Origin of the sequence: Ornithinimicrobium ciconiae (assembly GCF_007197575.1) — a bacterium.
In the GTDB taxonomy this organism is placed as follows: domain Bacteria; phylum Actinomycetota; class Actinomycetes; order Actinomycetales; family Dermatophilaceae; genus Ornithinicoccus; species Ornithinicoccus ciconiae.
This window is the reverse complement of the sequence record NZ_CP041616.1, coordinates 3595805-3653475: the sequence shown is the minus strand read 5'-3', so window position 1 is coordinate 3653475 and position 57671 is coordinate 3595805. Positions and strand designations below refer to the sequence as shown.

Here is a 57671-nt window from a genome sequence, read left to right as displayed (position 1 = left end):
CCAGCGTCCGCCACGCGGTCGCGCACTCCTGGGGGATGCTGCTTGCCGGCCTCGTGCCGACGCTCCTGCTGGTGATGGGAGTGCTCGGCCTGGTCAGCGACCGGACCGCCATCTGGGGCACGCTGTGGGCCGCCGTGGGCGTCCTGGGCGGCCTGGGCTGGCTCGGCGTGGCGTCGTGGAGCCCGCGTCCCTCCCGGTGGCTGCTCGGTGCCGTCGTCACCTCCGTGCTCGGGCTCGTCCTGATCGGGCTGAAGGCGCTGGTCCACTGAACTGGCCTGGCACCTCCTCCAGGTTGCTCGGTCGCCGGTCCAGATGGTCACCAGGGTGGGGTTCGGCAGAGAACTCCTCCGTGTGCAGCCGCCCCGCACTCACGCCAAGGTCCGGACGGTCCGGACGGTCGCCGAGACCAGTCCTGGAGCGCCCGCGACAAAGACCTCCAGCAGGACGACCGCTGCCGGGGGACGCGAACGCTGGGTGCGTGGGTGCCCTGACATGCGCTAGAGGGCCGGTGACGCAGCTGCGTCACCGGCAGGGCCGGGGGAATCCTTGTCCGCGTCGGCATAGGCCCGCACCGTGGCCACGTGCAGTGGGAAGGACAGGGGAAACCCCCCGAAGAGCAGGCGTCCGGCGACCGTGGCCGACTCCTGCACGATCTGCGCGACCTGGTCGGACAGTGCCTGTGGGGTGTGTACCACGATCTCGTCGTGCAGGAAGAACACCAGGTGGGGACGGCCCAGTCCGGGCACGGGGTCGAGGTCACGCAGCCGCCGACGGGTCTCGGCCATCCAGCACAAGGCCCACTCGGCAGCGGTGCCCTGCACAACGAAGTTGCGGGTGAACCGGCCGCGGTCGCGGGCCTGGCTGCGGGCACGGCGCTCGTCCGTGCCGTCGGCATCGACCTCACCGGCACGTCCCTGCACCTGCTGCCAGGCCGGGCCCGGCGGTGGGCTGGTGCGGCCCAACCACGTGCGCACCGTCCCGCCACCGGCTCCGATCTCAGCTGCCCGGTCCACCAGGGTGGTTGCCCTGGGATAGGCGCGGCGCAGACGCGGCAGAATGGCGCCAGCCTCCCCGGCCGTGCCGCCGTAGAGGGCAGAGAGCATGCCGACCTTGGCCCGTTCCCGGGTCTCCACGACACCGGTGGCGACGAGGCCGGCATACAGGTCCCCGTCCTGCCCGGCCCCCGCCAGGGCGAGGTCACTGGCCATCCCGGCCAGCGCGCGCGGCTCGACCTGCGCAGCGTCGGCCACGACCAGCACCCAGCCGGGGTCGGCCACCACGGCGGCCCGGATCGCCCGGGGGATCTGCAGGGCACCCCCACCGCTGGTGGCCCACCGGCCGGTCACCACCCCACCCGGGACGTAGTCCGTGCGGAAGCGGCCAGAACGTCCGTGCGCACCGGGCTCGACCCAGGTGTCCAGCCAGGCCCATCCGTTGGCCGACAGCAGCCGCGCCAGGGCCTTGTACTCCAGCAGCGGCCCGACGACCGGGTGGGCGATGCCCGCGAGCTCCCACTTGGCGGTCGACTGCAGGTCCAGACCCGCATTGCGCAGGGCTTTGAGCAGGGCGGCCTGGGAGTCGGGGTTGAGGCCTGGAGCGTGGAGCAGGTCACGGATCTGGGCAGCCAGGCGCTCTAGTCGCTGCGGTCGCAGTCCGTGCTGCGGTCGTGGACCCAGGGCCGCCGTGAGGATCTCGTCGTGGCGCTCGCGGTCCCAGGGCAGGCCGTCGGCGTGCATCTCGGCCGCGATGAGGGCCCCGGCCGACTCTGCGGCCAACAGCAGCCGCAGCCGTCCCGGCTCCGCGGAGGCCGCGACCGCGGTGACCTGCCGTGCGTGCTCAGCGACGACCTCCTCCCACGCGGGGTGCGTCACGGGCGTGAGGTCATCGAGCAGGCTCGGGGTGGACGGCTGGGCGGGGGCGGCGGTCAACCAGGGCGGTGCCGGCCACGGATCGGGGGCAGCCAGTTGCAGGATCGCGTGGCACAGCCGCAGGTCGTGGCAGCGGCCCACCCGGACCCCGGCTGCGAGCAGCCGTGGAGAGATCGCCGCCGTGTCTGGCCACACCCACCGCGGACCGGTCCCCGATGCACTCCGCTCCTGGTCCGCGACCCAGTCGGCCACCGCGGGCCACGGCACACACTCTGCGTCGGCCTCCCCGCCAGCCGGTCGGGGCTCCTGGTTGGGGGCGTCCGCGACCGCCGCAGCCGCGGGGTCGCCGACGAGCAGCCCCTCCCGGGTCGGTGCCACCACCAGGTCCACGACGAGTGAGCCTACGGTGGGCCGGACAGTCGGGGTCACGGCGGCACGGTCGGTGAAGGTGCAGGACGGGAACCCGCGGCCACCCGGTAGCGTCCACCAGCTATGCGACGTCTCCTGATCCCGGTGCTGCTCGTCGGTGCCCTGCTCCTCTCGGGCTGCTCGGGCAGTGAGCCGATCGAGCTCCCTGAGGATCCACCCGATGCGGTGCTCCTCGACGCGGAGCGGGTCGAGACTCCGCTCGACACGGTCCTGATCGCGGTGCGCCAGGTCTCGGATGTCCCGATCTCCTACGAACGTCTCTTCGACGTGACCGACACCGGACCGGACGCGCTCATCGAGCACTACGACACGGCGCTGACCGCGCAGGGCTGGGAGCGAGTTGCCGGTTCACGCGGGATCACCGGGGCGCTCGGGTCCAGCTGGGAACGGAACGGCCAGGATGTGCTGATCGCACTGGTCAGCCTGGAGGGCAGGGACGTCGCCGCGGTCTTTGTGTCGCCGGGTTAGCCTGGGTCCATGCTGGAGTGGGGCAAGAAGACGGGTGGCCGGGTGCCGATCCTGCTGGACGGTGAGCAGGTGGCAACGGTCGACCCAGAGTTCTGGCGCGAGGGTGCCGAGCTGGTCATCGCGGGCCAGACCTGGCAGTTCGCTCGCGACGGTGGCGACCGGATCGCGCGCCTGGCCTCGGCCCCCGACCAGGTCGTCCTGCGGGCCACCAAGAAGGGGCTGTTCAGCCAGTCCTGGCTCATCCGAGGGGACGGTGTCTCCTACGAGATCGGTCAGGAGCGCGCCTTCGGCACCCGGCAGCAGGTGCTGCGCGACGGGCAGCGCATCGGGACCAGCGACAAGACCAGCTTCTGGGCCTCGCGGCCGACCCTGGACATCGATCAGTCGGTGCCGCCGATCCACCAGCTGTTCCTGCTGTGGATCTCGCACGTCATCCGGAAGCGTGCGGAGGCGGCTGCGGCGTCGTGACCGGGTCTCGACGCCAGCGGCTCGCGCCGTACGGTGTGGTGCATGACTGAGATGACCTATCGCCCGCTCGGGGACTCCGGCCTGCGGGTCAGCACCGTCGGCATCGGCTGCAACGCCTTCGGCACGCGCATCGGTGGTGACACGGTCCAGGAGATCGTGGATGCGGCGATCGAGGAGGGGATCACCCTGTTCGACACTGCCGACACCTACGGCCGCGGCGAGTCCGAGACGCTGCTCGGTGAGGCGCTGAACTCGCGCCGTGAGGCGGTCATCGTGGCCACCAAGTTCGGCATGGACATGCAGGGTGCCAACGGGCCAGACTGGGGTGCGCGCGGGTCACGGCGCTACATCCGCAGGGCGGTGGAGGCGAGCCTGCGTCGGCTCGGCACCGACTGGATCGACCTCTATCAGCTGCACCGCCCCGACCCGGTCACCCCGATCGACGAGACCCTGGCTGCCCTGTCCGAACTGGTCACCGAGGGCAAGGTCCGCTACATCGGCTCCAGCAATCTGGCCGGCTGGCAGGTCGTCGAAGCCGACTGGACCGCCCGGACCAGCGGCTACAGCGCGTTCATCTCGGCCCAGAACAAGTACTCCCTGCTCGATCGGGAACCGGAGGAGGAACTGGTGCCGGCCTGCGAGACCGTCGGGGTCGGCGTCCTGCCGTTCTTCCCGCTGGAGTACGGCCTGCTCACCGGCAAGTACTCCCGCGACCAGGGCGCACCCCAGGGCAGTCGCCTGGCAGCGGACAACCAGGCGGAGCGGTTGGCGGGGGCGGACTGGGACGAGATCGAGCGGCTGACGGCGTATGCCGAGGCGCGCGGACTCTCCCTGCTCCAGGTGGCCATCGGTGGGCTCGCCGCCCAGCCGGCGGTCTCCTCGGTGATCGCCGGAGTGACCAGCGCGGACCAGGTCCGCAGCAACGCGGCCGCCGGGCTGTGGGAGCCGACTGCGGAGGACCTGGCCGAGCTCTAGAGGATCGCTTCCTCGAATCGGAAAATCAGGTATGCCGGTGCTACAGTCTGTAGCCGCCGGTACACCTGGGGCTGTGGCGCAGTTGGTAGCGCGTCTCGTTCGCAATGAGAAGGTCAGGGGTTCGAATCCCCTCAGCTCCACCCAGACCAGCCAGACGAGGAACCCCGCCTGAGGGCGGGGTTTTTTCGTGGCAGGACACTGGGCGAAAGCAGTAGGCTCACTCGCGTGACGCTGGACTATGTCGCCCACCTTAAGGGTGAGACAGAACGGTTCCTGTCGGTGCTGCGCGGCGCGGACCCCACCCTGCAGGTCCCCGGCTGTCCCGACTGGGACGCTGCCGATCTGCTGTGGCACCTGGGGGAGGTGCAGTGGTTCTGGGCCACGATTGTGTCCCGGCGGCTGCAGGATCCGGAGGCGGCCGAGGCCGATAAGCCATCCCGACCCGGTTCGCAGGACGCGCTGGTGACCTTTCTGGAGGACGCCCACGGTCAGTTGGTGGAGGCGCTGTCGTCCGCCGACCCTGCCGAGCAGGTGTGGATGTGGGCCGAGGACCAGACCGTCGGCTACGTGCGGCGCCGCCAGGCCAACGAGGCGCTGATCCACCGGCTGGACGCGGAGCAGACGGTCGGTGCCGTCACGCCGCTGGATCCGCTGCTGTCGACCGACGCGCTGCACGAGGTGTTCACCACGATCTTTGGCGGTGTCCCGGACTGGGGGACCTTCACCCCGTCAGGCAGGTCGGTCCAGCTCGAACCGGCCGACGGGCCGGGCCCTCTGCAGATCGGGTTGGGCCGCTTCACCGGGACCAGTCCCGCCAGCGGCACCGCCTATGACGACCCGGCCTGCGAGCTGGCGTCGACCGACTCACCCAGCGCGACGGTCACCGGGACGGCCGGTGACCTGGCCGCCTGGGCGTGGGGTCGCGGTGACCTCTCGAGGCTCACCGTCACTGGCGACCAGGGCGCGGTCTCGGACCTGACGGCGGTGCTGGACCTGGGAGTTGAGTAAGGGCCCTCGCCGCTGACGCATCACCCTTCCGGCAACCGTCAGGGTGGCCGCCGGTGACACGGTGGGCCGGCTCCGACGTCAGTCCTTGGGCCGCTGGTCCACGATCCGCCGGGCCTTGCCGACCGAGCGCTCGATCCCACCCTCGCCGAGGACGACCACCTGAGCGGTGGTGCCGATCCGCGACTTGATCTGGCGGGCCACCTCGCGGGCCAGGACCTCCCGACGCTCGGGCGCCAGGCCGGGCGCTCCCTCGACGTTGACGGTGAGCTCGTCCATCCGGGCAGGTCGGCTGAGCACGCACTGGAAGTGGGGGCGGAGCCCGTCGATCTTGAGCACGATCTCCTCGATCTGGGTCGGGAAGACGTTGACGCCGCGCACGATCATCAGGTCGTCCGAGCGGCCGGTGATCTTGGCCATCCGGCGGAAGCTCGGCCGCGCGGTGCCCGGCATCAGCCGCGTCAGGTCGCGGGTGCGATAGCGCAGCATCGGCATCGCCTCGCGCGTCATCGCGGTGAGAACGAGTTCGCCCTCCTCGCCCTCCGGGACCGGCTCCTCGGTGATCGGGTCAATGATCTCGGGATAGAAATGGTCCTCCCAGAGGGTCAGCCCGTCCTTGGTCTCCACGCACTCCTGGGCCACGCCCGGGCCCATCACCTCGGAGAGCCCGAAGATGTCGGTGGCGTGCATCCGGCACTCCGCCTCGATCTCCTCGCGCATCGCCTGCGTCCACGGCTCCGCCCCGAAGACCCCGATCCGCAGCGACGTCTCCGAGGGGTCAAGGCCCAGGCTCTTGACGTGGTCCATCATCGCCAGGAAGTAGGACGGTGTCACCATGATCACTGACGGCTTGAAGTCGCGGATCAGCTGGATCTGCTTCTCGGTCTGCCCGCCGCTCATCGGGATCGCGGTGCAGCCGAGCCGCTCCACCCCGTAGTGCGCGCCGAGACCGCCGGTGAACAGGCCGTAGCCGTAGGCCACGTGCACCAGGTCGCCCGGTCGCACACCTGCGGCCCGCAGGGAACGAGCCACCAGGTCGGCCCAGGTGTCGATGTCCTTCTTCGTGTAGCCCACGACCGTCGGACGCCCGGTCGTCCCCGAGCTCGCGTGCACGCGCACGCACTGCTCGCGCGGCACCGCGAGCATCTCGAACGGGTAGTTGTCCCGCAGGTCAGCCTTGGTCGTGAACGGCAGCAGCCGGACGTCGTCCAGGGTCCGTATGTCGTCCGGGTGCACCCCGCGCTCGTCCAGGCGGCGCCGGTAGTGCACCACCCCGTCGTAGGCCCGGCGAACGCAATCCTGCAACCGTGAGAGCTGCTCGGTGCGCAACTGGTCGAGCGACCACGTCTCGGCGTCGTCATAGAGGTCGGGCCGGGGTTCGATCGTCGGCAGTGACATGGGGCACCTCTCCTCGCGCTGGTTCCTCCCCGAGGGTATGCCGGTGCCTCCGCGAGCGCAGGTGCGTGACGGCATACTTCCCCGCCTGCCCCGTCAGGACAGACCGCTGATCGTCCCGTCCGGGGCCAGCTCGATCCGCTCGGCGTTGGGATGCCGGGACAGGCCTGGCATGGTCCGCATGTCTCCGGCGATGGCATAGACATAGCCCGCACCCACGTTGGCTCGCACCTCCCGCACCGGCAGGCGCCAGCCCGTGGGCGCACCGCGCAGGGTCGGGTCGGAGCTGATCGACAGGTGGGTCTTGGCGATGACCACCGGCAGGTCACCGAAGCCTGCGTCCTCATAGGTCTGCAGGGACTTCGCGGCGGCAGGGGTGTAGTCCACGCCGTCGGCGCCGTAGACACGGGTCGCGATGGCCTCGATCTTCTCCTCGAGGGTGTCCTCCAGGGCGTAGGTCGTGGTGAACCGGGTGGGTTGCTCCGACGCGGCCAGCACCTCCCGCGCCAGGTCTTCGGCTCCGGCGCCGCCCTGCGCGACGTGCCGGGTCACCGCGCAGCGCACACCGAGTTCGGCGGCGAGCCCGGCGATGACGGCATGCTCGCTGTCGTGGTCCTGCGGGAAGGCGTTGATCGCGACCACGGGGGTGACCCCGAAGCTCTGGATGATCTCGAGGTGCTTGCGCAGGTTGGCCAGGCCGGCGCGTACCTCGTCCGGGCTCTCCGCGAACAGGGCCTCGGGGAGCGGCCGGCCGGGCTTGATGTCGTAGTGGCCGGAGTGGACCTTCAGCGCCCGCACGGTCGCGACCACGACGGCGGCGGCTGGCTCCAGGCCACCCAGTCGGCACTTGACGTTGAAGAACCGCTCGGCGCCCATGTCGGCCCCGAAACCGGCTTCGGTGACGACCACGTCGGCGTGGCTGAGGGCCACCTTGTCGGCGACCACCGAGGAGGTGCCGGTGGCGATATTGCCGAACGGGCCGCAGTGGATCAGCGCCGGCCCGCCCTCCAGCGTCTGCAGCAGGTTGGGCTTCAGCGCGTCACGCAGGATGACCGCCATGGCGCCCGCGACGCCGAGGTCCTCGGCCGTGACCGGCTTGCCCACCCCGGTGTAACCGACCACGATCCGGCCCAACCGTGCGCGCATGTCCTGATAGGAGGTGGCCAGGGTCATCAGCACCATGACCTCGGAGGCCGCCGTGATGTCGAAGCCGGTCTCCCGGACCACCCCGTCGGCCCGCGCCCCGAGCCCGACGATGACATTGCGCAACGACCGGTCGTTGACGTCCATCACCCGGCGCCAGGTGATGTTGCGCTCGTCCAGGCCCAGTTCGTTGCCGAAGTGTAGGTGGTTGTCCACTGCGGCGGAGAGCAGGTTGTGCGCTGCGGTGATCGCGTGGAAGTCTCCGGTCAGGTGCAGGTTGAGGCGCTCCATCGGCACCACTTGGCTGTAGCCCCCACCGGCGGCACCACCCTTGATCCCGAAGGTCGGGCCCATCGACGGCTGCCGCAGCGTGGCCACCGCGTTGGTCCCCAACCGGCGCAGGGCCTGGGTCAGTCCGACGACGACCGTCGTCTTGCCCTCTCCCAGGGGTGTGGGAGTGATGGCCGACACCACGACATACTTCCCGCGCGGCACCCCGGCGGCAGCGGCGAGGTCGATCTTGGCGACATCGTGGCCGTAGGGCTCGACGTGCTCAGGGGCAACGCCCAGGTCGGCGGCGACCTCGGCCATCGGACGGAGGCGGGCGGTGCTGGCGATCTCCAGATCGCTCGGCAGGGGAGTGGGACGGCTCATGTGCTGAGCGTATTGCGCCACGGCGGTGCGATAGTGAGCACTCACGTGATCCGCACGAGTAGGGGAGCGACATGGGGCTGTTCGGCAACGACGAGGACAGAGCACGCAGGGAGACCGAACGGGCGGAGCAGGAGCGTCTGCTGGCCGAGCAGCAGCGAGCGAAGACGGAGGCACGCGCACGGGAGGCGTGGGCGGCCTCGCCGCTGGGCCAGGCAACGGCCGCGCTGGAGGCCGGACGGACCTTTCTCGAGCTCCAGCTCGAGGTGGGTCGCGCGGAGGGTCAGGCGATGTGGGGGACCCGGGACTATGCCTCCACCGAGCAGATCACCAGTTCCGCGGAGCTGCTCGGGGACGTCGAGCGCCTCGGCTGGCACCTGGAGCACGTCGGCTACGTCTTCCGGATGACCGGGCAGTCCAGCAGCGAGAAGATGTTCCTCTCGGGCCAGGAGTCAGCAGTCAGCGGGGTGACCATGGGGATCTACCTGTTCCGCGCCGTCAGGTCCGGCGCCGACGACGGCAGCACCATCGCCACACAGCCTCCGATCCGCTAGGAGCCGCCGGGGGCTGCTCCGGAGCGTCGCAGCCGTCGGGCGACCGCCCGCTGTTGGACCCGGCTGGCCCGCACCACGAGCGGAGCGGCGCGCACGGCCAGGCCGGGAGCCAGGTCGAAGGCGCGGGCCTGCAGGCCCCGCCAGCGCGGCACCGACGTCACCGGACGGGGCCGGGCCACCACCTGCAGCACCACGTCCGCGAGCTCACCGGGCTGCAGCAGCGTGCCGGAGAAGGACATCGAGGCAGTCGGGTCCTCGAGCTTGTCGAATAGCATCGGGGTCCACATGCCGTCCGGGCAGACGCAGCTGATGTGGATGTCGGTGTGACCCGCGAGCCGCAGGTCCGCCTGCGCGGAGGTGCTGAAGCCGAGGACGGCGTGCTTGGACCCGGCATAGACACCCTCGCCGGGCACGGTCACCAGCCCGGCCAGCGAGGCAATGTTGATGATGTGCCCGCGCCCCACCGGCCGCATCACCTCCAGGGCGGCGATCGTGCCGTGCATGGTCCCGAGCGCATTGACCTCGAGCATCAGCCGACGCATGGCGTCGTCGTGCTCCCAGACCGGACCGGTGGCGAGCACCCCGGCGTTGTTGATCCACAGCCCCAGGCCGGGCTCGGCCAGGCGTTGCGCCAGAGCGCGGCAGGCCCCCTGGTCGCGCACGTCCAGGGCCTCGCCCACGGCGTCGTAGGCCGGACCGGTCGCGTTGATCTCCGCCGCGGTGGTCCTGGCCAGGTCGGCGTCGACATCCGTGACGTGCACGGCATACCCCTCCCGGGCCAGGCGCACCGCGATCTCCCGCCCCAGGCCGCGGCCCGCGCCGGTGACGACGGCGGCGCCGCGTCGGTTGCGGGTGGCACGGCCCCGCCCCCGTCGGCGCTCTCGGGAGAGGTCCCAGAGGTAGTGGTCGAAGTCGACCTCCATGGTGTGCCGCGGTGAGGCATAGAAGCGGGCGGCATTGCGCTCGTGGTCGGCGGCCAGCTGCGTGCGCACCTCGTCAACAGCCGGGAACTCGTAGCTCCCGGTGAGGATCTCGGCGATCCACCGCGCCTGCGCCTCCGCCAGCGGCATGACCGCCCCGATGGGCTGGAGCAGCCCCAGGAAGTAGAGCCCGGGCAGGTCGGGGTGGACCGTGCGCTTCCACAGGGGCAGGTCGTTGTCGGGGGCGTCCAGCAGTTCGGGGTCCAGGAAGGGGAAGGTCACCCGGTAGCCCGTGGCCCACACGATCAGGTTCGCTGGGGCGCTGCTGCCGTCGACGAAGGCGACTCGGTCCCCGGCGAGACGCTCGATCGCGGGGCGCGGGGTCACCCGGCCGCTGCGCAGTGCGTCGCGGATCTCCTCGGACTGCACCGGGTGCGACTGGCTGGGGGCGTGAGGTGGCTGCGGCAGGCCGAGCCTGGCCACGTTGCCGGCGGTGATGGCTCCGAACCGCAGCCGGGCTCGGGTCAGCAGCCAGGGTGCCCACCCCGGCGCGGTGATCTGGTCGGAGGCGATTCCGGCGGTGAACTTGGGCAGCACCCACTGGCCGCGGCGCTGCGAGAGGTTCGTCGAGCGGGCGACCCGTGCGCTCACCGACGCGATGTCAAGGGCGGAGTTGCCGGACCCGACGACGACCACATCGCGGCCGCGGAGCTGGTCGCCGCCGCGATAGTCGTGGGCGTGGATCTGCTCACCGTCGAAGGTGCCGGGATAGGCCGGCTCCGGCCAGCGCGGGTCCCAGTGGTGGCCGTTGGCGACCAGCACCGCCGCATAGTCCGCGGTCCGGGTGCCTTCCGGCCCCTGCGTCGTGACGCGCCAGTCGGCATGACCCACCGGGTCGGCCAGCGAGCTGCGGGCCCCCGCCACCCGCTCGACGTTGGTGACCCTGGTGCCAAACGTGATCGTTTCTGCAAAACCGAAGTGCTCGACATACGCCTCGAAGTAGGCCGCGACCTGGTGGTGCTTGGCGTAGGGCGGGTAGTCCGGCGGCATCGGGAAGTCGGAGAAGGCCATCCGCCGGGTGGAGGTGTTGATCTCGAGGGTCTCGTAGCAGGCGGACTGGCCGTTGGGGTTGTCCAGCACCCAGTTGCCGCCGACGACGCTGCCCTTCTCGAAGCAGTCGAACGGCACGCCCGCCAGATAGAGGGACTTGGCGGCGGCCAGCCCGCTCGAGCCGGCTCCGATGATGCAGACCCGAGGGAGTGAGGGGTCGGGCACCACCGGCGCGGTGACGGCAGGGGCACGGTGGCGCTGGGTGACCAGGTACGGCATGGCGCACATCGTGCCACCAGCAGTGCGGAACACTGGGGTGTGGCCACCATCCAGGGGACTGCGTCCACCCTCGAGCTGCCCGACGTCGTCGCGCAGCTCGGCACCGACCCAGAGCGCGGGTTGGGCGCGGCCGAGGCCGCACGCCGCCTGGCGGCCGAGGGGGCCAACGAGCTGCAGGTCGCACCGCCGGTGCCGACCTGGCGCAAGATCCTGGCCCAGTTCCAGGACCCGCTCATCTACCTGCTGCTGGTCGCGGTGGTGATCGCCACGCTCGCCTGGGTCGTCGAGGGCGCCCAGGGACTGCCGACCGACTCGATCGTCATCACCCTCATCGTCATCGCCAACGCGATCCTCGGCTACAGCCAGGAGGCGAGGGCTGAGCAGGCTGTGGCTGCCCTGCAGAGGATGACCGAGTCGAGCGCGACCGTGGTCCGCGACGGTGAGACGCAGGTCGTGCCGGCCGCCGAGATCGTGCGCGGGGACGTCCTGCTGCTGGCCGAGGGGGACAGCGTGGGCGCGGACGGCCGCGTGGTGGAGGCCAACGCGCTGCGCGTGGCCGAGGCCTCGCTGACCGGCGAGTCCACTGCCGTGGCCAAGAGCCCGGGCGTGCTGGCGGGCGGAGAGGCCCTGGGCGACCGCACCAACATGGTCTTCCGGGGCACGGCGATCACCCAGGGGACCGCCAGGGTGATGGTCACCGGGACGGCGATGGACACCGAGATGGGTGCCATCGCCACGATGCTCGAGCAGACCCAGCGTGAGCCGACGCCGCTGGAGCGCGAGATCGCGCTGATCGGCAAGATGCTCGGTGGCATCGTGATCGTCATCGCGGTCGTGGTGATGGCCACCGTGTGGGTGATCAGCGATGTGGACACCCTCGACGACGCCGTGACCGTGCTCCTGCTGGGCGTCTCGCTCGCCGTGGCCGCCGTGCCCGAGGGGCTGCCGGCCATCCTGTCCGTCGTGCTGTCGATCGGTGTGCAGCGGATGGCTCAGCGCAACGCGATCGTCAAGAACCTCAGCTCCGTCGAGACGTTGGGCTCGGCCTCGGTCATCTGCTCGGACAAGACCGGCACCCTGACCAACAACGAGATGACCCTCCAGGTGGTGCTGACAGCCTCCGGCGAGGCCGCGGTCACCGGGGTCGGCTACGCGCCCAAGGGGCAGGTCATCGCCGTCAGCGTGCCGCAGCGGGCCGAGGACATCGTCGTCCTGTCCGGGGGCTCGCTGGCCTCCAACTCCGAGCTGCGCCAGACGGATGGTGAGTGGCAGATCCTCGGTGACCCCACGGAGGCGGCCTTCCTGGTGGCGGAGCGCAAGATGGGCCTGACCGAGCGGCGGACCGCACGCTTCAGCCGGGTGGGGGAGGCGCCGTTCACCTCCGAGCGCAAGCGGATGTCCACGGTGCACCTGGACCACGAGCACGACGACCAGCCGGTGCTCATCAGCAAAGGCGCCCCGGACGTGCTCCTGCAACGGTGCACCAGCATCCGGGTGGGGCTGGAGACCCGCCCCCTAGACGACGCGAGCCGCAGCGACATCCTGACCGGCGTCGAGGGACTGTCCGGCCGCGCGATGCGCACCATGGGCGTCGCCTACCGGCCGCTGACCGTCGAGCAGGTCGGCGCCGAGGTCATCGCCTCCGGTCGGGTGCCGGCCGAGCTGGCCGAGGAGCTCGAGGACGAGCTCACCTATGTCGGCACGGTCGGCATGATCGACCCCCCGCGGGAGTCTGCGGCCGAGGCGGTCAGGCAGGCCCAGCGCGCCGGCATACGGGTCATCATGATCACCGGCGACCACCCCGCCACCGCCCTGCGGATCGCCCAGGACCTCGGCATCGCCGCCCCCGGCGAGGCCGCCCTCACCGGGCCCGAGCTGGACACCATGGACGAGGCCGGCTGGGCGGCGGCGGCGGCAGAGGTCAACGTCTTTGCCCGGGTCGCGCCCGAGCACAAGCTGCGCATCGTGGACGCGCTGCAGGACACCGGTCAGATCGTCGCGATGACCGGGGACGGCGTCAATGACGCCCCGGCCCTGAAGTCCGCCGACATCGGCGTCGCGATGGGCATCACGGGGACGGAGGTGACCAAGGAGGCGGGCTCGATGATCCTGGCTGACGACAACTTCGCCACCATCGTGGCCGCGGTTCGGCAGGGCCGGGTGATCTTCGACAACATCAAGAAGTTCCTGCGTTATCTGTTGTCGTCCAACATGGGCGAGGTCCTCACCGTCTTCCTGGGCGTCGTGCTGGCCGGCGTCATCGGTCTGACCGCCGCCAGCCAGGACGCCATCGTGCTGCCCCTACTGGCGACCCAGATCCTGTGGATCAACCTGGTGACCGACTCGACCCCGGCGCTGGCGCTCGGCGTGGACCCCGAGACCGACGACGTGATGGCGCGGCGTCCGCGTGTGGTCGGTGAGCGGGTCATCGACGCACGCATGTGGGGCGGCATTGTCGCTGTGGGTGCGGTGATGGCGGCGGCGACGCTGCTCACGATCGACATCTTCCTGCCCGGGGGCCTGATCGAGGGCAGTGACTCCCTCGAGGTCGCGCGCACGGCCGGCTTCACCACCTTGGTGCTGGCCCAGCTCTACAACGTCTTCAACTCCCGGTCGCAGACCACCAGCGCCTTCCGCAAGCTGCTCAGCAACAGATGGTTGCTGGCGGCCGTCGCCTTCGGAGTGGCCTCGCAGGTTGCGGTGGTGCACGTGCCCTTCCTGCAGGAAGCCTTCGGCACGCAGCCGCTGGACCTGGGGCACTGGCTGGTGTGCGCCGCGATGGCCAGCACCGTGCTGTGGTTCGACGAGGGGCTCAAGTTCGTCGAGCGTCGGCTCGACACCCGTCGTGGTGTCAGCAGCGCCAGGTGAGGGCCCCCGGCACCTGGTTGTTGACGCGGCGGGAGACCTAGGTCGCTCCCAGCGCGCCGGGAACCGTGCGCAGGTGTGAGGTCTGGGACGCCCACAGGTGTGCGGTGGCCCAGGCGCGATACGGACGCCACGACTCTGCCGCCTGCTGGGCCGCCCGGGCCGGTGCGCCGGCGAGTGCCCGGCGGACCACCGCGTCAGAGGCAGGGAAGGCGTCGGGGTCGCCCAGGACGCGCAGCGCGAGGTACTCCACCGTCCACGGCCCGATCCCCGGCACCTCCAGCAGCCGCGCGCGGGCGGTCGGCGGGTCGCTCCCGGGATCTAGTGAGAATCCGTCGGCGAACACAGCCGCCAGCGCCTGCACCGTGCGTGCCCGGGCGGTGGTGAGTCCGACGGCGGCCCGCAGCTCCTCCGAAGGTGCCGCGACCAAGGCGGCTGCGGTGGGGAAGAGCCGCAGGCCGGCCACCTCGCCGGGGGAGTATGCCGTGCACAACCGCTCGGCGAACAACCTGCCTGCGGAGAGGGTCACCTGCTGACCGAGGACCGTGTGGATCGCCGCCTCGAATCCGGCCGGATGGCGCACCGGACGCAGGGCTGGCCGCTGCCTGACCAGCCGGGCGAGCAGCGGGTCGGCGGCCAGGTGGGCGCCCACCGGTGCCGGGTTCGTCTCCAGGTCGAACCACCACCGGACCAGGGCCGTGGCCTCCTCGATCACCGTCGCGGGGGCCTCCACGTCGATGCCGGCGGGGCCGATCCGGAGCGTGATCACGGTGGGTGTGCCGGCCAGGTCCAGCAGGCGCCGGTAGGTGCCGGCTGGGGAGACCTCCTCGCTGCCGGGGGTCGCGTGGTTGACCAGGGTGGTCAGGGTGGTCTGCGCCTCGAGCCCACCGACCGCGGGCAGCTCACGACGAGTCACGAGGTGCAGCGTAGGTCAGCAGGACCGACAGTGCGACGATGGACCCCGGCGCCGGGCAGACCCGGCGAGGGCCACCGCGTGACACCTCCGTCGTGGCCGTGCGCGACTGGGCAGGTGGGAAGGACGCGAGATGGCAAGTGACCTGCGGGGTCGCAGCATGTTGAGCCTGGTGGAGGAGAGCCCGGAGGAGATCCGCGATCTGCTGGACCTGGCGGCGCAGCTCAAGAGCGCCAAGCGAGCCGGCACCGAGGAGCGCCACCTGGTCGGCAAGAACATCGCGCTGATCTTCGAGAAGACCTCGACCCGCACGCGCAGCGCCTTTGAGGTCGCCGCGCACGACCAGGGCGCCTCCAGCACCTTCCTGGAGCCCAGCTCCACCCAGATCGGGCACAAGGAGTCGATCAAGGACACCGCCCGCGTGCTGGGCCGGATGTATGACGCGATCCAGTACCGCGGCTCCGCCCAGTCGGTGGTCGAGGAGTTGGCCGAGTACGCCGGGGTGCCCGTCTACAACGGCCTGACCGACGACTGGCATCCCACCCAGATGCTGGCGGACGCGCTCACCATGATGGAGCACACGGACAAGCCGCTCGACCAGATCTCCTATGCCTATCTCGGCGACGCCCGCAACAACATGGGCAACTCGCTGCTGCTGATCGGGGCCAAGCTCGGCATGGACGTGCGCATCGGGGCGCCGAGCGCCCTCCAACCGACCGACGAGCTCGTCGCGCAGTGCCGTGCGATCGCGGCGACGACGGGCGCCCGCCTCACGCTCACCGAGGACCCGGTCGAGGCCGTCGCGGGGGTCGACTTCGTGCACACTGACATCTGGGTGTCGATGGGTGAGCCCGCAGCGGCCTGGGGCGAACGGGTCGCCATCCTGCTGCCCTACCAGGTCAACGCCGCGCTGATGAGTGCGAGCGGCAACCCCGAGGTGAAATTCATGCACTGCCTGCCAGCCTTCCACGACACCGGCACCGAGACCGCCCGCGACCTGGTGGAGCGGTTCCCGCGCCTGGCTCAGGGCGCCGAGGTGACCGACGAGGTCTTCGAGTCCGCGGCCAGCATCGTCTTCGACCAGGCGGAGAACCGCATGCACACGATCAAGGCGCTGATGGTCGCGACCATCGCCGGGCGCGCATGAGCACCGTCACCGGCGACCCCGCCCTCCGGGATCCGGCCCGCAAGGTCTCCCGCCGAGCCATCGGCTACTGGACCACCACGGCGGTGATCTATGAGGGCATCTTCCTGGCGATCCTGGTGGTCGTCTATCTCGTCGTGCTGCCCGAGCGCTACTGGTGGGCGAGTGCGCTGCTGACCGTGGCGGTGGTGCTGGCGGTCGCCGAGATACTCGTCGTGCCACGCTTCAAGTTCGCCGTGCACCGCTGGGAGGTCACCGACTCAGCCATTTACACCCGCTCGGGCTGGCTGAACATCGAGCAGCGCATCGCCCCGTTGTCGCGGGTGCAGACCGTCGACTCCGAGCAGGGGGCTATCCAGCGGATGTTCCGCCTGGCCTCGATCACGGTGACCACCGCCTCATCAGCCGGCGCCATCGAGATCAAGTGCCTGGACCAGGACGAGGCGCGTCGTGTCGTGGCGCACCTGACCGAGATCACCGGCCGCGACGAGGGTGACGCCACGTGAGCCTGCCCGACGGCCCACCACCGGAGGGTCCGGCAGACAACCTGGCCGACGGCCCACCACCGGAGGGTCCGGCATACAACCTCCCGCCGCCGGACTCGGTGCGGGACCGGGAGTGGCACCGCCAGTCCCCGCGGATGCTGGTGGTCCACCCGGTCCGCATCCTGTGGTCGATGGCGTTCCCGATCCTCATCGCCTTCGTCGGGATCCGGCAGTCGACCGACACCTCCTGGTCGCTGCGGTTGCTGCCGGTGCTGCTCGTCGGTGCCCTGGCGCTCGGTCTCATCCCGTGGTTCACCACCCGCTATCGCTTCACCGACACCCAGCTGCAGGTGCGCACGGGACTGATCAACAAGTCGGAGAAGACCGCACCCCTGGACCGGGTGCGCTCGGTCGACCTGGAGTCACCGCCCCTGCACCGTGTCCTTGGGCTGTCTAAGGCCAAGATCGGCACCGGTGTCGACGAGACCCGGCTGGAGCTGGACGGCCTGGCGACACTGGAGGCCGGTCGGCTGCGGGAGTACCTCCTGCTGCGCGGGGCCGCTGGTCGCGGGCGGACCAGCAGCCAGCCGGTGGCGCCGCCACCGGGGGAGCACGGCGTGCCGGAGCCGGTGCCGGGGACGACGGCACCGGCTCAGGACGAGGTCCTCGCCGAGATCGACTGGTCGTGGCTGCGCTTTGCCCCGTTCAGCCTGTCCAGCCTGGTCATCGTGGCGACGGCGCTCGGTCTGCTCTTCCAGTTCGGTGACGACTTCGGTGTCCTCAGCCAGGACCGGGTGGAGGGGACCTACGAGTGGGTCCTGGCGCAGGCGCTGCTCGCGGTCGTGGTGGGCGGCCTGCTGGCGCTGCTGGTCGGCTGGCTGCTGGTGTCGACGATCAACTATGTCCTGCAGTGGTGGAACCTGCGCCTCGTGCGGGAGCCGGGCGGCACGATCCGGCTCACCCGCGGGCTGCTGACCACCACCTCGACCACGGTCGAGGAGGCCCGGATCCGGGGCGTGCAGCTCACTGAGCCGCTGCTGCTGCGCGCGGTCGGTGGCGGTGAGCTCACGTCGCTGGCCACCGGCGTCGGCTCCGGTGGCACCACCAAGCTCCTGCCGCCCTGCCCGCGGCACGTGGCCGAGTCGGTGGGACACAGTGTGCTGGGGACCGGGGAGCAGCTGGTCGATCCGACCGGTGACACCCCGGATGACCCCGGTGCTGGCGGCGACGGCCCCCTCGACGGCCCGCTGACGGTGCCGGTGCGCAGCCACGGCCCGGCTGCCCACCGGCGGCTCCTGATGCAGAGCCTGTGGCCCACCCTGTTTCTCACAGCGGGTGCCGCGGGACTGGCCTGGTGGCTGTCGTGGCAGTGGTGGATCGTGGGTGCGGTGGCGGTGGGCGTCGGGTTGATCAACCTCGGCCTGGCCGAACTGGCCTTTCGCAACCTCGGCCACCAACTGACCCCCCAGCACCTGGTGGGCCGCAGCGGTGCGCTTCAGCGCCAGCGGGTGGTGCTCGAGCGCGCCGGTGTCATCGGCTGGGTGGTGCGCCAGTCATTCTTCCAGCGCCGCCGTGGCCTGGCCGACCTGGTCGCCACGACTGCGGCCGGACCCGAGCAGGTCACGATCACCGACATCCCGCTGCCGTGGGCCCTGGAGCTTGCCAGCCAGACCACCCCGACCGTGGTCGACCAGTTCCGGTCGACCGGAGAGGAGCCATGATGGCTGAGGACCTCACCCGGATCTATGACCGGGCCACCTTCCTGTTCGACAACAAGGAGTTCGTCAAGGCCGCCGAGCTGTTTGCCCAGCTGGCCCAGGAGGAGCCGGACCACCTGGAGGTCCGCATGTGGCTGGCCCGCGCCTACTACCACTCGGCGCAGCTGGGTCGCGCCGAGGAGGTGCTGGAGGCTGTGGTCGACCGGTGGCCCAGTGAGGCCTACGCCCACCTCCTGCTCGCTCGCACCCTGCAGCGGGCCGGACGTGCGGACGAGGGGCGCCAGCACCTGAAGATCGCCGAGGCCATGGGGCTGACAGAGTAGGACCGCCCGGGGGCTGCGGGGTCAGTTCCAGAAGTCGAACCACATCCGCATCTCCCAGTCCCCTCGCGGCATGGTCTGCGCGGTGTAGACCGGGTAGTACCAGATGAACAGCGCCACGGCCGCGGCCAGATAGAGGATCACCACGGCCGCGCCCCACCGCCGCCGGGCCGCGGAGTCCTCGGCCCGGCCATAGGCCAGCGCCAGGCAGTAGGTGACGATGAGGACCAGCCAGGGCACGAAGGCGACCGCGTAGAAGCTGTAGATGGTGCGCGTCTGATACATGAACCACGGCAGCCACCCGGCGACCAGGCCGGACAGCGCCGCACCGGCGCGCCAGTCGCGGCCGATCAGCCACATGAATGTCACCACCAGCAGCCCCAGCGTGGCTCCCCACCACACGAAGAGGTTGCCGAGCGAGGCGATGTAGGTGACGCAGTCGCTGACCTCGCAGCCGCTCTCACCCAGCTTGGGCCAACGTGCATAGAACAGGGTGGGCCGTCCCTGGATGATCCAGGACCACGGGTTGGAGGACCAGGCGTGCTCGTTGGCCAGGCCGACGTGAAAGCTCATCACCTCCTGGTGGTAGGCCCACAACGAACGCAGCGGGTCCGGGACCAGCGAGCCGAAGCCCGAGGCGGGGTTGTCCGCCGCCCACTGCCGCTTGTAGCCGTGGTCGGTCCCGAACCAGCCGACCCAGCTGGCCAGATAGGTCACCAGCGCGACCGGCACCATCTGCAGGAAGGCGGGTATGCCGTCGCGCACCAGGGAGCCGAGGAACCACTGCTCGGCCCCGGCAGCGCGCCGCGCCCCCATGTCCCACCAGACGGTCATCAGCCCGAACACGGCCAGGAAGAACAGGCCGGACCACTTGGTGCCGATGCACAGCCCGAGGCTGACCCCCGCCGCCACCCGCCACCAGCGGATCCCGAGTCCGGGACCCCACGACATACTCCCCAGGCCTGGCAGCCGATCACCGACCCGCGCCGCCAGCCGGCGACGACCGTGGTCCCGGTCGATCAGCAGCAGGCAGAACGCCGCGAGGGCCCAGAACATCACGAAGATGTCCAGCAGTCCGGTGCGGGAGTGCACGAAGTGGTGCCCGTCGACCGCCAGCAGGGTGGCCGCTGCCGTAGCCAGCAGCGGGTTGTGGAACATCCGCCAGGCGGCACGGCCCACCATCAGGATCGACAGGGTGCCCACGACCGCGGCGGCCACCCGCCAGCTGAACGGGTTCTCGACACCGAAGAGCCACTGGCCCAAGCCGATCATCCACTTGCCGACCGGGGGGTGCACCACCATGTCCGGTGCCGTCCCGAAGACGTCCGGGTTGCCGGCGGTGAACAGCACGTCCGGTTCCTCCAGGCCGGGCTTGATGTCCATCTCGACGCCGAACTTGATCAGCGACCAGCCCTGCTTGACGTAATAGGTCTCGTCGAAGACGAGGGAGGTCGGCTGGCCGAGGCGGATGACCCGGATGATCCCGCCGAGGGCCATGACGATCAGCGGACCCCACCAACCCCAGGCTGCGGCGCGCGCTCCGGGCGCCGGGCCGAGGAGTCGCGCGCGCAGTCGGGCCACGCCCCCGGTCGCTTCCGTCACGGCGTCATAGTAGGCGCGTGAGCCCGTGAGCATGGCAACAGTGGTCCGGGCATCCGAGACCGCGGGTCGGCGCAGTAGTACAGTCCTGATCGTGGCCACCTCAACAATCGCCGCGGGCAAGCGGCCCAAGACGCGGAGCATCCTGCTCAAGACGGTGATGGCCGTCACCGGGCTGATCTTCGTCGGGTTCATCCTCGCGCACATGTACGGCAACCTGATGATCTTCGCCGGCAAGGAGGACTTCAACGAGTACGCGCACCACCTGCGCGAGTTCGGGACCCCGATGCTGCCCTATGCCGGCTTCCTGTGGGTCATGCGCATCACGCTGGTGGTCAGCCTCGTGCTGCACGCGGGCTCGGCGTTTGCGCTGTGGCACCGTGCCGGCCAGGCACGCACCACCCAGTATCTCGCACGCAAGGGTCAGTGGGCGACCTTCGTCAAGCGTTCCATGCGCTGGGGTGGCGTGGCGCTGCTGATCTTCGTGGTCTTCCACATCCTGCACTTCACGACCAACACCATCCAGATCGGTGGTGACTACGACAACCCCGCCGACCGTCTGGTGGCCAGCTTCGGTGAGTGGTGGGCCGTGCTGATCTATCTGTTCGCCGTCGCCGCCCTGGGCATGCACCTGCTCCACGGCATCTGGTCGGCGGGCATGACCCTGGGCCTGAACACCAGCCTCGACGCCGCTGAGCGCCTGCGTCTCGCCGCGATCCTGGTGGCCGTGGTCGTGGTGGTCGGCTTCGCGCTGCCCCCGGTGGCGATCCTCCTCGGGTTGATCCCATGACAACGGGGCTGATGAGCACCATGGTGACCAGGACCACGCAGACCGAGGCCGTGCCTCACCGGACCGAACAGACCAGGACGGAGCAGACCCGATGACCCTGATCGAGGGCCTTTACACCGAGGGCGCGCCGATTGCCGACACGGCAGCACCCGACGGACCGATCGCCGAGAAGTGGACCAAGCACCAGTTCGACAACCAGCTGGTCAACCCGGCCAACCGCCGCAAGCTCGACGTGATCATCGTGGGCACGGGGCTGGCCGGCGCGTCCGCCGGGGCCACGCTCGGTGAGGCCGGCTACAACGTCAAGTCCTTCTGCTATCAGGACAGCCCCCGTCGCGCGCACTCGATTGCCGCCCAGGGTGGCATCAATGCGGCCAAGAACTACAAGGGTGACGGCGACTCGATCTACCGGCTCTTCTACGACACCGTCAAGGGCGGCGACTACCGCTCCCGCGAGACCAACGTCTACCGGCTGGCCGAGGTCAGCGCGGACATCATCGACCAGTGCGTCGCCCAGGGGGTGCCCTTCGCGCGGGAGTACGGCGGCCTGTTGGACAACCGTTCCTTCGGTGGCGTGCAGGTCTCCCGCACCTTCTACGCCCGCGGGCAGACCGGTCAGCAGCTGTTGATCGGCGCCTATCAGGCACTGGAGCGCCAGATCGGCGCCGGCACCGTGAAGATGTATGCCCGGCACGAGATGCTGGAGCTCATCGTCGTGGACGGCAAGGCCCGCGGCATCATCGCCCGCGACATGGTCACCGGGGAGATCGAGACCCACCTGGCCGACGCCGTCGTCCTGGCCTCCGGTGGCTACGGCAACGTCTACTTCCTCTCGACCAACGCCATGGGCTGCAATGTCACCGCCAACTGGCGGGCGCACCGCAAGGGCGCCTACTTCGCCAACCCGTGCTACACGCAGATCCACCCGACCTGCATCCCGGTCTCCGGCGACCACCAGTCCAAGCTGACCCTGATGTCGGAGTCCCTGCGCAATGACGGCCGCATCTGGGTGCCCAAGCGACGTGAGGACTGCGAGAAGGACCCGCGCGAGATTCCCGAGGAGGACCGCGACTACTACCTGGAGCGGATCTACCCGGCCTTCGGCAACCTGGTGCCCCGGGACATCGCTTCCCGTCAGGCCAAGAACATGTGCGACGAGGGCCGCGGCGTGGGCCCCAAGGTCGGTGACTTCCGGCGCGGTGTCTACCTCGACTTCAAGGACGCCATCGGGCGTCTCGGCGAGGACGCGGTGCGGGCCAAGTACGGCAACCTCTTCGACATGTACAAGCAGATCACCGGTGAGGACCCCTATCAGGTGCCGATGCGCATCTACCCGGCGGTCCACTACACGATGGGCGGGCTCTGGGTCGACTACGACCTGCAGGCCACCATCCCGGGCCTGTTCGTCACGGGCGAGGCCAACTTCTCCGACCACGGCGCCAACCGTCTCGGTGCCTCCGCGCTGATGCAGGGCCTGGCAGACGGCTACTTCGTCCTGCCCAACACGATCCGCAACTATCTCGCGGACGGCCCCTACGAGCCGATCGACGTCACCCACCCCGCCGTCGTCGAGGCCCAGGACGCGGTCGAGTCCCGCGTCACCGAGCTGCTCGGCATCAACGGTGAGCGCTCGGTCGACTCCTTCCACAAGGAGCTCGGGCACATCATGTGGGAGTACTGCGGCATGGAGCGCTCCGAGGAGGGTCTGCGCAAGGCCATCGACCTGATCCGGTCGCTGCGCGAGGAGTTCTGGCGCAACGTGCGGGTCCTGGGCGCGGCAGACACGCTCAACCAGTCGCTGGAGAAAGCCGGCCGGGTGGCCGACTTCCTCGAGCTGGGCGAGCTGATGTGCATCGACGCGCTGCACCGTCGCGAGTCCTGCGGCGGACACTTCCGTGCCGAGAGCCAGACCGAGGACGGCGAGGCACTGCGCCACGATGACGAGTTCCTCTATGTCGGCGCCTGGGAGTGGGGCGGCGACGACGGCAACCCGATCCTGCACAAGGAAACCCTCGAGTACGAGTTCATCGAGCTGAAGCAACGGAGTTACAAGTGAAGCTAACCCTGAAGATCTGGCGGCAGAACGGCCCGGACGACAAGGGCGGCGCGGTCACCTATCCGATCGACGGCGTGTCCGAGGACATGTCCTTCCTTGAGATGCTCGACGTGCTCAACGAGGAGCTGATCGCCAAGGGCGAGGAGCCGGTCGCCTTTGACAGCGACTGCCGTGAGGGCATCTGCGGCATGTGCGGCGTGATGATCAACGGCGAGGCGCACGGCCCCGAGCGGGTCGCCACCTGCCAGCTGCACATGCGGTCCTTCCGCGACGGCGACGAGATCGTCATCGAGCCCTGGCGCGCGGATGCGTTCCCGGTCATCAAGGACCTGTGTGTCGACCGCGGCTCATTCGACCGGATCATCCAGGCCGGTGGCTACATCTCGGCCAACACCGGCTCGGCCCCGGACGCCCACGCCACACCGGTGCCGAAGAACGACGCCGACCGCGCGTTCATGGCCGCCGAGTGCATCGGCTGTGGCGCCTGCGTCGCAGCCTGTCCGAACGGCTCGGCCAGCCTGTTCCTGGGTGCCAAGATCACCCACCTCGGCGAGTTCCCGCAGGGCCAGCCCGAGCGGGACGCGCGGGTCATGTCGATGACCGCCCAGCACGACCACGAGGGTTTCGGCGGGTGCACCAACCTGGGTGAGTGCTCCCGCGCCTGCCCCAAGGGCATCCCGCTCAACGTCATCTCGCAGATGAACGGCGACCTGCTCCGCTCCCTGCGGCACCAGTCCTAACCATTTTTGGGGAGGTTTTGTCCGCGCCCCGACAATTTTCAGAGGGGTTTTGTCCGTCCCCCGCGCATTTTTGGGGAGGTTTTGTCGGTGTCCTCGCGCACCGCGGAGACGGACCTCAGCCGGGGCTCGTCGCCGCCGAGGCTGCCAACCTCGTGAAAGGGATCGCCGGTGAGCCAGGATCAATCGCGCGATAACCGGGCGGCTCTCGTCCTCGCGGCCACCCCCATCGGGGACTCTCGCGACGCCTCACCACGACTCCGGGATGAGCTGGCCGATGCTGACGTCATCGCCGCCGAGGACACCCGGCGGTTCCGGCGCCTGACTGAACGGTTGGGTGTGACCATCGGCGGTGACGTGGTGAGCTATCACGAGCACAACGAGGCGTCACGGACTCCGGACCTGGTCGCGCGGATCGCCGCCGGTGAACGGGTCCTGCTGGTCACCGATGCCGGGATGCCGTCGGTCTCCGATCCGGGATATCGGCTGGTGGGCGCCTGCGTGGCGGCTGACCTGCCCGTCACCTGCGTCCCCGGCCCCTCCGCCGTCCTGATGGCGCTGGCGGTCAGCGGCCTGCCGGTCGACCGGTTCTGCTTCGAGGGCTTCCTGCCGCGCAGGACCGGGGAGCGGGAGCGTGCCCTGGCCCCCTTGGCCACCGAGCAGCGCACGATGGTCTTCTTCGAGGCACCGCACCGCTTGGCAGCGACGCTCACCTCGATGGCGACAGTTCTCGGTCAGGACCGTCCGGCAGCCGTATGCCGGGAGCTCACCAAGACCTACGAGGAAGTCCGTCGCGCGGGGCTGGCCGAGCTGGCCTCCTGGGCCGCCGACGGCGTCAGAGGTGAGATCACCATCGTCGTGGCGGGAGCCGACCTGGGCGCCGGGCCAGCGCTGGGGGTCGAGGACGTGATGCCGCAGATCCTGGCGCGGGTGGCCGCGGGCGAACGCCTCAAGGACGTGTGCCGCGACGTCGCGGGGGCGACCGGGCTGTCGACCAAGACGCTCTATGACGCTGCGGTCACCGCGCGGCGTTGACGGCCACCGGGCCGTCTGGAGGGAGAACCCGGGTCAGCCGTAGTAGGCGGTGACGGCTGCTTCCCGCTCGCGGGTGCGTTGCCGGGCCTTGCGCCACAGGACGATCCCGCCCCACAGCATCAGGATCAGCAGGACGAAGACGATGATCGGGAAGAAGATCGCCACGATGCTCAGGCCCACCGAGGCGGTGTCCTCAGCCGTCGAGACCAGTGGTGCGCCGATCCCCATCGTGCTGGCGTTGACCACCGGGCGGGTGACTGCCTTGCCGGTGTGGACCAGACCTGCCGTCACGATGCCGAGGACGACGCCGATCCACGGGTTGTCCGCCATGAAGGAGGACCCCTGCTCGAAGTCCTCTGCGGCCTGCGTGGCAGCGAAGATCAGACCGCCGGAGGCAGGGCGGATGAAGGTGCCGACGGCGTCGTTGATGTGATCGACCACCGGGATCTTGTCGAAGACCACCTCTCCGAGGAGCAGGACGGCGGCCCCGCCGATGGCCCACTCGGACTCGATCCAGGCGAACTGCTCGGGCAGAGTGATGACGTCGGAAAACCGGGCCATCAAGGCCACGATCAGGAACGGGATATAGGCGTTGAGGCCCGCAGCTGCGGACAGTCCGGCGCCAGTAAGTGCAGCGAGCATGGAGAGCCTCGCCCCCTTCGTGTGTTCGGCGTGCCCCGGTGGGGCCCGTCTGGTCAGTCAACCACGACGAGCCTGTGACGTGTTCCCGATTCGCCCAGTTCCGTGGAGTCGCGTGATCTGCGCCACGGCTCGTGCAAGAACTCCACCGGTCGGCACACAGTCAGGTTGGACCCGCACGGAGGCCGCCTCCGTGCGGGTCTACCAGTGCCGTCCAACTAGACTCGCACGCCATGAGCCATGTCCTGTCCTCCGTCGCCTGGCCGTATGCCAACGGCCCACGCCACATCGGTCACGTCGCCGGTTTCGGCGTTCCCTCCGACGTCTTCAGCAGGTACATGCGGATGGCCGGTCACGACGTGCTGATGGTGTCCGGCTCCGACGAGCACGGCACACCGATCCTGGTGCAGGCGGACAAGGCAGGGATGAGCCCGCAGGAGTTCATCGACGTCAACCACCGGCTCATCGCTGAGGACCTCGTGGCCCTCGGTGTGTCCTACGACCTCTACACCCGCACGACCACTGCCAACCACGACCAGGTCGTGCAGCAGATGTTCCTGGCCTGCCACGCCAACGGCTACATGGTGGAGCAGTCGCAGCGGGTCGCGATCAGCCCGTCGACCGGACGCACCCTGCCGGACCGGTTCATCGAGGGCACCTGCCCGATCTGCGGCTACGGCGAGGCCCGGGGCGATCAGTGTGACAACTGTGGCAACCAGCTTGACCCGACAGACCTCATTGATCCGCGCTCCAAGATCAACGGCGAGGCGCCGGAGTTCACCGAGACCCAGCACTTCTTCCTGGACCTGCCCGCGCTCGCGGAAGCGCTGGGGGAGTGGCTGGACGGACGCGAGGCCAGCGGCCTGTGGCGACCCAACGTCATCCGGTTCTCCAAGAACATCCTGGAGGAGATCCGCCCGCGCGCCATGACGCGGGACATCGACTGGGGCATCACCGTCCCGCTCGACGGCTGGCGGGAGCACCCGACCAAGAAGTTGTATGTCTGGTTCGACGCGGTGATCGGCTACCTGTCTGCATCCGTGGAGTGGGCTCGCCGCACCGGGGACCCGCAGGCCTGGCGCAAGTGGTGGAACGTGAGCGCGGACGGCTCCGCCCCGCTGGCCTACTACTTCATGGGCAAGGACAACATCACCTTCCACTCCCAGATCTGGCCCGCAGAGATGCTCGCCCACAACGGTCAGGGCTCCCGCGGTGGCGAGGTGGGTCCCTACGGCGAGCTGACGCTGCCCACGGAGGTGGTCTCCAGCGAGTTCCTCACGATGGAGGGACGGCAGTTCTCGACCTCGCGCAGCGTGGTGATCTATGTCCGCGACGTCCTGGAGCGTTATCAGCCGGACGCCTTGCGCTACTTCCTGTCCGCCGCTGCCCCGGAGACCGCCGACTCCGACTTCTCCTGGCCGGAGTTCGTCAAGCGCACCAACAACGAGTTGGTGGCCGGCTGGGGCAACCTGGTGAACCGCACGGCCTCGATGATCGCCAAGAACTTCGGCGAGATCCCGGCCGCCGGGCAGTTCGAGGACGTCGACCAGGCTCTGCTGCAGCAGGTCGCTGACGGCTTCGACACCGTCGGGGCCCTCATCGGTGCCCACCGGCAGAAGGCCGGGCTGGCCGAGGCGATGCGCCTGGTCGGCGAGGCCAACGCCTATGTCTCGACCACCGAGCCGTTCAAGCTCAAGGGTGAGGACCAGCGCGAGCGCCTCGGCACCGTCCTGCACGTCCTCGCGCAGGTCGTGGTGGACCTCAACACGATCCTGTCCCCCTATCTGCCGCACTCCTCGAGCGCCGTGCACCAGGCCTTTGGGGGCGAGGGCGTCTTCCAGCCGATGCCAAAGATCCAGGAGGTCGCCGACCTGGACGATGCCGCACGGCCTGACTACCCGGTCATCACCGGTAACTACACCACGGGTCCGCGCTGGGAGCACCGACCCGTGCACGTGGGCGCCCCCGTGGCCAAGCCCACGCCGATCTTCACCAAGCTCGACCCGGGCACCGCTGGTGAGGAGCGGCGCCGCCTCGGGCTGCCCGAGGAATGACGGACTCCCGGCGGGATCAGCCACCGCCCGCACCCGAGCCGCTGCCGATCCCCGTGGTGGACAACCACTGCCACCTGGACATCGGCCGGGACGGTCCGGCGGCGGCGCTCGCGGACCAGATTTCCGCTGCCACACGGGTGGGTGTTGACCGACTCGTGCAGATCGGGTGTGACCTGGACAGCGCCCGCTGGACGGTCGGCATACTCGATGAGCACCCTGCTCTCCTGGGAGGCGTGGCCATCCACCCCAACGAGGCGCCGGGGCACCACGCGCAGGGGGAGCTCGACGAGGCCCTCACCGAGATCGAGTCGCTGGCGGCGCACCCGCGGGTGCGGGTGATCGGTGAGAGCGGCCTAGACTACTACCGCACCGGTCCAGAGGGCGTTGATGCCCAGCACGAGTCCTTCCGGGCGCACATCGAGATCGCCCGACGGACCGGCCTCGCGCTGCAGATCCACGACCGGGACGCGCACGAGGACGTGCTGCGCATCCTGGCCGAGCAGGACTCGCCGGAGCGCGTCGTGCTGCACTGCTTCTCCGGGGACATGGACATGGCCCGGGAGTGTGTGCGGCGTGGCTACTATCTGTCCTTCGCGGGCACCGTCACCTTCAAGAACGCCCGGAGCCTCCGGGACGCCCTCGCCGTGACCCCGCTGGACCATCTGCTCGTGGAGACCGACGCCCCCTATCTGACGCCCAGCCCGCACCGCGGACAGATCAATGCGCCCTATCTGATCCCGCACACCGTGCGCGCCATGGCGGAGACGCTCAACGTCGCGGTGCCCACGCTCTGCGAGGCGTTGTCGGCCAACTCCGAGCAGGTCTACGGACCCTGGTAGGTCTTGCCTGGTCGGCACGGCTGCCGACGCCGGCGCTCTCTCGCGCGTGTGCTCTCCGGCGTGGGTGCTCCTCCGCGTTGTGCCAGGCACTGGCGGGGTCTGCACACCGTGAACGCCTGACACACCGTGAGCGCGTGACGGGTGGGGCGGTGCGGGGCACGGCACGCACGCAAGACGCCCCCGGCGCAGTGCCAGGGGCGTCGTGCCGTTCCGCCAGCCGTGCTGGCTTCCGAACAGGCGAGGGTCAGGTCAGGCCTGGGGCGTGATCAGGCCAGCAGTCTTGGTGCGAGCGCCCTCAAAGCGCTCCTGCACGTCCGCCCAGTTGGCGATGTTCCACCAGGCCTTGACGTAGTCGGCCTTGACGTTCTTGTACTGCAGGTAGAAGGCGTGCTCCCACATGTCCAGCATCAGCAGCGGCACCAGGCCGGCGGACAGGTTGCCCTGGTGGTCATAGAGCTGGCAGAGGATCAGCTTCTCGCCGAGGGTGTCCCAGGCCAGGATCGACCAGCCGGAGCCCTGGATGCCCAGTGCGTTGGCGGTGAAGTGCGCGCGGAAGGCGTCGAAGCTGCCGAAGGTGTCGTCGATCGCGGAAGCGAGCTCGCCGACCGGCTTGTCGCCACCGTCCGGGGACATGTTCGGCCAGAAGACCGTGTGGTTGACGTGGCCGGCCAGGTTGAACGCGAGGTTCTTGGACAGCATGTTGACGGAGTCGAAGGAGTCCTTGTCGCGGGCCTCTGCCAACTTCTCCAGCGCCGTGTTGGCGCCCGTGACATAGGCGTTGTGGTGCTTGGAGTGGTGCAGCTCCATGATCTCGCCCGAGATGTGCGGTGCGAGGGCGCCATAGTCGTACGGAAGGTCGGGAAGTGCATAGTCAGCCACAGCAAACAACTCCTCTGTTATCGATGTCCACAGGCTTCGAGCCTGTCCTACCTGCAACATAGTTGCAACCGTGGAACATTCCACGGGCGGGTCCGCGGGCACCTGTCCGGGCCAGTACGCTGACCGATCATGGAGCAGCCCCAGGACGAGACGCTGGCGCAGGCCGTCCTGCTGGGGCCTGCGGAGATCCGTGACCTGGCCGCCCGGCTGGGGGTGCGCCCCACCAAGTCCTGGGGCCAGAACTTCGTCATCGACGCCAACACCGTCCGCAAGATCGTCCGGCAGGCAGGGGTGGGCCCACAGGACGTGGTGGTCGAGGTCGGGCCCGGTCTCGGCTCCCTGACCCTGGCGCTGCTGCACACCGTGGACCGGGTCACCGCGATCGAGATCGACCCTGCCCTGGCTGCCCAGCTCCCGCAGACGGTGGCCGAGATGGCGCCGCAGCACGCAGAGCGCCTCACGGTGCTCCAGCAGGACGCCCTGCGGGTCACCGAGCTGCCGGACCCGCAGCCGACCGCGCTGGTGGCCAACCTGCCCTACAACGTGGCGGTGCCCGTGGTGCTCCATCTCCTGGAGTCGCTGCCGACCCTGGAGAAGGTCCTGGTCATGGTCCAGCTGGAGGTCGCGGAGCGGCTCGCGGCCGGGCCGGGGGGTCGGGTCTACGGCGTGCCCAGCGTCAAGGCCTCCTGGTATGCCGAGGTCTCACCTGCGGGTCGGATCGGGCGCAACGTCTTCTGGCCAGCACCCAACGTGGACTCCGGACTGGTGCGCATGGTGCGCCGCGATCCGCCGGTCACCACTGCCGACCGGCGCGAGGTCTTTGCCGTGATCGACGCCGCCTTCGCCCAGCGTCGCAAGACCCTCCGCGCGGCTCTGGCCGGGTGGGCCGGGTCACCGGTCCTGGCCGAGGAGGCACTGCGCAGGGCAGGGGTGGACCCGCAGGCCCGGGGAGAGCGGCTGACGATCGAGCAGTTCGCCGCGATCGCAGAGGCACGCCGGGACAGCGGTGCTTCGAGCGTTCACGCATAGGGTGACGGCATGAGTCAGGCGGTCGAGTCCCGGGGCGTCAGCGTCCGCGTGCCCGGGAAGATCAATCTGGAGCTGGTGGTCGGCCCGCTCCGGGATGACGGATATCACGAGCTGGCCACGGTGTTTCACGCCGTCGGCATCTATGACCACATCACGGTGACTCCTGCCGATCGCTGGTCGGTCCAGGTCACCGGGCCCACGGCTGCCGGTGTCCCGACCGGTCCGGGCAACCTGGCGCTCAAGGCCGCCAAGGCGCTGGCCAGGCGTTATGGCATCGAGGGGGCCGTGGCGCTGAGCATCGAGAAGAACATCCCGGTGTCCGGCGGCATGGCCGGGGGATCGGCCGATGCCGCAGGGGCGCTGGTCGCCTGTGAGTCCCTCTGGGGTCTGCAGCTCTCCCGAGACGAGCTGGAGCCGCTCGCCGCCACACTCGGCTCCGACGTGCCCTTCCTGCTCCACGGTGGGACCGCCGTCGGGTCCGGACGCGGTGAGCGACTTGCCCCGGTGTTGTCCCGCGGCGAGCTGCAGTGGGTGCTGTGGGTCAGCAACGACTCCGGGTTGTCCACTCCCGCGGTGTATGCCGAGTGCGACCGGTTGCGCGAGGCCGCCGGCGAGCAGGTGGTCGAGCCGACCCCATCCGGGGACCTGATCGGCGCCCTGCGCACCATGGACACCGAGGCTGTCGGCGCCACGCTGCGCAACGACCTGCAGGGGGCCGCCTGCTCGCTCTATCCGGTCCTCGACGAGGTCCTGGAGGCCGGCCTGACCCTGGGCGCCCACGGGGCGGTCGTCTCCGGGTCCGGCCCCACGGTGGCCTTCCTGGTCAGCACCCAGGCCGCCGCGATCGACCTGTCCGTCGGACTCGCAGCCCGCGGGCCGGCCGGGGACATCCGTCGCACGACCGGCCCGGTTGCCGGCGCCCAGGTGGTGCAGCACGTCGGGCCCACCGGCCCACAGAACTTCACCGGCTGACCCGTGGCCAATCTCATCGCCACCGATCGGGTGCGTCTCGTGGCCGGCACCCAGGTCCTGCTCGACGATGTCTCCCTGGGGGTGCTCGACGGCGAGCGGATCGGGGTCCTGGGCCGCAACGGCGGCGGCAAGACCTCCCTGCTGCGGGTGCTGGAGGGATCCCGGGAGGTGGACGGGGGACGCGTCCTGCGCCCGGCCGGGGTCAGCGTCGGCATGCTCGCCCAGGCCGACGTGCTCGACCCCGACCACACCGTGCGCCAGGTCGTCCTCGGTGACCGGGCCGAGCACGAGTGGGCTGGAGACCCCCGCGTCCGCGAGATCCTGACCGGTCTGCTGGGCGATCTGGAGGCCAGCGCGCTGGGTGGTCTGGACTCGCTGGTGGGCGCGAAGTCCGGTGGTGAACTGCGCCGGTTGGCCCTGGCCGCCCTGCTGGTCCGCGACCCGGACCTGCTGCTGCTCGATGAGCCCACCAACCACCTGGACGTGGAGGGGGTCGCCTGGCTGGCGGCATACCTCGCGCAGCGCCGTCCCCGTCCCGGCAGCGGCCTGCTCTGTGTCACCCACGACCGATGGTTCCTGGACGCGGTGGCCACGCGCACCTGGGAGGTCACCGACGGTCAGGTGCACAGCTATGACGGGGGATACGCGGCCTACGTGCTGGCCCGTGCCGAACGCGCCCGGGTCGCCGCGGTCACCGAGGAGCGGCGCTCCAACCTGTTGCGCAAGGAGCTCGCCTGGCTGCAGCGCGGAGCACCCGCCCGCACCAGCAAGCCCCGTTTCCGGATCGACGCGGCCGAGGCGCTCATCGCCGGCGAGCCGCCACCGCGGGACACCGTCGAGCTGGTCCGGTTTGCCACCACCAGGCTCGGCAAGGACGTCTTTGACCTGGTCGACGCCACCGTCCGGCTCGGTGATCGCGTGCTGCTGGACGATGTGACCTGGCGGATCGGGCCGGGGGACCGGTTCGGGATCGTGGGCGTCAACGGCGCGGGCAAGTCGACCCTGCTGCGCGCGCTGATGGGTCAGATCCCGCTCGAGTCCGGCACGCTCAAGACCGGCAAGACGGTGCGAATCGCTGCCCTGAGCCAGGACCTGCGTGAGCTCGAGGAGGTGGCTGGACGCACGGTGATCGACGCGATCACCGAGGTCCGCTCGTTCACGATCCTCGGAGGCAAGGAGATCTCCGCGAGCCAGCTGGCAACTCGCCTGGGCTTCACCGGCGGGCGGCAGCAGTCGCGGGTCGCTGACCTCTCCGGCGGGGAGCGGCGCCGGCTGCAGTTCCTGCGCCTGCTGATGGACGAGCCCAACGTCCTGCTCCTGGACGAGCCGACCAACGACCTCGACATCGACACGCTGACCTCGATGGAGGACGTGCTCGACGGGTGGGCCGGCACGCTGCTGGTGGTCTCCCACGACCGCTACCTGCTGGAGCGTATGACGGACCGCCAGGTCGCGCTGCTCGGCGACGGTGCGCTCCGCGACCTGCCCGGTGGGGTGGAGCAGTATCTGCAGCTGCGCGGGGAGCTGCTGGCCCGGTCGCAGACCCCTTCTCGTGCTGGTGGAGCCCGGGGAGCAGTCCCGGGCGTGGCCCGGACGGGCGCGACGGCAGCAGGCTCGGCGGGGGGTGGCTCGGCTGCTGGAGGTGCGCCGGCGGGTCCGAGCGCGGCCGAGACCCGGGAGGCCCGCAAGACCATTGCCCGCGTCGAGAAGGCGCTGGCCAGGCTGGAGGAGCGCGAGGCCCGGATGCACGAGCAGATGGTCGCCAGCGCCACCGACGCCGGGGCCATGATGCGCCTGACCACTGAGCTCGACGAGCTGCACGCCGAGCGAGAGGCCCTCGAGCTGGAGTGGTTGGAGGCAGCTGACCTCGTCGGCTGAGGACTCGGCGGTCAGGCGGTTTCCGGCTCGACCTCGGCGTCCAGGAGCGGGCGCTCCAGGGAGTTCTCCGCCCGCCGTGAGTACCAGGCCGTCCAGCCGATCATCACGATCGACAGCGTGGGTGTGGCCACGCGCAGCACGGTTGCGGCGGTCTCCACCGGCATGCTCAGCGCGACCGAGACGTGGGCCACGGCCGCCAGCAGGTAGGTCGCCGCCCACACCACCGTGAGGCGTCGGTAGAGCCAGCGGAACGGCGAGCTGCCGTGCCACAACTCCTCCCACTCCCGGCGTCCCGCCTCACCGGGGGCGACAAAACGTCGGGTCAGCCAGAAGAGCAGAGGGCGGCCTGCGACAAGACTGCCGGCGGCTACGAGCCCGAAGAGGGCGAGGCCGGCTGATCCCTTGAGCAGCAGGACCCTGCCGTCCCCCGACAGGAAGCTTAGTCCCAGTGTGACCAGGAAGGACAGCACGACCAGGAGCAGCGAGGTGTCCAGGCTGCTCCGACGCAGGGTGGTCCACGCAGTCCGGGCCACCGCGACCGCGCCGGCGGTCAGGAGCGCGCCCACCGTGCCCCAGCCTGCGGCGAGGGCCAGGAAGTAGGCGGCCAGTCCCAGCCCCAGGTCCAGGACCAGTTCGACGACCAGGGCGCTGATCCACCCCGTGGCCGTGCGCGCGGGCTCCGGTGCGGTGCTGGTGTCGGCAGACGTCATCACCTGACGATCATGACATATCAACTTCGACATGTCGATATCGTCATATAGAGTGTAGGCATGGCCCTTCGGTACGCGATCCTCGGTCTCCTGCTGGACCGCCCCAGCAGCGGTTATGACCTGGCCCGGGCGTTTGCCGAGGTCATCGGTGCCTACGCCTGGGATGCCGGCCACAGCCAGATCTATCCTGAGCTTCGCCGTCTTGAGGAGGCCTCGCTCGTGGAGGTCGTCGCCCGCGGGGCGCGCGGTCGGACCACCTACCGGTGCACCGACCAGGGTCTGGCCGCGCTGCGCTCCTGGCTTATGGCGCCGCCTGCCTCGACCGGTGGGGTCAAGAACGAGCACGTCCTGCGGTTGTTCCTCCTCGCAGCCCTTGAGCGTGAGGATGCCCTGGAGATCCTTCGGCGCACGCAGGAGGGGGCCGCCGCCCAGGCCGTGCACCTGGAGGGCGAGTTCGCCGCGCTGCAGGAGCGCACCAACTCCCGCTCCGGCGGTCCGCTGGGTCTGACGACGCAGTACGGCATCCGAACCTTCCGGGCCACGGAGGAGTGGGCCCGGTGGGCGGCCGAGCAGATCGAGGGCGAGGGTGCTGCCTGGCAAACGCTCGACGTCAAGAATCTCGACGAGGACTAGTCTGGTGCGCATGGTGGACCGCGCAACTGACGAGGCGACCGACGAGGTCGATCGCATCGTGGCGGCCTGGCAGCGGGAGCGTCCAGACCTTGACGTCTCACCGCTGGAGGTGCTCTCCCGGGTCAGCCGGCTCGCCCGTTATCTCGACATCGCCCGGCGGCACGCCTTTGACCGGTGGGACCTGGTGGCCTGGGAGTTCGACGTGCTCTCGGCACTGCGGCGCTCGGGGGAGCCCTATGTGCTGTCCGCCGGTGAACTGGTGCGTCAGACCCTGGTCACCAGCGGCACGATGACGAACCGGATCGACCGGCTAGTCTCGCGCGGCATGGTTGCCCGGGCGCACTCGGCCAGTGACCGTCGCACGGTGCTGATCACCCTGACGGTGGCCGGTCGCGAGGCGGTCGACGGGGCCCTGGCGGACCTGGTGGAGGACGAGCGCGGCCTGCTGGCGAGCCTGTCCGCGCAGGAGCGCTCCTCCCTGGCGGGCCTGTTGCGTGACCTGGTGGTCCGTTTCGAGAGGACTGACTGAGCCGGGGGAGGGAGTCCCGACTACCTGCCCTTGGGGTGGATGAGTCGCAGGCTCGGCTTGGACTCCAGCCCGGACAGCCCGTTCCAGGCCAGGTTCACCACGTGCGCGGCCACGTCCTCCTTCTTGATCCTGCGGGAATCCAGCCACCACCCGCCGGGCGTGGCGACCATGCCGACCAGCATCTGTGCATAGAGCGGGGCCATCTTGGGGTCCAGCTTCTGCCGCTTGAACATGTCCGCCAGGATGTGCTCCACCTGGCTGGCGACGTCGCTGATCAGCGACGCGAACGAGCCGGTGGACTGCCCCGGCGGGCTGTCCCGCACCAGGATGCGGAAGCCGTCGGTGGAGTTCTCGATGTAGTCCAGCAGCGCCAGGGCGGCCCGCTCCAGCAGGGCCCGGGGGTGGTCCGGCTCCGAGAGGGCGTCGGTGATGGAGTTGAGCAGGGCCTGGATCTCGCGGTCGACGACCACGGCATACAGACCCTCCTTGCCCCCGAAGTGCTCGTAGATCACCGGCTTGGACACCTCGGCGTTCGCCGCGATCTCCTCGACGGTCGTGCCCTCGAAGCCCTTCTCGGCGAACAGCACCCGCCCGATCGAGATGAGTTGCTCCCGTCGCTGCGGACCGGTCATCCGATGACGGGAGGCGGGCACGGTCAACTTCGGGTCTGGACGGCTCACGGATCCCATTCTGCCCTGCGGCGGTGACGGGGCAGACCCCGCGCTGCGCGGGACCTGTCCCACGCCCCGGGAGGCGCTGCACGCCTCGGGGCAGAACTGGCCTAACCTTGTGCCGTCCGGTGCCGTGCACCGGTGTTCCCCGGTTGCTCTGCTGGTAGGGGCCGCCTGACTTTGAATCAGGATTAGCGACGAAGGTTCGATTCCTTCCCGGGGAGCCGCTCAGTGCGCAGTCAGCTGGCCCGGGCCAGGTCCGGGGGGAGGGTCACGTCCTGTCCACTGACGGCAGTCACCAGGAGTTCTTCCGCACTCTCGTCGGTCATGCCGAGAGCCTCGACGAACTCGCCCAGGAGCGGGCCGCAGGCCTTCTTGAACAGGTCCTTCTCCGCAGGGGAGAGGCCACCGTCCAGCTCCCGACGCTGCAGGTCGCGAACGACGCCGGCGGTCACCTTGAGGTCTCCGAGGAGCAGTCGCTCCTGCTGGTCCTTCATGCGGCGGGACCACTGCTTCTCAAAGGGCAGGCTGGGAGCCTGCAGGATCTCGACGATCTCCTGCAGCTGCTCGACCGACAGCGGGGCGCGGATGCCGACCTCTTCGGCCGTGTCCGCCGGCACCGACACCGTCAGGTCGCTGCGGTGCACCAACAGGCTCACGTACTCCCGCTCCACACCACCGACCGTGCGGGTGATGGTCTCCTGGACGGTGGCGGGACCGTGGTGGGGGTGGATGACGAGCTTTCCGGTGGTGAACTGCATTGACGACGACCCTTCTGAGGTGGCGATGTCGGTCCCGGTGCGACGCTCGTCACGCTGACGCGGGGCGTGGTCCCGTCGCGGGCCGACCCCTCCATTATCGCAGATCGGCTCGCCGAAGTCTCCCGGGTGAGTTCGATCACAGGTTCCGGCCTCGGATAGCCGAGCTCCGCGACCTGCAGCTGACGGATCCACGGGGCGGGGCCCGCCGTCCCTCAGGTGCGGGTAGCATCCAGACTGGGTGACCCGCAGGGCCGCCGCCAGTGTCCTGTCCCCGAGATATTTGGGAGCGACTTCCGCGTGAGCGAGAACCGCCCGGCCGCCGTCATCGTCCTTGCCGCAGGTGAGGGCACCAGGATGAAGTCCACGACCCCCAAGGTGCTGCACCCCATCGGTGGGCGCACCCTGGTCGGGCACGCCATCCATGCCGCTCGAGGCACCGAGCCGGCCCACCTGGCTGTCGTCGTGCGCCACCAGCGTGAGCTCGTGGCACCGCTGGTGAGCGAGGTCGACCCCGCCGCGCTGATCGCCGACCAGGACGAGGTCAAGGGAACCGGACGTGCGGTGGAGTGCGGGCTGGCCGTCCTGCCCCCCGACCTCGTCGGCACCGTGCTGGTGACCTATGGGGACGTGCCGCTGCTGACCACCGCGACGCTGCGCGCCCTGACCGCCGCCCACGAGGAGTCCGGCAACGCCGTCACGGTCATCACCTCCGTGCTGGATGACCCCAGTGGTTATGGCCGCGTGGTCCGCGATGCCGACGGTCAGGTCGTCAAGATCGTCGAGGAGAAGGACGCCCGGGCGGCGCGCGAGAACGGCGAGGCCGACGGTGCCGCGCTCGACATCCGCGAGATCAACTCGGGCATCTACGCCTTCGACGCGCAGGTGCTGCGCGACTCGCTGTCCCAGATCGGCACCGACAACGCCCAGGGTGAGAAATACCTCACCGACGTGCTGGGGCTGGCGCGCCAGGCCGGGCGGGCGGTCCGCGCCCATGTGGTCGAGGACCGGTGGCAGTCCGAGGGTGTCAACGACCGCGTGCAGCTGGCCACGCTGGGGAGGATCCTCAATGAGCGCATCGTCGAGGGCTGGATGCGGGCCGGCGTGACGGTCGTGGACCCGGCCACCACGTGGATTGACGCTGACGTGACCGTCGGTCAGGACACGGTGATCCGGCCGGGCACTCAGCTGCTGGGCGCCACAACGATCGGTGCGGGGGCCGTCATCGGCCCGGACACCACCCTGACGAGCGTGGAGGTCGGGGACGGTGCCACGGTTGTGCGCACCCAGGCTGAGCTCGCGATCATCGGACCCGGGGCCACGGTGGGCCCCTTCAGCTATCTGCGTCCCGGGACCGAGCTCGGCGCCCGCGGCAAGATCGGTGGCTTCGTGGAGACCAAGAATGCGGTCATCGGCGAGGGTGCCAAGGTGCCGCACCTGACGTATGCCGGCGATGCCACCATCGGCGAGGGCGCCAACATCGGCGCGGGCACGATCTTCGCCAACTACGACGGCGTCGAGAAGCACCACACCACCATCGGGCGGCACTCCTTCGTCGGCTCCAACTCCGTGCTCGTCGCCCCGGTGGACGTGGGCGACGGCGCCTACGTCGGCGCCGGCTCTGCCGTGACCAGCGACGTCGACCCCGGGCAGATCGCGGTCTCCCGGGCGCGCCAGCGCAACATCGACGGCTGGGTCGCCCGCAAGCGACCCGGCACCGGGACCGCGGAGGCCGCTGAGGCGGCGGGCGCCGGCCGGGCGCGGCCGACCGACCGCACCGACGCACCACCGAGCGGCCCGGACCAGGGCGGCACACGGCATACGGCCCACGAGTCCGAGGGGGGCCAGGCATGACCGGCATCCAGCGCACGACCCAGAAGAACATGATGATCTTCAGCGGGCGGGCACACCCCAGCCTGGCCGAGGAGGTGACTACCATCCTGGGCACCGACCTGGTGCCGACCGACGCCTACTCCTTCGCCAACAGCGAGATCTATGTCCGCTTCAACGAGTCGGTCCGCGGCTGCGACGCCTTCGTGATCCAGAGTCACACCGCGCCGGTCAACGAGTGGATCATGGAGCACCTGATCATGGTCGACGCGCTCAAGCGCGCGTCGGCCAAGCGGATCACGGTGGTGCTGCCCTTCTACGGCTACGCCCGCCAGGACAAGAAGCACCGCGGACGGGAGCCGATCTCCGCCCGGCTCATGGCCGACCTGTTCAAGACGGCTGGCGCCGACCGGCTGATGGCTGTGGACCTGCACACCTCGCAGATCCAGGGCTTCTTCGACGGGCCAGTGGACCACCTGATGGCGCTGCCGATCCTGAGCTCCTACGTCAAGAAGCACTACGGCAAGGAAGAACTGGCGATCGTCTCCCCGGACGCCGGGCGCATCAAGGTCGCCGAGCAGTGGAGCCAGCGGCTCGGCGGTGCCCCGCTGGCCTTCATCCACAAGACCCGCGACATCGCCCGCCCCAACGAGAGCGTGGCCAACCGGGTGGTCGGTGAGGTCGCCGGCCGCACCTGCATCCTGGTCGACGACATGATCGACTCCGGCGGCACGATCTGCCAGGCCGCGGACGCCCTCATGAAGGACGGCGCCTCCAGCGTTGTCATCGCCGCCACGCACGCGATCTTCAGCGGTCCGGCCGTCGAGCGGTTGGCCAACTCGGTGGCGCGTGAGGTCGTCGTGACCAACACGCTGCCCCTGACGGCTGAGGCCCGCGCGCTGGACAAGATCACCGAGCTGTCGATCGCGCCGCTGATCAGCCAGGCGATCCGGGCGGTCTTCGAGGATGGCTCCGTGACCAGCATGTTCGACGGTCAGGCCTGAGCCGGTCCCGCTGAGGGCGCCGGACCATCCGAGCCGCGCGAAACCCAAGTTGGTTCCGGGTTGTGTGCTGGCCTAGACTGACCCACTGTTGCCTCGGCGAGGGACGCTGCACGAAGAAGTCGTAGCGTCCGTGAATCGACGCGGTCTGAGCCGATGAACGGCCCGGCCTGTCGTGCCGCGCCCCGCGTCGAGGCCCCATCCGATGAACACGACCTACGGAGGCCCCGACATGGCTGACTACATTTCTCTCCCGGCCGAGAAGCGCACCGAGTTCGGCAAGGGCGCAGCGCGCCGCGTGCGCCGCGCCGACAAGATCCCCGCTGTCCTCTACGAGCACGGCAACCCCCCGCTGCACCTGACGCTGCCGGGCCACCAGACCATGATGGCGCTGAAGGCGAGCAACGCCGTGCTGACCCTGGACGTGGACGGCGAGGGGCACCTGGCCCTGGTCAAGGACGTCCAGCGCGACCCCATCAAGCGCACCATCGAGCACGTTGACCTGGTCGTCGTCCGCAAGGGCGAGAAGTTCATCGTCGACATCGCGGTCCACGTCGAGGGCGAGGCCGCCCCGGAGACCGTGGTGACCACGGACCTCACCGCGCTGTCCGTCGAGACCGAGGCGACCAACATCCCCGATTCCTTCACCGTGTCCGTCGAGGGCCTGGCGGCAGGGACTCAGATCCTGGCCGGCGCCGTCGAGCTGCCGGAGGGCGTCACCCTGGTCACCGACCCCGAGGCGCTGCTCGTCAACGTCACCCAGGCGATCTCCGAGGAGGCCCTGGAGGCCGAGCTCGCCGAGGCTGAGGCCGAGGCTGGCATCGAGCACGAGGAGGCCGACGACGCCGAGGCCGCCGAGGGCGGTGCGGACGCTGCCGAGGGCTCCGACGAGGAGAAGTCCGAGGACGCCTGACCGGCGCACCTGCCGGACCACACGGCATACGATCGGGGTCGCCTCGGACCAGTTGTCCGAGGCGGCCCCGCCGTCATTCTTGGAGGAGTTATGGACCCCTGGTTGGTGGTCGGGCTCGGCAATCCCGGGCCGAAGTATGCCGGCAACCGGCACAACATCGGGGCGATGGTCCTGGCTGACCTGGCGCAGCAGGTCGGAGTCTCGGCCAGGCAGCACAAGGCTCGCGCCTGGGTCAGTGAGATCCGCCTCGGGACCCTCGCCGGGGGAGCGCCGGGGCCGCGCGCCATCCTCGCCCAGCCGATGACCTACATGAACGTCTCCGGCGGGCCGGTGGCCGCGCTGGTCTCGTTCTACAAGGTGCCACTGGAGCAGATCATCGTCGTGCACGACGAGCTGGACATCGACTTCGGTGCGATCAAGCTCAAGCGTGGCGGCGGGGAGGGGGGTCACAACGGCCTGCGCTCCATCAGCCAGTCGCTCGGCACCAAGGACTATCTGCGGGTGCGTCTCGGCATCGGGCGGCCGCCGGGTCGTCAGGACCCGGCCGCCTATGTCCTGTCCGACTTCCCGGCCCGGGACAAGGTCGAGGTCGAGCTCCTCATCGGCGACGGCGTCGACGCGGTCACCGAGCTGGTGCACACCGGCCTGGAGGCCACCCAGGGCCGTTTCCACAGCCGCTGAGGCTCGACCGGCGACGCCTCCCCGGTGACCTAAAAGCGACCTCCGCGAGAGCTGCGGGAGGAGCGTGAGGACCGACGCGAGGAACTGCGTGACCGACTGCTGCGCGACCTGCTTCTCGACCGGTTGCGCGACCGGCTGCGCGAGCTGGAGGACGAGCCCGACCACGAGCTGCCCCACCCACTCGACGACGACTCCTGGGCGCTGGCTCGCACGCTGCTGATCGAGTTCATCGCGCTCGACGCTCGGTTGGCCGCCTCCCGCAGGATCGGGTGGGCCTGGCCCGGATCAGTGTCGATGAGGGCCTCACCCTGGGCGAGCAGGGACTGTGCCTCTGAGGCCCGCGACAGGGCGGTGTTGTTGGCGTGGGCCCGGTTGCTGCTGAGCTCGGCCCGCATGGCGTCGACCGTGGCGCGGCTGCGGGCGAGCTGGTCCGTGGCGGCCTTGACCTCCTTGAGGCGGCGCTCCTCTGCCTCGCGATAGGTCCCGAGCGCACCGTCCAAGGCCCGCTCGATGTCACCGAGGTCCTGAGCCAGCTCCACCGGGTCCTCACCCGGGTCGCCGACCCGGGCCAGCGCGGTCCTGGCATCCTGGGCCGGCTGCGTGACGGCCGGGTCCTGGGGTGCGAGCCGAGCGGCGTCGGCGACGTCCCGGGAGAGCGACGCCGCAGCGGTGGACAGCAGCTCGCTCCACTGGGCCTGGAGAGCGTCGAGGTCACCGAGCAGGTCAGCCCGCCCGGTCAGGCCGGACAGCGCCTCCTCGGCGGCCTTCAGCGGCATGACGGCGTCCTCGGGCTCACCGGCAGCCACGCGCTCGCGCGCCTGCTCCAGCGCCTGCTGACCCTGGGCGTGCAGACCCTGGCACTCGTGAGAGACCACCCCGATGCGCTCGCGCTGACCGGTCGGCAGGTCCGCCCGCGCCTCGGCGAGCGCGACACCGTCCTGGGCCCGCAGAGACACCGCGGCGAACGCGGCCACTAGCTCTTCGATCCGCTGCGGCGCGCGATCCGCGAGCGCCCGCAACTCGTTGAAGGCGGTGGCGTGCTCGTCGAGGCGGGCGCCGGCGCGGGTCACCAACTGCTCGAGACTGCGATACCTGTCCACCATGCTGGCGTAGTCCGTCTCGGGGTCCTGCTGCCCGATCGTCTCGCGGAGCCGATATGCCTCGAGGGACTCCTGCCGCGACGCGGTCAGGGCCTCACGGAAGGGCGTGGTGAGGTCGGGGGAGAACTCTGCCTCGGCATACTGCAACTCACCCTCGGCGGCGGTGAGCGCGCTGTCCAGGGCGACGAGCAGGCCACCGATGCGCTGGGAGCTCTGCTCCAGACTCTCTTGCTGCTCCTCTCGTGCCTTGCGGGCGCGGGACCACTTGCGTCCACGGTGCAGGCCATAGCCGGCCAGGGCCACGCCACCGACGCCCGCCACGCCATACCAACCGGTGGAGGGCGCGGTGGCAGCCTCCAGATAGCCCTCGGCCGCCCCGATCGCGGCCCCGTCCCAGTCGTTGGCCCGCAGCTCCGGCTCGATGAAGTCGGCGGCGACGTCGTCGAGCTGACCATCGGACAGCCCACTGTCGTGGGAGATGCTGTCACCCCAGGAGCGGTCCTGCGTGGCGACCGCGACCAGCAGGTCCTTGTCCCCCAGCCCGGACAGCTCGGCGGTCTGATCGGCCCACTCGGGCCCGCTGAGCCCGCTGAAATCGTCCACATAGACCACGAAGAGCTGCAGCCCGGTCCCGTCGAACAGCCGGTCCTGGGCGGCGCGCACCGCCGCCTCGTCCTGGATCACGGCGGACTGGTCGACCAGCTCATCAGGCAGGGTGAATGGCTCGACCGCGTATGCCGGGGCACTGGTCAGCAGCCAGCCCACCGTGAGCGTGCCCAGCAGGGCGGTCACACGCGCGGCCGCAGTCGTCACGTGCCGTGAGAGTTGCATGGGTGGTCCTTCCCGCAGAGATGTCGTGCTCCCCCGATGCTGCGGGCCCGTCGGAGATCCTCCGACGGGCCCGCGCACGGTGTGGCCAGGCGCTGCCCGGCCGGGTGGGGATCAGCTCGTGATCGCTCAGCCCTGGTTCTTCAGCGCCGCGAGGCGAGCCTCGATCTCGGCGTCATGGCCGTGGTCCTCGAGCTGGTCGAACTGGTCCTCGAGAGTGGTGGCGTGGGCCTCGGCCCGGCCGGCCACGAGAGCCTCCTCGCGCCGGATCTTGTCCTCGAAACGTCCCAGGTCGCTGGTCGGGTCCATCACGTCGATGGAGCGCATGGCCTCGTTGACCTTGCTCTGGGCCTCGACCGAGCGGGCGCGTGCCACGAGGGTGCCGCGCTTGGACTTCAGCTCCTCGAGCTTGGCCTTCATGCTGACCAAGCCCTCCTTGAGCTTGTCGACCGTCACGTTCTGCTGCTCGATGGCCGGTCGTGCGGCGCTGGCCTCGCTCTCGTGCTGGATCTGGCGACCCAGGGCGACCTTGGCGAGGTTGTCGAACTTGTCGGCACCGGCCGCGTCGCCACCGCCACGCAGTTCCTCCGCTTTGCGGGATGCGGCGCCGGCCTTGCGGCCCCACTCCTGCGCCGCCTCCTCGTCGCTGCGCAGGTCCGCCTCTGCCATCCGCACGTTGGCGATGGTCTGGGCGACGGCCTCCTCGGCCTCGGAGATCGAGTTGGTGTAGTCGCGCACCAACTGGTCGAGCATCTTCTCCGGGTCCTCTGCGCGGTCCAGGATGGAGTTGATGTTGGCCTTGGCGAGCTGGCTGATCCGGCCCAGGATGGTTTGCTTCTGAGTCATGGTCCTAATGTCCTTTCGTAGGGACCGTCGTGGTGCAGGTCGTAGTGCCGTTGTGCGTCTGATGGGTCCGTCGGACAGGGTGTCATTCTCTCGTTGAACTGACGGCCGACGCTCTCAGTTGGTTCCCTCCGCTCAGTGTGGATGTGTCAGAAGCGACCTCCCACCGAGGTCGAACCGCCTCCGCCGCCCCCGCCGAAGCCGCCGCCCCCGCCGAAACCTCCGCCACCGAAGCCGCCACCACCGCCGAAACCTCCGCCGCCCCCACCCCAACTGCCGCCCCAGCCGCCGCTGTGCCGGTTGCCGCTGCCAGCCAGGATGCCGCCAAGGATCACCGAGAGAGGGTCGATGCCACCGCCGCGGCGGGTGCCGCCACTGGCGGGGCCGTCCCACCGGTCGACGTCCTGCTGCGCCTCGCTGAGGGCCTGCTCACCGAGCTGCTCGGCCCGGGTCAGCAGGTTGGCAGCCTCGCTCGGGTTGTCCGAGGCCAGGCGCTGCGCCTCGTCGAAGAGTCGCAGGGCCTCAGAGATCCGGGTCCGCGCACCGCTGTTGACCGCCCCGCGACGGGTGGCGATGGTCTCGTCGATGCTGCGCAGGCGGGCTCCCACGCGGGTCACCCGGGCGCTGAAGTCCTCACGGACCTTGGTGCGCTGGCTCTCAGCATCGCGCAACGGGTCCAGCAGGGTGTCCAGGTCGTGCTCGGTCGCGTCCAGGTCGGCCAGTGCCGCCAGCGGGTCGCCGGCGGTGTCGGCGCTCTGCCCCTTCACGATCGCCTGACGCGCCCGCTCCACCACCGGCTGGATCACCGAGTCGCGGGGGGCCAGACGCTGAGCGTCCTGGATGTCGGAGGTCAGCGAGGCAATGGCCTTGGCCAGCACCTCCTTGGCGTTGGCCAAGTCGTTGTCGGCGCTGCCGATCGCGTCGAGCAGCCGGACCGCCTGGCCCAGTGACTCCTCCGCTGCCCGAGCGGCTGCCACCGCGGAGGGGCGGTCGTTGCCGGACACGGACTCCCGGCCGGCGTCGACGAAGCCCCGGGCGCTGTCGAGGAGCCGCTCGGCCTGGGTGTAGTGGCCGCGAACGGTCGTCAGGGCCGCTGCGGGATAGCGCGCGGCCAGCCCCTCAACCTGCTGGCGAGCCACCGGCAGTCGGTCGGTCACCTCCTGGGCCCGCCCGGACAGGTCCTCCAGGAACTGCGGCACGGTGTCTTGCAGGGAGCGCATCTCGGCGAACTCCGAGGCGTGGGCGTCCAGGCTGGCCTGGGCGGAGGAGCACAGCTCGATGATCTGGGAGAGCATGTTGCGCTCGACCGGCTCCGCCTCCCGGTTGGAGTCGTCGAGCAGCTGGCGGATCTTGAAGGCCTCCTGGGAGCGGGCTCGCGCGTCGGTCAGCACCGTACGGAACTGCTCGGTGCGCTGCTGGCCGAACTGCGCCTCGGCGAAGCTCAGCTCCTCCTCTGCGCTGCGCAGCGCGTTGTCCAGCCCCACCAGGGCGCTGGCGGCCTGTCGCTGCAGCTCCTGGGTGGGCACCTGTGAGATCTGACTGGGCTCGGCCGGCAGCTGCCCGGCCCGGTCCCGGCTCTGCCGGGCGCTCTTGTTGCCCATCGCCGAGATGACCCTGGACCCGGCGATTGCCACGACCGGGACGGCAAAGAACCACGGGAAGGCGTTGCCGAAGCCGCTGCCCGATCCCTGGTGCGACGGTGGGACCCCCACGTCTCCGCGGTCGTCGGTTCCGACCCCGCTGTCGACCTCGGTGTTGACCCCGTCGGGCAGCACCTCGGCCAGCCCCTCAGTCGCGCCCAGGACGGCTCCGGTCCAGTCGTCGTCGCCGAGGGCCGGCTCCACATAGTTGCTGGCGACCTCGTTGAGAGAGCCCGCGGAGACGAGGTCGCTGCCGGTCAGTCCGTAGGCACGCTGCTCCACCGCCACGGACAGCAGGACGTCGTCACCACCGAAGCCGTTGAGGTTGTAGGTGTTATCGGACCAGTCGGAGCCGCTGGGTCGGTCGAACTCATCGACGAAGACGACAAACAGCTGCAACCCGGTGTCGTCGCGCAGCTCCTGGATCGCCGAGGTCAGCTCGTCCTCGCTGCCGGAGAGGGCGCCGACCGGGTCGGTGATCTGCTCCTGCAGCTCCAGGGGCTCCTCCTCGGCCAGCGCGACCTGTGCGGTGAGCGAGAGCGGCACGGCGAGGGCAGCCCCGACGAACAGCGTGGCAACCCATGGTCTGGGCGTGCGGCGGCTCTGCTCTGGTGTCTGGGTCACGGTGTGATCTTCCTGTCAATGACCCGTTGGTGCAACCGCCCCCGGATCGAATCGTGGTGCTGTCGTTCCTCGCCTTTAGACTGTCAGAGACCCCGACGAGTTCCTCGCTCGGGCCTTTTGTGCTGTCCAGTTGCGTGTGTGCCGGCTGGTCAGTGTGTTGTCTGAGTATGCCGAGAGGACCCTTGTGAGTCTCACCCCAGTGCGCGCGGCCCTGGTCAGCGACCCCGGAGCTGCGGCGGTCCTGACCGCCGCAGCGGACCGTGAGGCGCTCGTCGACGTTGCGGTCGCAGCCGGTGCCCGCCCGGCCCTGGTGGCCTCCCTGGCAGGCAGTGCCCCGCTGCTGGCGGTGACCGCCACCGGCCGGGAGGCCGACGACCTGGCCGCGGCGCTGGGTGAGTTCCTCCCCGCCGAGGACGTTGTGACCTTTCCGAGCTGGGAGACCCTGCCGCACGAGCGGCTCAGCCCCCGCAGCGACACCGTGGGCCAGCGTCTGGCGGTCCTGCGACGGTTGACGCACCCGCAGCCCGACGAGCCGGAACACGGTCCGGCGCGGGTGATCGTGGCCTCGGCACGGGCGATGCTGCAGCCCTTCGTCGCCGGGCTCGGGGATCTGGTGCCGGTCCAGCTGCGGGCGGGGGAGACCCACGACTTCGAGGAGACCATCGCGGCGCTCGCGGCGGCCGCCTACGTGCGCACCGACCTGGTCGAGCGCCGCGGTGAGTTCTCGGTGCGCGGCGGCATCCTCGACATCTTCCCGCCGACCGAGGAACACCCGTTGCGCGTGGAGTTCTGGGGCGACACGGTGGAGGAGATCCGTTGGTTCAAGGTCGCTGACCAGCGCTCCCTGGAGATCGCGGACGGTGGCCTGTGGGCTCCGCCGTGCCGGGAGCTGCTGCTCACGGACGAGGTGCGCGCCCGGGCCGCCGACCTGGCCGAGCAGCTGCCCGGGGTCGGGGACCTGCTGGGCAAGCTCGCCGAGGGGATCGCGGTCGAGGGCATGGAGTCGCTGGCGCCCGTGCTGGTCGATGCGATGGAGACCCTGCTCGATGTGCTCCCGGAGCGCACCAACGTCGTCCTCTTCGACCCGGAGCGGATCCGCACCCGCGCGCACGACCTGGTGCAGACCAGCGAGGAGTTCCTGGGGGCCAGCTGGGCGGCGGCCGCAGGTGGCGCCACCGGGTCATCCGGTCCGGTCGACCTGCAGGAGGTGCTCGGCGGGGCGTCCTACTGGTCGCTGGGTGACATGCGGGCACGCGCGCTCGAGCTGGATCACAGCTGGTGGACCTTCACAGCCTTCGTCGGTGACGAGGAGCTCGCGGAGTTCACCGAGGACAGCGATGACGACGTCGCCCGCACGATCACGGTCGACTCCAGCCCGGTCGAGGCGTTCCGCAGCGACACCGAGGCGATCGTGGCGGCGCTGCGCGGCTGGCTCGCCGACGGCCAGCGGGTCGTCGTCTCGCTGGAGGGCCCCGGCCTGGCGCGCCGGGTCAGCGAGGTGCTCGCCGAGAGTGACATCCCGCACCGGCTCAGCTCCCCGCTGGGGGCGTTGGACCCCGACATCGTGCAGGTCACCACGGGCACCGTCGGGCGGGGGTTCGCGCTGCCTGGTGCCAAGCTGGTGCTGGTCGGCGAGGCCGACCTGACCGGCCAGGTCAGCACCGTGGGCACGACCAGGGACATGCGGCGGATGCCGTCGCGCCGGCGGGCGCAGGTCGACCCGTTGCAGCTGCGGCCCGGTGACTTCGTGGTGCACGAGCAGCACGGCGTCGGCCGGTTTGTGGAGATGGCGCAGCGGCAGGTGCAGGGGGCCGTGCGCGAATACCTCGTGCTGGAATACGCCTCGGCCAAGCGAGGTCAGCCGGCCGACCGGTTGTACGTCCCCACCGACCAGCTCGACCAGATCACGAAGTATGTCGGCGGCGAGGCGCCGTCGCTGAACCGCCTGGGCGGTGCCGACTGGCAGAAGACGAAGTCGCGCGCCAAGAAACACGTCAAGCAGATCGCTGCCGAGCTGATCCGCCTCTACAGCGCGCGGATGGCGACGCAGGGCTATGCGTTTGGTCCGGACACTCCGTGGCAGCGCGAGCTCGAGGACGCCTTCGCCTTCGTGGAGACCACCGACCAGCTCTCCAGCATCGAGGAGGTCAAGGCCGACATGGAAAAGCCCGTCCCGATGGACCGGCTGATCTCCGGTGACGTGGGCTACGGCAAGACGGAGATCGCGGTGCGGGCCGCCTTCAAGGCGATCCAGGACGGCAAGCAGGTCGCGATCCTGGTGCCGACCACGCTGCTGGTGCAGCAACACTTCGAGACGTTCACCGAGCGCTATGCACAATATCCGGTGGTCGTGCGGGCCCTGTCGCGCTTCCAGTCGGACAAGGAGGCCAAGGAGGTCATCAAGGGCCTGGCCGAGGGCAGCGTCGACCTGGTGATTGGCACGCACCGCATCCTCTCGACCGGGGTGACCTTCAAGGACCTCGGACTGGTCGTGATCGACGAGGAGCAGCGCTTCGGCGTCGAGCACAAGGAGCAGCTCAAGGCGCTGCGCACCAACGTCGACGTGCTCGCGATGTCGGCCACCCCGATCCCGCGGACCCTGGAGATGGCGGTCACCGGCATCCGGGAGATGTCCACGCTGGCCACCCCACCCGAGGAGCGGCACCCGGTGCTGACGTTCGTCGGAGGCTATGACGAGCGGCAGATCGCTGCGGCGATCCGGCGAGAACTGCTCCGTGATGGGCAGGTCTTCTTCCTGCACAACAAGGTCCGCTCGATCGACAAGGTCGCCAGCCGCATCCGCGAGCTGGTCCCGGAGGCGCGGGTGGCGACGGCCCACGGTCAGATGGGCGAGCACCAGCTGGAGAAGGTGGTGCTCGACTTCTGGGAGGGCAACTTCGACGTGATGGTGTGCACCACGATCGTGGAGACCGGGCTGGACATCTCCAACGCCAACACCCTCATCGTCGACCGGGCCGACCAGTTCGGCCTCTCCCAGCTGCACCAGCTGCGGGGGCGGGTGGGCCGTGGCCGGGAGCGGGCCTACGCCTACTTCACCTATCCACCCGAGAAGCCGCTGACCGAGACCGCGGTGGAGCGGCTGCAGACCATCGCCACGAACACCGACCTCGGCTCCGGCATGGCGGTGGCGATGAAGGACCTGGAGATCCGCGGCGCGGGCAACCTGCTCGGTGGCGAGCAGTCCGGCCACATCGCCGGCGTCGGGTTCGACCTCTATGTCCGGCTCGTCAGCGATGCCGTCGCCGGCTTCAAGGGTGAGCTGGACGAGTCACCGGCCGAGATCAAGATCGAGCTGCCGGTCGACGCGCACCTGCCGCACGAATACATCCCCGGTGAGCGGTTGCGGCTGGAGGCCTACACCAAGCTGGCCAAGGTCACGGACGAGGACGAGCTTGCCGAGATCGAGGCCGAGCTGGTCGACCGCTATGGCACGCCTCCGGAGCCGGTGCAGAACCTCCTGGAGGTCGCACGGCTGCGGACCCTGGCCCGTAAGGCAGGCGTCAGTGACATCTCCGTGCAGGGGCAGAGCATCCGCTTCGGTCCGGTGGAGCTGCGCGAGAGCCAGCAGCTGCGGCTCAACCGGCTGTTCCCCGGCACGATCATCAAGGCCGCGACCCGGACCGTCCTGGTGCCGGCGCCCAAGACCGCCCGGGTGGGCGGAAAGGTGGTGCGGGACAAGGCAATTCTTGATTGGGCAAGCGTGCTGATCCGGCAGGTCATGCTGGACGACCTGACGGCCGTGGGGGCCTCAGGCAGCGTGACACGATGAGCCAATGAGTGTCGGACTGGAACGTCAGATCGAGCTGATCCGGGTCCAGGCGCAGGCCTGCGAGCAGCTCGGCTCGCCCCTGTATGCCGTGCTGCTCGACCGGCTCGCCGGCGACGTGGCGGCGGGGGGTGTGGGCGCCCGGATCCTGGCTGGTCACGAGGAGGATCCCGGGCCGTCCGCGCTGGCGCTGCGCCTGATGGCCGCGGTCCACCGGCTGGTGCTGACCGGGCGAGCGCCAGCGCTGGCGGCGCACTATCCCAGCACCGGTGGTGACGGGGACGCCGCAGCGGCGTGGCCGGCCTTCCGGGAGGTCCTCGAGGACCACACGGAGGAGGTGCGGGCCGGGCTCGCGTCCCCGCCGCAGACCAACGAGGTCGGGCGCTCGGCAGCGCTATGGGGCGGGTTGCTGCGGATCCTCGCGGCGAGCGACCGTCCTGACCTGCCGGTCCGGCTGGTTGAGATCGGTGCCTCCGGCGGCCTCAACCTGTTGGCTGACCAGTTCACCTACCGGGCAACGGACGGTGGTGACTGGCGGGGTGGCGACTCGCAGGGAGGCGCGTCGCAGAGTCGTGACGTGCGCGCTGGTCACGGGACCGGGGTGGTGCTGGACCCGGCCTGGGAGACCCGGCCCCCCGGCATACCGGAGTTGGTGGAGGTGGTCGACCGGCTTGGGTGCGACCTCTCACCGATCGCGGCCGACACCGAGGAGGGCGCGTTGTCCCTGCTCAGCTGTGTCTGGCCGGACCAGACGCACCGGCTCGAGCGACTGCGCGGGGCACTGGGGTTGGCACGCAGGCATCCCGTGGAGGTCGTGCGGAGTGGCGGGGGAGACTTCCTCGACGGGGTGGAGCTGGTGGACGGACAGCACACGGTGGTGTGGCACTCGGTGATGTGGCAGTACGTCCCGGTCGAGGAGCGGCAGCGGATGCTGGACCGGCTGCAGGAGCTCGGTGCCGGTGCCGCGAGTGTCCGTCCACTGACGCACCTGGCCTTCGAGCCACGGCGTCTGCAGCCCGGCGGCCCGCACCGGTTTGTGGTCGCGGCCACGACGTGGCCCGGTGGTGGGGAGCGACTGCTGGGGGAGGCGCCGCCCCACGGTGTGCCGGTGAGGTGGGGTGCCCCCCAGCAGACGGAGACTGCCTGACCGAGGCTCACCGCGCCAGGACCCTTCGGCATGTGTCAGGCACTGGCGGGGTCAGGACCCCGTCAGTGCCCGACAGACTGTTGCGCCGCGCCGAGAGATGGGACGCTGGGCGGCATGACGGCACAGGACCGGGTGACACCGTATGACGCGACCCACGCTGAGGGACTGGAGGACTGGCGCTATCTGCTGGGGGCGCTAGTGGCACGATTCGACACGCCCAGCCCGGCGGCGGGCGCCGCCCTGGCAGTCGCGATCGCCGAGGTGGGCGACCGGATGCATCACCATCCCGAGGTGGACCTGCGTGCTGATCACCTCGTGGTGCGGACCCGCACCGAGGCGGCCGACGGGATCACTCAGCAGGACCTCGACCTGGCCCACGCGGTCAGTGACCTGGCGAGCAGTGGGGACGCCGCGGCCCGGCCCTTGGCGGTGTCATCGCTCGAGCTGGCCATCGACACGGTGGATGCCTCGGCGATCCGGCCGTTCTGGGTCGCGGTGCTCGGCCTGCAGTCGGATGCCCGTGGGGATCTGCGCGACCCCGACGGTCATCTGCCCAGCATCTGGTTCCAGGACATGGACCCGCCGCGGACGGACCGCAACCGGATCCACCTCGACATCACCGTGCCGCACGATGTTGCCGAGCAGCGGGTGGCGGCAGCCCTCGCCGCCGGCGGACGCCTGGTCGCCGACGATCGCGCCCCGGCGTGGTGGATCCTGGCCGATGCCGAGGGCAACGAGATCTGCGTGTGCACCTGGCAGGCGCGGTCCACGAGTGGCGAACCCGGCTCGCGCTGACCGAGCCGTGTTGCGCTGAAGCCTGAGCCCGCCTGGGGGTGTGCGAAGGATCCATCCAGGTGCACGTCAGGGGGTTGGGGCGTGCACCGAGGCGTTAGCTCGCGTGGCTCTCGATCGCGGCGCCGACCCGTGGGAGGGCGCTGATGACGTTGTCCTTGGCCTTGCCGCGCAACGAGCCATAGACCTTCTTGACGACCTTGTTGGAGGTGCTGCCGACCTGGCGGTCGGTGACCGCCAGCAGGGCCTCCGCAGCCTCGACCTGGCGGTCGACCAGCGTGTCGGCGAAGGGGCGCTCGCCCGTGCTCTGCCAGAAGGGGTCCAGTGCCTCCGCAAACCCGGGGAGCAGCCGGTTGACCGCCTTGCCGACGAACCCGTCGGAGATCTTGGTGATCGCGCCGTAGCCGGTCTTGATGACCCTGCCGCCGATGCCCGACTTGTCGGCCACCTCGGCGTCGACGACACCCACGAGTGTCTCGACAACGGCAGGGCGACGGGCCGGGTCGAGCAGGGTCTGCGACAGGGAACTCATGCGCCCAGTCTCACACCCGCAGCCATAGTGCGAGGAGGGGTGTCTGAGTCACTGGATGACTCAGACACCCCTCTGGCTCAGATGTCTGAGTCACTGGATGACTCAGACACCCCTCTGGCTCAGATGTCTGAGTCACTGGATGACTCAGACACCCCTCAGGCTCAGATGCCGGTCCCGACGCTCGCTCGGTCACCGCTGGTCACGACACCTGCTCACGACACCGTGCTCACGACGCCGCTGCTACGACACCGTGCTCACATGGGGTGATGGCTCAGGTGGTCCAGGCCTGCCAGAGTGCGGCGTACTCCCCGCCGAGGGCGACGAGCTCGTCGTGACTGCCGAGCTCGGCGATCCGGCCGTCGATCACCACGGCGATGCGGTCCGCATCGTGCGCCGTGTGCAGCCGGTGCGCGATCGCCACCACGGTCCGCTCGGACAGCAGGGCGTTCATCGAGCCCTCGAGGTTGCGCGCGGTGCGGGGGTCGATCAGCGAGGTGGCCTCATCGAGCACGATCGTGTGCGGGTCGGCCAGGATCAGCCGCGCGAGCGCGACCTGCTGGGCCTGACCCGGTGTCAGGTCCTGCGCGCCGGAGCCGATCCGTGCGTCCAGCCCCTCGGGCATCCGCGACACCCAGTCCCAGGCCCCGACGGCACGCAGGGCACGCTCGACCGCGACGTCGTCGGCGCCCTCGCGGGCCAGGACGATGTTGTCGCGCACGGTCCCGATGAAGACGTGGTGCTCCTGGGTGACCAGGGCGACCTCGCGGCGCAGGTGGTCCAGGGGCAGCGAGGTCAGCTCGACCCCGCCGACCGTCACCGAACCGGTCCGCGGGCCGTGGATGCCCGCGAGCAACCGGCCCAGCGTCGACTTGCCGGACCCACTCGGACCGACGATCGCGAGCCGCTCACCCGGGGCGAGAGACAGGTCGATGCCATGCAGCACGTCGTGGCCCGCGCGGTAGGCATAGCGCAGGTCCGCCCCCACCAGGGTGGAGTCGCGCGGCTGCTCCGAGCCCTCCTCCCGATCAGCCGGCACAGTCGCGATGCCGAGCAGGCGGGTCGTCGAGGCGATGCCGACCTGCACGTTGTCGATGGTGTGCACCAGCATGTCGAAGGGACCCCACAGCGCCTCGGTGTAGAGCACCGCCGTGGTGATCTGGCCGATCGTGGCCCAGTCCTGGGAGTAAGCGAGTGCGCCGACAGTCAGCACCAGGACCCGCGGCAGGCTGAAGGCGAGGTCCATCACCAGGAACAGCAGGTTGCGCAGCGTCAGACCATAACGCTCGGCCTGGGCCGACACCTCGATGTCGTCGTCACCGACCCGCAGCCGTTGACCGCCGATCTGGAGGGCTTCGACGGTGCGGGCGCCCTCGACGGTCTCGGTCAGGTGCGTATTGATCCGCGAGTAGCTTCCGCCCTCGGTCAGGTAGCCATTCGGCGCACGCTTGAGATAGCGGCGCACCTGCACCAGCGAGACCGCCAGCAGGACCAGCGAGGGCAGGGCCAGCAGCCAGCTGTTGGCGATCATCGCCACCAGCGTGGCCACCACCGTGGTGCCCGCCACGATGACCTGCGGCAGAGCCCAGCGCACGCTCTCGCTCATCGTCCCGACGTCGCGGGTGACGCGGGTGACCAGGTCGCCGGAACTCGCGGTCTCCACGCGGGAGAGGGGGAGGCGCAGGATCGCGCGCACCACAAACTCCCGCGCCGAGGCCAGGATCCCCTGACCGAGCACGGCGGAGGCGCTCTTGGCAGCCAGGGTCAAGAGGGCCTGCAGCACGACGATGCCGGCCACGACCAGCGCGACCGAGTTGGCGGTCGCCAGGGCCACGTCGGTGCGGCCGGCCGCCACGTCAGTCACGGTGCTGTCGACCAGCCGACCCAGCCACCAGGGCACCATCAGCCCGGCCACGGCGGCGAGGGCGTTGCCCAGGACCACCGCCACCACCCACAGTTTGCGCTCACCGAGCAGCCGACCGATGAAGCGCACCACCTGGCGCGGCGCCGCGATCGGCAGGCCGCGCGTGGAGCTCATCGTGTCGGCGACGAACTCGGCGGCGCGCTGCTCACGCAGCAGGTGGCGTCGGCGCATCGCCGCGGCGCGCTCGGGCACCGTGGCCGTGGTGGGCGGCACGAGTGCGTCAGGGATGGCGGGAGCGTCGGTGTCCGCGGCGTCCCAGGTGCGTGCCGACTCCTCCGCCAGGTCCGGTGGCAGCAAGGAGGCGTGTGTCGTGCTCATGCTCACAGCACCTCCTGGGGGGCGGGTCGGGACATCGAGTGGTGGTCGTGCGGTGGGGTGTCGTCGGGCTCGGGCCGGTCGATCGTGGCCGACTCCTCACCCCGGACGACCACCGCGCGGTATGCCGGGTTGCCGGCGAGCAGGTCGGCGTGCGTTCCGCGGGCGGCCACCACCCCGCCCTGCAGGAGGACGACCTCGTCCGCGTGGTGCAGCAGCAGCGGGGAGGCAGTCATCACCACGGTGGTCCGTCCCTCACGGGCGGTGCCGAGCCGTTTGGCGATGCGGGCCTCGGTGTGCGCGTCCACGGCCGAGGTCGGCTCGACCAGGACCAGCACCTCGGGGTCGGCGGCGAGGGCGCGCATCAGGACCAGCCGTTGGCGCTGCCCGCCGGACAGACCGCGGCCTCGCTCGTCGAGCTCGCCGGCCCAGCCGCCGGGGATCGCGTCGAAGACGTCGTCGGCGGAGGCCGCCCACAGTGCCGACTCCGCGGCCGCCCGGTCCAGCCGGCCGTGCGGATCGACGGCTGAGCGCAGGGTGCCGGCGAAGACGTGCGGGCTGGTGTCGCTGACCATGATGCGTGCGCGGACTTCGTCGAGGTCGGCGTCGCTGAGATCGACGTCGCCGAGGCGCACACCCCAGGCCTGGTGGGCCCGCTCCTCGTCGCGGACCGCCTGCTCGGCGCGGGCGATGATCCGCCGGGCGCGTTCGCGGCGGGCCGCGCGGCCCTTGAGCTCCTCGGGGAGCTCGAGACTGATCTGGGCGTCCGGCTCCTCGGGCAGGTAGCGGCCCAGCCGGTCCCCCAGGGCCGCCGAGTCGTCGGGCACGGCCGAGACGACCATGGTGAGTCGGCCGGGGGTGAGCACCAGGCCGGAGGCGTCATCGGTCAGCGGTGCACCGTGTGGCAGCGGTCGCGGCACCGCGGGGTGCTCCCAGGGGGGACGCTGCTCCAGGACCGCGATCGCCTTGCGGGCGGAGACGACCGAGCGGGTCATCTTCTGGGCGAACTCCACGAAGGTGCGCATCGGCTGGACCAGGAACAGGCCGTAACCCAGAACGCTGACCAGCTGGCCGACCATCAGCCGACCCTGGATGACCTCCCGCACCCCGACCCACATGAGAGCCACGACGAAGGCGCCACTGAGCAGCACGCCGACGGCCTCCACGCCCGCCTGCCAGGAGCCGGCGTTGACGCCCGACTGGCGCACCCGCTGTGACTGACGGGTGTAGTTGCCACCGAAGGTCCCCTCGCCGCCGATGCCGCGCAGGATGCGCAGGCCCCCGACGATGTCGGTGGCCATCGAGGTGAGCTCGGAGTTGCGGGAGCGCTCGATGCCCTGCCAGCGCTGCATGGGGCGCAGCAGCGGCATGCCGCACACCACCAGCAGCGGTGCCGAGAGCAGCACGAGAACCCCCATGGACGGGTTGATGGAGATCACGATGACCGCCACGCACAGGAAGGCCACCAGCTCGGAGAAGGCGCGGGTGACGATCTCGATGAACCCGCCGAACTGGTCGCTGTCGCTGCCGGAGACCGACAGGACCTCGCCGGTCGGCGTGCGGCGCGGCAGGACGTGACCCAGTTGCAGGGTCTTGCGGGTGACCAGCTTGGTCGTGCCATAGAGCGCGACGAGCCACTCGCGCACGATCACCGTGTGATAGACCGTGCCGCTGAGCCCGCCGACCACCGTGATGGCCAGCAGCACCAGCACCCATTGCCAGAACAGGGCACTGTCACCGCCGACGATGCCGTCGTCGATGGCCCGGCCGACCAGCCAGGGACCGAGCACCTGGGGGAGCATCCACACCAGGGCGATGCCCACGCCGGCCAGCGCGAGCGTGCCCTCGAGCCGGATCATCCACCAGAGGAAGTGCCTCGGGCTGCGGGTGTCCGGCGCGGCGTCGTCGCGTGCTGAGTAGGCCCGGATCTCGGGCGGAAAGTCTTGCATGGCTTGATCAAGGGTACGGCCCCGGACGAGTGCTGAACCACCCAATTATGCCGCCGCGCCGCCGGTGCCTCGTGGCCTCCTGGCGCCCTGCGTAGAGAGGGTCGGGGAGGTCACCACCTACGCTGGCCCGGTGGAGATGACTGACGAGAATGCCTGGCTCGAGGACGTCGAGGGAGACACTCAGCTGGATTGGGTGCGGGAGCGCAACGCGGGGGAGGCGGCCCGGATCGCGGGCACGGCCGAGTTCGCCACCACCCGTGACCGGATCCTGGCGATGCTCGACTCCGACGCCAAGATCCCCGACGTCAGCAAGATCGGCGATCACTACTACAACTTCTGGAAGGACGCCGACCACGAGCGCGGCCTGTGGCGGCGCACCACCCTGGACTCCTATCGCGGCGAGCACCCCGACTGGGAGACCGTCCTGGACCTGGATGCGCTCAGCGAGGCCGAGGGGGAGAACTGGGTCTGGCACGGGGCCACCGTCCTGCGCCGCACTGCCGGCAGCTCGACGGACGACCACCGTCTGGCCATGATCGACCTGTCCCGTGGCGGCGCCGACGCCGATGTCTCCCGAGAGTTCGACCTGCACGCCAGGTCCTTCGTCGAGGACGGCTTCCACCGGCCCGAGGCCAAGGGCTCGGTCTCCTGGGTGGACGCCGACACGCTGCTGGTCTCGACCGACACCGGACCGGGGAGTATGACGGACAGCGGCTATCCGCGGATCGCTCGCCGCTGGAGCCGGGGCACCGAGCTGGAGCAGGCGCCGGTCGTCTTCGAGGGGGAGACCAGTGACATCGGGGTCTGGGCCTTCCATGACGACACGCTTGGGCACGAACGCGACCTGATCCAGCGGGGCATCACCTTCTACACCAACGAGCTGCACGTGCTGGGCGCTGACGGCCGGCCGGTGCGCATCGACGTGCCCGACTCGGCCCAGGCGGGGATCACCCGCCAGTGGCTCACGGTCACGCTGCGAGATGACTGGACCCCGACGGAGCAGCCCGGTGGTTCGGTCCAGGCAGACCGGACCCCGGCGGGCAGGACCTTTGCCGCGGGCTCGCTCCTCGGCATACGGCTGGAGGAGTTCCTGGGCGGGTCCCGGGACTTCCAGCAACTCTTTGTCCCGACCCCGACCAGCTCGCTGACCTCTCACACCTGGACCCGCCACCATCTCGTGCTCAACATCCTGGACGACGTGACCAACCGGCTCGAGGTCCTCACACCCCCGACGGACGATGACTCGTCGCAGGGCTTCTCGCGGCGGGCGTTCACCGGGGCACCGCAGGTCGGGACGAGTGTCGTGGCCG

At 70.0% G+C, this 57671-nt stretch carries 47 protein-coding genes and 2 tRNA genes (2 of these 49 running past the window's edge); 32 read left to right on the top strand and 17 right to left on the bottom strand.

Annotation, left to right across the window (positions count from 1 at the left end):
• Nucleotides 1–269: the end of a hypothetical protein gene (locus FNH13_RS16895; RefSeq protein ID WP_143784525.1), read on the top strand. 283 nt of this gene lie to the left of the window's left edge; 269 of the gene's 552 nt are visible here — the last part of the coding sequence; the start codon falls outside the window, past its left edge; its stop codon occupies nt 267–269.
• Between the two features lie 228 nt (nt 270–497).
• Here the strand turns inward: FNH13_RS16895 and FNH13_RS16890 are convergent, their stop codons facing one another.
• Nucleotides 498–2297, bottom strand: a complete 1800-nt coding sequence (locus FNH13_RS16890; protein ID WP_228266457.1) for a bifunctional 3'-5' exonuclease/DNA polymerase — start codon at nt 2295–2297, stop codon at nt 498–500.
• A gap of 63 nt (nt 2298–2360) precedes the next feature.
• Between FNH13_RS16890 and FNH13_RS16885 the strand changes: the two genes are divergently transcribed.
• The 5 genes from FNH13_RS16885 to FNH13_RS16865 all read left to right on the top strand — a co-directional run bounded on the left by FNH13_RS16885 (nt 2361) and on the right by FNH13_RS16865 (nt 5216).
• Complete coding sequence (locus FNH13_RS16885; protein ID WP_143784524.1) at nt 2361–2765, top strand: putative periplasmic lipoprotein; 405 nt, start codon at nt 2361–2363, stop codon at nt 2763–2765.
• Between the two features lie 9 nt (nt 2766–2774).
• Complete coding sequence (locus tag FNH13_RS16880) at nt 2775–3233, top strand: hypothetical protein (protein WP_143784523.1); 459 nt, start codon at nt 2775–2777, stop codon at nt 3231–3233.
• 42 nt (nt 3234–3275) lie between these two features.
• The gene (locus tag FNH13_RS16875) at nt 3276–4208 is read left to right on the top strand and encodes an aldo/keto reductase (RefSeq protein WP_143784522.1); all 933 of its coding nucleotides are present in this window, start codon (nt 3276–3278) and stop codon (nt 4206–4208) included.
• A 67-nt stretch (nt 4209–4275) separates the two neighbouring features.
• Nucleotides 4276–4348 (top strand) — tRNA-Ala (locus FNH13_RS16870).
• Nucleotides 4349–4433: 85 nt separating this feature from the next.
• Nucleotides 4434–5216 (top strand): maleylpyruvate isomerase family mycothiol-dependent enzyme, encoded by a 783-nt coding sequence (locus FNH13_RS16865; protein WP_143784521.1) that lies wholly within the window; start codon nt 4434–4436, stop codon nt 5214–5216.
• 78 nt (nt 5217–5294) lie between these two features.
• Here the strand turns inward: FNH13_RS16865 and paaK are convergent, their stop codons facing one another.
• A complete protein-coding gene (gene paaK, locus FNH13_RS16860; RefSeq protein WP_143784520.1) occupies nt 5295–6611 on the bottom strand; it encodes a phenylacetate--CoA ligase PaaK in 1317 nt (438 codons plus the stop codon).
• A gap of 93 nt (nt 6612–6704) precedes the next feature.
• Nucleotides 6705–8405, bottom strand: a complete 1701-nt coding sequence (locus tag FNH13_RS16855) for a formate--tetrahydrofolate ligase (RefSeq protein ID WP_143784519.1) — start codon at nt 8403–8405, stop codon at nt 6705–6707.
• Nucleotides 8406–8476: 71 nt separating this feature from the next.
• On the opposite strand from FNH13_RS16855, the gene FNH13_RS16850 reads away from it, so the two are divergent.
• The gene (locus FNH13_RS16850; RefSeq protein ID WP_143784518.1) at nt 8477–8956 is read left to right on the top strand and encodes a hypothetical protein; all 480 of its coding nucleotides are present in this window, start codon (nt 8477–8479) and stop codon (nt 8954–8956) included.
• Here FNH13_RS16850 and FNH13_RS19635 read toward each other — a convergent pair.
• Nucleotides 8953–11205, bottom strand: coding sequence for an SDR family NAD(P)-dependent oxidoreductase (locus FNH13_RS19635; protein WP_228266456.1), 2253 nt, complete (start codon nt 11203–11205; stop codon nt 8953–8955). The genes FNH13_RS16850 and FNH13_RS19635 overlap by 4 nt on opposite strands.
• Nucleotides 11206–11244: 39 nt before the next feature.
• Here FNH13_RS19635 and FNH13_RS16840 point away from each other — a divergent pair, with 39 nt between their 5' ends.
• A complete protein-coding gene (locus tag FNH13_RS16840; protein ID WP_143784517.1) occupies nt 11245–14073 on the top strand; it encodes a cation-translocating P-type ATPase in 2829 nt (942 codons plus the stop codon).
• A gap of 37 nt (nt 14074–14110) precedes the next feature.
• Here the strand turns inward: FNH13_RS16840 and FNH13_RS16835 are convergent, their stop codons facing one another.
• Nucleotides 14111–14986 carry a DNA-3-methyladenine glycosylase family protein gene (locus FNH13_RS16835; RefSeq protein WP_143784516.1) on the bottom strand — a complete coding sequence of 292 codons (876 nt, stop codon included), beginning with the start codon at nt 14984–14986 and terminating at the stop codon, nt 14111–14113.
• Between the two features lie 130 nt (nt 14987–15116).
• Between FNH13_RS16835 and FNH13_RS16830 the strand changes: the two genes are divergently transcribed.
• Genes FNH13_RS16830 through FNH13_RS16815 form a run of 4 tightly spaced genes read left to right on the top strand, consistent with a single transcriptional unit; the run spans nt 15117 to nt 18653 of the window.
• Nucleotides 15117–16130, top strand: a complete 1014-nt coding sequence (locus FNH13_RS16830; protein ID WP_143784515.1) for an ornithine carbamoyltransferase — start codon at nt 15117–15119, stop codon at nt 16128–16130.
• Nucleotides 16127–16633: a PH domain-containing protein gene (locus FNH13_RS16825; protein WP_143784514.1), complete on the top strand. Its 507-nt coding sequence runs from the start codon at nt 16127–16129 to the stop codon at nt 16631–16633. Before FNH13_RS16830 ends, FNH13_RS16825 begins: the two co-directional genes overlap by 4 nt.
• Nucleotides 16630–18333 carry a PH domain-containing protein gene (locus FNH13_RS16820; protein ID WP_143784513.1) on the top strand — a complete coding sequence of 568 codons (1704 nt, stop codon included), beginning with the start codon at nt 16630–16632 and terminating at the stop codon, nt 18331–18333. The genes FNH13_RS16825 and FNH13_RS16820 overlap by 4 nt, the downstream gene beginning before the upstream one ends.
• Nucleotides 18333–18653, top strand: a complete 321-nt coding sequence (locus tag FNH13_RS16815; protein ID WP_202878814.1) for a tetratricopeptide repeat protein — start codon at nt 18333–18335, stop codon at nt 18651–18653. Before FNH13_RS16820 ends, FNH13_RS16815 begins: the two co-directional genes overlap by 1 nt.
• Nucleotides 18654–18674: 21 nt before the next feature.
• Here the strand turns inward: FNH13_RS16815 and FNH13_RS16810 are convergent, their stop codons facing one another.
• A complete protein-coding gene (locus tag FNH13_RS16810; protein ID WP_228266455.1) occupies nt 18675–20252 on the bottom strand; it encodes a dolichyl-phosphate-mannose--protein mannosyltransferase in 1578 nt (525 codons plus the stop codon).
• A 91-nt stretch (nt 20253–20343) separates the two neighbouring features.
• Here FNH13_RS16810 and FNH13_RS16805 point away from each other — a divergent pair, with 91 nt between their 5' ends.
• From FNH13_RS16805 to rsmI, 4 genes are all read left to right on the top strand, one after another.
• A complete protein-coding gene (locus FNH13_RS16805) occupies nt 20344–21039 on the top strand; it encodes a succinate dehydrogenase cytochrome b subunit (RefSeq protein WP_228266454.1) in 696 nt (231 codons plus the stop codon).
• Between the two features lie 91 nt (nt 21040–21130).
• Nucleotides 21131–23095 (top strand): fumarate reductase/succinate dehydrogenase flavoprotein subunit, encoded by a 1965-nt coding sequence (locus FNH13_RS16800; RefSeq protein WP_143784511.1) that lies wholly within the window; start codon nt 21131–21133, stop codon nt 23093–23095.
• Nucleotides 23092–23835, top strand: a complete 744-nt coding sequence (locus FNH13_RS16795) for a succinate dehydrogenase/fumarate reductase iron-sulfur subunit (RefSeq protein ID WP_143784510.1) — start codon at nt 23092–23094, stop codon at nt 23833–23835. Before FNH13_RS16800 ends, FNH13_RS16795 begins: the two co-directional genes overlap by 4 nt.
• Nucleotides 23836–24003: 168 nt before the next feature.
• On the top strand, nt 24004–24867 hold the full coding sequence (gene rsmI, locus FNH13_RS16790) for a 16S rRNA (cytidine(1402)-2'-O)-methyltransferase (protein WP_143784509.1): 864 nt from the start codon (nt 24004–24006) through the stop codon (nt 24865–24867).
• Nucleotides 24868–24900: 33 nt separating this feature from the next.
• Here rsmI and FNH13_RS16785 read toward each other — a convergent pair whose 3' ends face one another.
• A complete protein-coding gene (locus FNH13_RS16785) occupies nt 24901–25509 on the bottom strand; it encodes a DUF4126 domain-containing protein (protein ID WP_143784508.1) in 609 nt (202 codons plus the stop codon).
• Between the two features lie 230 nt (nt 25510–25739).
• On the opposite strand from FNH13_RS16785, the gene metG reads away from it, so the two are divergent.
• The gene (gene metG / locus FNH13_RS16780) at nt 25740–27560 is read left to right on the top strand and encodes a methionine--tRNA ligase (protein ID WP_143784507.1); all 1821 of its coding nucleotides are present in this window, start codon (nt 25740–25742) and stop codon (nt 27558–27560) included.
• Nucleotides 27557–28399: a TatD family hydrolase gene (locus tag FNH13_RS16775; protein ID WP_143784506.1), complete on the top strand. Its 843-nt coding sequence runs from the start codon at nt 27557–27559 to the stop codon at nt 28397–28399. The genes metG and FNH13_RS16775 overlap by 4 nt, the downstream gene beginning before the upstream one ends.
• A 249-nt stretch (nt 28400–28648) precedes the next feature.
• Here FNH13_RS16775 and FNH13_RS16770 read toward each other — a convergent pair whose 3' ends face one another.
• A complete protein-coding gene (locus FNH13_RS16770) occupies nt 28649–29278 on the bottom strand; it encodes a superoxide dismutase (protein WP_202878813.1) in 630 nt (209 codons plus the stop codon).
• Between the two features lie 129 nt (nt 29279–29407).
• Between FNH13_RS16770 and rsmA the strand changes: the two genes are divergently transcribed.
• The 3 genes from rsmA to FNH13_RS16755 are packed head-to-tail and all read left to right on the top strand — an operon-like array spanning nt 29408 to nt 33157.
• Complete coding sequence (rsmA, locus tag FNH13_RS16765) at nt 29408–30307, top strand: 16S rRNA (adenine(1518)-N(6)/adenine(1519)-N(6))-dimethyltransferase RsmA (RefSeq protein ID WP_143784504.1); 900 nt, start codon at nt 29408–29410, stop codon at nt 30305–30307.
• Between the two features lie 9 nt (nt 30308–30316).
• Entirely contained in the window at nt 30317–31279 is a 963-nt protein-coding gene (locus tag FNH13_RS16760; RefSeq protein WP_143784503.1) for a 4-(cytidine 5'-diphospho)-2-C-methyl-D-erythritol kinase, read from the top strand.
• Between the two features lie 3 nt (nt 31280–31282).
• The gene (locus FNH13_RS16755) at nt 31283–33157 is read left to right on the top strand and encodes an ABC-F family ATP-binding cassette domain-containing protein (RefSeq protein WP_143784502.1); all 1875 of its coding nucleotides are present in this window, start codon (nt 31283–31285) and stop codon (nt 33155–33157) included.
• Nucleotides 33158–33168: 11 nt separating this feature from the next.
• On the opposite strand, the gene FNH13_RS16750 is transcribed toward FNH13_RS16755, so the two are convergent.
• Entirely contained in the window at nt 33169–33867 is a 699-nt protein-coding gene (locus tag FNH13_RS16750) for a VC0807 family protein (protein ID WP_143784501.1), read from the bottom strand.
• 60 nt (nt 33868–33927) lie between these two features.
• Here FNH13_RS16750 and FNH13_RS16745 point away from each other — a divergent pair, with 60 nt between their 5' ends.
• The gene (locus FNH13_RS16745; RefSeq protein ID WP_143784500.1) at nt 33928–34500 is read left to right on the top strand and encodes a PadR family transcriptional regulator; all 573 of its coding nucleotides are present in this window, start codon (nt 33928–33930) and stop codon (nt 34498–34500) included.
• Nucleotides 34501–34510: 10 nt separating this feature from the next.
• Nucleotides 34511–35029 carry a MarR family winged helix-turn-helix transcriptional regulator gene (locus FNH13_RS16740; RefSeq protein WP_143784499.1) on the top strand — a complete coding sequence of 173 codons (519 nt, stop codon included), beginning with the start codon at nt 34511–34513 and terminating at the stop codon, nt 35027–35029.
• A 20-nt stretch (nt 35030–35049) separates the two neighbouring features.
• On the opposite strand, the gene FNH13_RS16735 is transcribed toward FNH13_RS16740, so the two are convergent.
• Nucleotides 35050–35661, bottom strand: a complete 612-nt coding sequence (locus tag FNH13_RS16735) for a TetR/AcrR family transcriptional regulator (RefSeq protein ID WP_143785194.1) — start codon at nt 35659–35661, stop codon at nt 35050–35052.
• A gap of 184 nt (nt 35662–35845) precedes the next feature.
• Here FNH13_RS16735 and FNH13_RS16730 point away from each other — a divergent pair.
• Nucleotides 35846–35924, top strand: a tRNA-Gln gene (locus FNH13_RS16730).
• A gap of 15 nt (nt 35925–35939) precedes the next feature.
• Here the strand turns inward: FNH13_RS16730 and FNH13_RS16725 are convergent.
• Nucleotides 35940–36461 (bottom strand): CarD family transcriptional regulator, encoded by a 522-nt coding sequence (locus FNH13_RS16725; RefSeq protein WP_143784498.1) that lies wholly within the window; start codon nt 36459–36461, stop codon nt 35940–35942.
• A 297-nt stretch (nt 36462–36758) separates the two neighbouring features.
• Here FNH13_RS16725 and glmU point away from each other — a divergent pair, with 297 nt between their 5' ends.
• The 4 genes from glmU to pth all read left to right on the top strand — a co-directional run bounded on the left by glmU (nt 36759) and on the right by pth (nt 40883).
• The gene (gene glmU, locus FNH13_RS16720) at nt 36759–38312 is read left to right on the top strand and encodes a bifunctional UDP-N-acetylglucosamine diphosphorylase/glucosamine-1-phosphate N-acetyltransferase GlmU (RefSeq protein ID WP_143784497.1); all 1554 of its coding nucleotides are present in this window, start codon (nt 36759–36761) and stop codon (nt 38310–38312) included.
• Nucleotides 38309–39292 carry a ribose-phosphate diphosphokinase gene (locus FNH13_RS16715; RefSeq protein WP_143784496.1) on the top strand — a complete coding sequence of 328 codons (984 nt, stop codon included), beginning with the start codon at nt 38309–38311 and terminating at the stop codon, nt 39290–39292. Before glmU ends, FNH13_RS16715 begins: the two co-directional genes overlap by 4 nt.
• A 229-nt stretch (nt 39293–39521) precedes the next feature.
• Nucleotides 39522–40202, top strand: coding sequence for a 50S ribosomal protein L25/general stress protein Ctc (locus FNH13_RS16710; protein ID WP_143784495.1), 681 nt, complete (start codon nt 39522–39524; stop codon nt 40200–40202).
• Between the two features lie 90 nt (nt 40203–40292).
• The gene (pth, locus tag FNH13_RS16705; protein ID WP_143784494.1) at nt 40293–40883 is read left to right on the top strand and encodes an aminoacyl-tRNA hydrolase; all 591 of its coding nucleotides are present in this window, start codon (nt 40293–40295) and stop codon (nt 40881–40883) included.
• Nucleotides 40884–40912: 29 nt separating this feature from the next.
• On the opposite strand, the gene FNH13_RS16700 is transcribed toward pth, so the two are convergent.
• The 3 genes from FNH13_RS16700 to FNH13_RS16690 form a co-directional block, all read right to left on the bottom strand.
• Nucleotides 40913–42814 carry a TPM domain-containing protein gene (locus FNH13_RS16700; RefSeq protein WP_143784493.1) on the bottom strand — a complete coding sequence of 634 codons (1902 nt, stop codon included), beginning with the start codon at nt 42812–42814 and terminating at the stop codon, nt 40913–40915.
• Between the two features lie 126 nt (nt 42815–42940).
• Nucleotides 42941–43657, bottom strand: coding sequence for a PspA/IM30 family protein (locus FNH13_RS16695; protein ID WP_143784492.1), 717 nt, complete (start codon nt 43655–43657; stop codon nt 42941–42943).
• 146 nt (nt 43658–43803) lie between these two features.
• Nucleotides 43804–45918 (bottom strand): TPM domain-containing protein, encoded by a 2115-nt coding sequence (locus FNH13_RS16690; protein WP_143784491.1) that lies wholly within the window; start codon nt 45916–45918, stop codon nt 43804–43806.
• 184 nt (nt 45919–46102) lie between these two features.
• On the opposite strand from FNH13_RS16690, the gene mfd reads away from it, so the two are divergent.
• The 3 genes from mfd to FNH13_RS16675 all read left to right on the top strand — a co-directional run bounded on the left by mfd (nt 46103) and on the right by FNH13_RS16675 (nt 51647).
• Complete coding sequence (gene mfd, locus FNH13_RS16685) at nt 46103–49708, top strand: transcription-repair coupling factor (RefSeq protein WP_143784490.1); 3606 nt, start codon at nt 46103–46105, stop codon at nt 49706–49708.
• 4 nt (nt 49709–49712) lie between these two features.
• Nucleotides 49713–50852, top strand: a complete 1140-nt coding sequence (locus tag FNH13_RS16680) for a DUF2332 domain-containing protein (protein WP_143784489.1) — start codon at nt 49713–49715, stop codon at nt 50850–50852.
• A 114-nt stretch (nt 50853–50966) separates the two neighbouring features.
• The gene (locus FNH13_RS16675; protein ID WP_143784488.1) at nt 50967–51647 is read left to right on the top strand and encodes a VOC family protein; all 681 of its coding nucleotides are present in this window, start codon (nt 50967–50969) and stop codon (nt 51645–51647) included.
• 94 nt (nt 51648–51741) lie between these two features.
• Here the strand turns inward: FNH13_RS16675 and FNH13_RS16670 are convergent, their stop codons facing one another.
• From FNH13_RS16670 to FNH13_RS16660, 3 genes are all read right to left on the bottom strand, one after another.
• Nucleotides 51742–52176, bottom strand: a complete 435-nt coding sequence (locus FNH13_RS16670; RefSeq protein ID WP_143784487.1) for a DUF6918 family protein — start codon at nt 52174–52176, stop codon at nt 51742–51744.
• A gap of 271 nt (nt 52177–52447) precedes the next feature.
• Nucleotides 52448–54415: an ABC transporter ATP-binding protein gene (locus tag FNH13_RS16665; RefSeq protein WP_143784486.1), complete on the bottom strand. Its 1968-nt coding sequence runs from the start codon at nt 54413–54415 to the stop codon at nt 52448–52450.
• Between the two features lie 2 nt (nt 54416–54417).
• The gene (locus tag FNH13_RS16660; RefSeq protein WP_143784485.1) at nt 54418–56361 is read right to left on the bottom strand and encodes an ABC transporter transmembrane domain-containing protein; all 1944 of its coding nucleotides are present in this window, start codon (nt 56359–56361) and stop codon (nt 54418–54420) included.
• Between the two features lie 64 nt (nt 56362–56425).
• Here FNH13_RS16660 and FNH13_RS16655 point away from each other — a divergent pair, with 64 nt between their 5' ends.
• Nucleotides 56426–57671 carry the 5' portion of a prolyl oligopeptidase family serine peptidase gene (locus tag FNH13_RS16655; RefSeq protein WP_228266453.1) on the top strand. It continues 980 nt past the right edge of the window, so the window shows 1246 of its 2226 coding nt (coding positions 1–1246); the start codon lies at nt 56426–56428; its stop codon lies off the right edge, out of view.

Excerpts from the sequence above, each read along its gene's own strand:
- FNH13_RS16885 (WP_143784524.1), top strand. The coding sequence starts at position 2,361 with ATGCGACGTCTCCTGATCCCGGTGCTGCTCGTCGGTGCCCTGCTCCTC.
- FNH13_RS16880 (WP_143784523.1), top strand. The coding sequence starts at position 2,775 with ATGCTGGAGTGGGGCAAGAAGACGGGTGGCCGGGTGCCGATCCTGCTG.
- FNH13_RS16875 (WP_143784522.1), top strand. The coding sequence starts at position 3,276 with ATGACTGAGATGACCTATCGCCCGCTCGGGGACTCCGGCCTGCGGGTC.
- paaK (WP_143784520.1), bottom strand. The coding sequence starts at position 6,611 with ATGTCACTGCCGACGATCGAACCCCGGCCCGACCTCTATGACGACGCC.
- FNH13_RS16855 (WP_143784519.1), bottom strand. The coding sequence starts at position 8,405 with ATGAGCCGTCCCACTCCCCTGCCGAGCGATCTGGAGATCGCCAGCACC.
- FNH13_RS16850 (WP_143784518.1), top strand. The coding sequence starts at position 8,477 with ATGGGGCTGTTCGGCAACGACGAGGACAGAGCACGCAGGGAGACCGAA.
- FNH13_RS19635 (WP_228266456.1), bottom strand. The coding sequence starts at position 11,205 with ATGCCGTACCTGGTCACCCAGCGCCACCGTGCCCCTGCCGTCACCGCG.
- FNH13_RS16830 (WP_143784515.1), top strand. The coding sequence starts at position 15,117 with ATGGCAAGTGACCTGCGGGGTCGCAGCATGTTGAGCCTGGTGGAGGAG.
- FNH13_RS16825 (WP_143784514.1), top strand. The coding sequence starts at position 16,127 with ATGAGCACCGTCACCGGCGACCCCGCCCTCCGGGATCCGGCCCGCAAG.
- FNH13_RS16815 (WP_202878814.1), top strand. The coding sequence starts at position 18,333 with ATGGCTGAGGACCTCACCCGGATCTATGACCGGGCCACCTTCCTGTTC.
- FNH13_RS16800 (WP_143784511.1), top strand. The coding sequence starts at position 21,131 with ATGACCCTGATCGAGGGCCTTTACACCGAGGGCGCGCCGATTGCCGAC.
- FNH13_RS16785 (WP_143784508.1), bottom strand. The coding sequence starts at position 25,509 with ATGCTCGCTGCACTTACTGGCGCCGGACTGTCCGCAGCTGCGGGCCTC.
- metG (WP_143784507.1), top strand. The coding sequence starts at position 25,740 with ATGAGCCATGTCCTGTCCTCCGTCGCCTGGCCGTATGCCAACGGCCCA.
- FNH13_RS16775 (WP_143784506.1), top strand. The coding sequence starts at position 27,557 with ATGACGGACTCCCGGCGGGATCAGCCACCGCCCGCACCCGAGCCGCTG.
- rsmA (WP_143784504.1), top strand. The coding sequence starts at position 29,408 with ATGGAGCAGCCCCAGGACGAGACGCTGGCGCAGGCCGTCCTGCTGGGG.
- FNH13_RS16760 (WP_143784503.1), top strand. The coding sequence starts at position 30,317 with ATGAGTCAGGCGGTCGAGTCCCGGGGCGTCAGCGTCCGCGTGCCCGGG.
- FNH13_RS16750 (WP_143784501.1), bottom strand. The coding sequence starts at position 33,867 with ATGACGTCTGCCGACACCAGCACCGCACCGGAGCCCGCGCGCACGGCC.
- FNH13_RS16745 (WP_143784500.1), top strand. The coding sequence starts at position 33,928 with ATGGCCCTTCGGTACGCGATCCTCGGTCTCCTGCTGGACCGCCCCAGC.
- FNH13_RS16740 (WP_143784499.1), top strand. The coding sequence starts at position 34,511 with ATGGTGGACCGCGCAACTGACGAGGCGACCGACGAGGTCGATCGCATC.
- FNH13_RS16735 (WP_143785194.1), bottom strand. The coding sequence starts at position 35,661 with ATGACCGGTCCGCAGCGACGGGAGCAACTCATCTCGATCGGGCGGGTG.
- FNH13_RS16725 (WP_143784498.1), bottom strand. The coding sequence starts at position 36,461 with ATGCAGTTCACCACCGGAAAGCTCGTCATCCACCCCCACCACGGTCCC.
- FNH13_RS16715 (WP_143784496.1), top strand. The coding sequence starts at position 38,309 with ATGACCGGCATCCAGCGCACGACCCAGAAGAACATGATGATCTTCAGC.
- FNH13_RS16710 (WP_143784495.1), top strand. The coding sequence starts at position 39,522 with ATGGCTGACTACATTTCTCTCCCGGCCGAGAAGCGCACCGAGTTCGGC.
- pth (WP_143784494.1), top strand. The coding sequence starts at position 40,293 with ATGGACCCCTGGTTGGTGGTCGGGCTCGGCAATCCCGGGCCGAAGTAT.
- FNH13_RS16700 (WP_143784493.1), bottom strand. The coding sequence starts at position 42,814 with ATGCAACTCTCACGGCACGTGACGACTGCGGCCGCGCGTGTGACCGCC.
- FNH13_RS16695 (WP_143784492.1), bottom strand. The coding sequence starts at position 43,657 with ATGACTCAGAAGCAAACCATCCTGGGCCGGATCAGCCAGCTCGCCAAG.
- FNH13_RS16680 (WP_143784489.1), top strand. The coding sequence starts at position 49,713 with ATGAGTGTCGGACTGGAACGTCAGATCGAGCTGATCCGGGTCCAGGCG.
- FNH13_RS16675 (WP_143784488.1), top strand. The coding sequence starts at position 50,967 with ATGACGGCACAGGACCGGGTGACACCGTATGACGCGACCCACGCTGAG.
- FNH13_RS16670 (WP_143784487.1), bottom strand. The coding sequence starts at position 52,176 with ATGAGTTCCCTGTCGCAGACCCTGCTCGACCCGGCCCGTCGCCCTGCC.
- FNH13_RS16665 (WP_143784486.1), bottom strand. The coding sequence starts at position 54,415 with ATGAGCACGACACACGCCTCCTTGCTGCCACCGGACCTGGCGGAGGAG.
- FNH13_RS16660 (WP_143784485.1), bottom strand. The coding sequence starts at position 56,361 with ATGCAAGACTTTCCGCCCGAGATCCGGGCCTACTCAGCACGCGACGAC.